We start from the raw sequence: 42030 nt of genomic DNA, 5'->3' as shown, positions 1-42030 counted from the left end.
TGAAGGTGGGCGTGGGCGTCGGCGGCGCGCAGGTGAAGGTCGGTGTCGGGGGCACCGGCGTGCAGGTGAAGGTCGGGATCCCCACCGTGGGCGTCGGCGGCAGCGTGGGAACGGCGCTGACCACCAGGTTGGCCGTCGTCGAGACCGCCGCGGACAGCTCGGCGCAGGTCATGATGGCCGTATTGGCCAGGGTCGAACCGGCCACACCCGCCAGTTCGTTCACCTTGGCCACGTAGCTCATCGCGCAGTTACAGGGCCCCACCGTGGCGGCGATCCAGGAGAGGGTCTGGCCCGTGCAGACGAAGGTCCCCCCGGCCAGGGAGGAGGCGGATCCTTGCACGTAGGTCAGGCCCGCCGGCAGGATGTCCAACACTTGGGCGCCGGTGGCCGCGCCGCCGGTCACGTCCACTTGAACGGTGAAGGTGACCGAGGCCCCGACCGGGGCCGATCCGGGTGAACAGGACTGGTGGCAGTTGACGTCCGGCGAGCCCATGGTCTTGGCCATGGTCCCCGGACCGGTGGGGGTGCTACCGGTCGGACCGTTGGCCTGTTGACAACCCGCCATCCCCAGCAGGGCCAGGGCCAATCCGAAGGCTTTCCAATTGTTTTTCATTTCTCTTTCTCCTTTTCGCGGATGAGCCGTCCGGGGACGGCCCTGGTTCCAGGGGATGGCCGCCAGGGCAAAGCCCCGGCGGATGACCCCGGTCCGCCCCGAGTGCCCCAGGGCGGATACCAGCCCTTAGAGCAAAGGAGATACCAATGGAGGAGATGCGATTTAAAGGGATTCGGGCCCGTGAAAGGACGAAGGAACGGGGATTCGGGCGACCACGCCCGTGCGCCCTTGCCCGAAAACCGGCGGGGCTCGGCGGAGGGTCTTCGGGTTCAGGCTTCCGGATCTTCCCCCGGGCCCCGCTCGTCCCCCGAGTCCAGCCCGTACTTCTTGATCTTCAGCCGCAGGGTCTTGTAATCCACGTCCAGGATCTTGGCCGCCCGGCTCTTGTTGCCCCCGGCGGACTTGAGGACGTTCAGGATGGCCTGCCTCTCCACCTGCCCGGCCGCGTGCTCCACGATCCGGCGCAGGGGCTGGCCCGGGAGCACCGGCACCGCGACCGGCGCGGGCGATTCCCCGCCGGCCCCCAGCAGGACCTTGATCTGCTCGGCGTGGATGGACGAATCCGGCGTGAGCAGCACCGCCTGGCGCACCACGTTGCGCAGTTCCCGGATATTGCCCGGCCAGGCATGGGCCCGCAATAGGGCCTCCGCCTCCTCCGTCAGGCCCGCCACCGGCCGCCTGAACTCCAGGCTCGCCTCCTCCCGGAACCTTTGGGCCAGGGGCAGGATGTCCTCCGGGCGCCGGCGAAGGGGCGGGAGCTGGAGCGTGAATTCGGCCAGGCGGTAGTAGAGGTCCTGCCGGAACTGGCCCGTCCGGGCCGCCCCCTCCAGCGACAGGTTGGTGGCGGCGATCACGCGGGCCTGCACGGGAAAGGCCTGGGTGGCCCCCACCGGGCGCACCTGGCGCTCCTGGAGGACCCGCAACAGTTTCGCCTGGAGGGAAAGGGGGAGGTTGCCGATCTCATCGAGGAACAGGGTGCCGTTCCCGGCCAGTTCGAACTGGCCCGGCTTGCGGCGGTCCGCCCCGCTGAAGGCGCCCTTCTCGTGGCCGAAGAGCTCCGATTCCAGCAGGTTCTCCGGGAGCGCCCCGCAATCCACCGCCACGAAGGGCCCCTCCCGCCGGGAGCTCTCCTCGTGCAGGGCCCGGGCCACGGGTTCCTTCCCCGTCCCCGTCTCCCCCTGGATGATGACGGTCAGGTTGGAATCGGCCACCTTCTGGACCTGCTCCATCACCTCCAGGATGGCGGGGCTCCGGCCCGCGATCTTGGACAGCGCGGGCCCCCGCTTCCCCGCCCGGCTCCTGAGCGACCGCATCTCGGCCAGCATCTCGCTCTTCTCGATGGCCTGGGCCAGGATCAGGAGCAGTTGGGCCCCGTCGAAGGGTTTGGTCAGGTAGTTGTAGGCCCCCAGTTGGATGGCCTCCACCGCCATGCGCACGTCGGTCATGCCGGTGAGCATGATGACCGGCAGGGCGGGGTGGGAGAGTTTCAGTTCCTTGAGGACCTCCAGGCCGTCGATGGCCGGGAGCATCACGTCCAACAACACCGCGTCCGGCGGGAGCCGATGGACCTGGTCCAGGGCCCGGGGGCCGGTGTCGGCGGTGAGGACCTCGTAGGCGCCCCCGCGCTCCAGGATGTTCCGCAGGGACCCGCAATCGAAGGGTTCGTCGTCCACCACGAGGATCTTCTTGGCGTCCCGGCCGCACCCGGCGGGGCTACGGGTCCCCTCCGGGTCCAGGTTCACCTTCCCTGATCGCATGTTCATGGCCAGCATACCTTTCCAGGTGGACCCGGAGGCGCCCCAGGGCGCCGTCTCCGGTCCACGGCTTCGGACATTTCCGACAGACCAAGGTTCCTAGGATCGATGGATGAAGAGCGCCTCCCGGCGGGTTCGAACGGCGTTCACCGCCGATACTTCGATTATTCGGTCCGGTCCCGGAGCCTGTCAAACCCACCCCCGCAAATAAGCGAAGGAAATATTTTTCCCGGATCTTTTCATGGGCCGGCCTCAAAACGTTGCGAGAGAGGTTGGAAAAAGCGCGATTGGAAGCGGTCCCACGCCGTGAGGAGAGGCGTGAAGTTCTTATGCCGCCCGCCCTTCCCTTTTGGGAGAATGGCCCATCCCGCGTCGAGGAAAGGATCGGCCATGGCCAAGCAGGACCCGAGGATCTATTGGGCGAAAGAGAGGACCTTCCTGGCCTGGGTGCGCACGGGGCTGGCCCTCATGGGCTTCGGTTTCGTGGTGGCGCGCTTCGGGCTTTTCCTTAGGCTCATGCGGGCCCAGGCCTCGGACATCCCCGATCCCCACTCGAGCGCCTCCATGTGGCTGGGAACGCTCCTGGTGCTGATGGGGGTTTTGGTGGAACTGGGTGCGACCCTCGATTACATCCGCTTCTGCGCCAAGCTCAAGCAGGGGAAGACCGATCCCCCGTCCCTTTCCCGCCTGGGCGTGGCCACCGCCTTCGGGCTGGTGATCTTCGGATTGCTCATGGCCCTTTACCTCATCGCCCGGGGCTGAGCGGGAAGGTCCCCCAATAAAAAAGCCCCACGGCGATGACCGCCGTGGGGCTTGGGAAGCCTTCCTTACAAAGCGAGCTTGAAGCCGAGGTTGCCGGTAAAGCCCGTATAGTCTAGGTCCGTCCAATGGTAGCCCGAAGGTGGAGTGTAGGACGTGGCCTTGGGATTGATCTCGTAGAACTGGGTGTCCGAGGAGGAGACCAGGCGGTAAGTGCCCGAGGTGGCAGTGCCGCCGAAGGTCAGGTTATTGGATTCCAGTTGGCCGAAATCGGCCACGCGGAAACGGGCATCCACCAAGAAGGAAAAGCCCCCGCCCAATCCCAATTCCTCGGATAGCCCGAGGGTCCCGCCGATGTTGTCCGATCCGAAATCACCCACATAGAGCGTATCGGATTCGAGGTTGGAGGCGTAATGGAGCGAGGCGTGGTAAAAACCCGCGCCCAGGGTGAGCCGCGTGTGGTTCCCGCCCTCGTTCAGCAGGTCCAGGCCGTAGTTCAGGGCGACCCCCAACAGGGTGGGGTCCATCAGTTGGAAATAGTGGGCGTCCGTTCCGGCGTAGATGGTGGTCCCCATCTGGGAGGTCCAGGTGTTCTCGATGCCCACGGATAGGCTGTTGTTCTTGTCCAGTTGGAGGCCGAGTTGGCCGCCCACCAGGATCCCCAGGCCATCGTTGTTGAAATGGGTCTGGTCGCCGAAGTTGTTCTTGGCGACATCGTCGAAGGCCTTGACCGCTTTGCCCATGTCCCCCAGGGACGCCAGGTCCATGGCGCTATAGGCGCTGAAAAAGACGCCCGATCCCATCTCCACCGTTGCGCTCGTGTCGGCCATCTTGGCCTTGGCCCAAGCGGAAGAGACCATCCCCAAACCCATCACGGCCATCAGCAAGACAAGAAGCTTTTTCATTCTCATTCTCCATGGAACGGTATCCGGCAATGGCGGCATTACAGCCCAGCGGCCCAATAACAGCAATAGCTTTTTGAAAGAACGGGTTCCCAGGGACATGGCTATAATCGCTCCCCATGGGACCCATCCACCGCAAGCTCCTCCTCACCTTCCTCCTCTTGCCCCTGGCCGCTCAGGCCTTGGCCAAGCCCGAGCTCATCCTCTCGACGGGCGACCTTTTCACCTCCCATTTTTCCTACGAAGGCAGGAGCCTCGACAACCTGGGGGAACTCAAGCAGGTCATTTCCATCTCAGGGGATAAGCAGGCCATCGGTTCGGTCGAAGCGGCCCAGCGGGACAAGATTGCGGCCTATATCAGCCTGGGGCTGGGCCTGGGGTTGGTAACGACGGGGCTGATGATCTCCCTGGATGACGGCAACCGGGATACGGAGCTTCCCTCGGCCCTGGCCGGGACCGGCTTTGGCCTAGGCGGGCTCTTCCTGTTATTGGATCGTTTGTCGGGGCTGGACGCCGAAGGCGCGGTGAAACACTATGACCAGTGGGCCCAAGGCGGCGCCCAGGTGGGCTTGGGGCTTTCGCCCAAGGACGGATCTCTTTTCGCGAGCGTGCGGTTTTAAGCCTAAAATGGGACCGGCTTTTTAATGGCCGAAATCATCTCCAGGAGAACCGATGACCCCGACCCCACGACCGATATTCGCCTATGCCCTGCTGGCCGCCTTGATCACCGGGTCCGGATGGAGCGCCCCGGCCCTTCCCCAAAAAGGGAACCGGCTCAAACCCATGCCCACCCAAGGCCGCCTGAAGCCGAAACATCGGGACGACCGCTTGAAGCCGAAGCATGAGGACGACAGGCTCAAACCCAAGCATCCCAATGACAAGTTGAAGCCCAAGCACCCGAACGACCGTTTGAAACCCAAACATACGCCTCTCCCCGGCATGACAAAAGGGGAGGCCCAGTCGGAAGTGGATAGGCTGAAGGGAAAAAAGGATTCACAAGGGGAAATGAACAGCGACCAAAACACGAGACTTCAACAGGGAATGGACCGGAAGTCCAAGACGGAGCAAATGATATCCAACACCATGAAAAAGGAAGACGACTCAGGCAGTGGGATCAGCAAAAACCTGAAATAAGTTCAGCGAGACTTTTTCGGGGGCCCCGGGAATAGGACCTCCCCTTGGATCGACCAGGATATCCCGAAGACGATGACCGCCAGGGATCCCAGCCAAAAGACCGCCCAACCCGTTGGCATTCGGGGTTCTTCAGGCAGAGGTCGTAAACCATGGTCAGCAAAATGCATCCCGTCACGATCAGGCCGCATGTCCGATAGACCAGGTCGTGGGCTTTTTGAGGGATCATGGCCTTGATGGGCCCGAGAAATTCCCCCCAGGGATCGTTCTCTTTCGGCGAGCGTGAGGTTCTAAGGTTCTAGGCTTCGATCCGACCGGGCGCCTTTATTCCTCCAAGACAATGACACTCCCCTAAATCAACCTGCACTCTACCGATAGGCAAGGATTGTGGATCGACACTTTTCTTGGATCAGGGCTAAGGCTTCACTAAATTGATCGCACTTTTCAGATCAGGGTCCAATATTCTAACTTTGGCTTCTTTGTAGCGTTTTTCCCACCATAGATATTTTTGAGCCGACACATAATTAATTACTGTGGTGTGATTTCTTTTCTCAAAACGACTCTTAATTTCTGATATTTTTTTCACATCGGGATCAACCCGTTTCGAAAGTCGGAGATATTCAGCAAAATCCCCGTCCTTTTCCGCCATTTCCTTATAAATGACTTGGTCAAGTTTTTCTTCGGTGATGGTTGCGCGAAGACCGATCCGGGCACCCTCGTCCATTGGGCTGCCCGCATTCTTCGTGATGCTATTCCAACGCTTCTGGACTTCATCATCGCTTACATCAATTTTGAATTCCTTGGCGGTATTGTTATAAATAATTTCTTTAATTTTATTGGAGAGTCGCTTAATTAGGTAAGCAGTGGTGCGGGTGCCATCGTCATTAATGTCATTTTTCGTGATGACCATATCACCCACCGTAGCAACAACGGATATTGAACCATGCCCATCACCATGATCATTTTCTTCATGGTGAGCATATATTTTGTTCGAGAAAAATATCATTAGGCATACCATCAGAACGGAAATCCTGGTTTTCATAAATTGCCTCCGAAACCATTGAATAGAACCGAAACAGTTCGATTCGACGGCTCCCTCTTATCGAGTGTGCGCTTCTAAGGCCAACTAGGCACCTAGACGCGGCCTTTTCTTTTCCGTCCGAACCGAAGAACGACCACCCGATAGGTCTTTTCCAAGAAAAACCCGATCAGGAAATATTGAAGCGTCCCCAGTAACCCATACGCCAGGCCATCTTGGATCGTCTGGTTTCCGGTCAGATGGGTCAGGTCGAAGATCAACGGAGCATTTCTAAAGAACGTCAAGGGCGCCCCAAGGATAGCCACCCCGATCCAACCCCAACCGTCTTCCGAAGGTTGCCGCAACTCGAACACCAGCACGATCAGAACAAGGAAAAAATAGCCGAGGGACAACGCCATCCCCAAGTTGAATTTTTTGAGCCGCAGTTGGATTATTGATACGGTCAGGGCAAGGAATGAAAATCCGAAAAGATTCTCCGCCCAATACCAATATTGGTCGATCAATGGATTGAAAATAAGGAGCAAGGCCAGAACTACCCAGACAGTCGATAAGATCGCCATTATTGTTTTGCCGATATTCCCCACGATCACACCTTTTCCTCAGGTTCTCTAAACATCATCCTCCACGCCGAAGGCGCGGTGAAGCGGTATGACTAGTGGGCCCAAGGCGGGGCCCAGGTGAGCTTGGGGATCTCCCCTAGGGACGGTTCCCTCATAGCGAGTGAGCGGTTTTAGGGCCAACTAGGCGCCCTTTGTTCTGACCCTCTATTCCCGCAATTCCCGTTTTTGATCCGGCGGGACTTTTTACCGTCGATCCTTGAATTTGTACTTACTCAAATAAATGAATCTCAACACCATAAATATCGTCTGGATGATCAAAAGCGCCAAAAAGGACCCGAACAAGTAACGTTTGCCATCCGGCGAAAGAATGACCTTATTCAGGAAATAAAAGGCAAAAAATATCGCCGTGTTATACACGGGCCAAAAGGACCCCAGATAGATCAAGAATTTGCCAGGCGGTTCCTGTTGTTCCCTTTTCGCATCCACTCCCTGTCGGTTCTTTAATATCTTTGTCCGTTCTGCGATCACCAAAAAGGAAAACACGACAACCGCGATCCCCAACCCGATCGTGCCGAAAATGTCATAGTTCGTCGGAATGTGGTCCTGGCTGCTGTTGCGAACGGAAGACAAAAGGATCCCGATGATCAAAAACAGAACGATGGGCAAGATCAAATTGATCAGGCTCTCGCGAAGTATTTCTTTTTCGTTTTTTATCATTCTAAGATCCCCAAAAAGAGGATTTGCGTGATTGATGTTTTTTGGCCGCAAAGCGGCGTCTTTTATCGCTGAACAAACAAATATAGAGACAATGGCCAAACAACTAAAATTATTAAAACCCAATAATTAAACTTCAGTACTTTTACATCTTCAAAAGCAGCCAAAAACCCCGAGATAAGACTCAAAAGGCCAAAAATAATATTTTGCATCCCTAAACCACGTTCTGCTCTTGTCACAATTCCCAGAACAAAAAACGCAGAAAATAACGAACTGGTAGTAAACGCTAAAATCCTTCGCCTCAAGGTGTCATCCGAAATGATCCAATAAACACTATAAAATTTTTTAACCACCACCTGAAATAATGTTTCTCGGGGTTTCTCTCTTCTCTTCACCGCGCCGGATTTTCTTTTCATTAGAGCCTGCCCCTTTTTCAGTTATGGCTCTTCCGTATTGCCTTATAGGTCTTTTCCAAGAAAAACCCGATCAGGAAATATTGAACGGACCCAAAAATCGCGAATGATACCCCCTGCTCAAGTGTTGAATTGTTCAAACAACTTATTAGATCGGAAATTATCGGAACACCGTTCAATAGGTTCGAAGGCATGCCAAGTAGGAACACCATTATCCAGCCCCATCCCTGTTCCGAAGGTTGGTGCAGTTCGATCAAGGTAATGACCAAGTCATAAGTAAAATATCCGGCCGCCAGAACAACGCCAAGATTCAGTTGGCTCGTTCGCAACTGAATTATCAAAAAGGTAAGCGACGCGAGCAAAAATCCGAAAATGTTCTCAAGCCAGAACCAATATCGGAAAACCAGCGGATTTACGATCAAAAACAAAGCGAGCAAACCCCACACGACCAATAAAACAGCAGGCACTTTTTTGTCGCCATTTCCCACGATCACACCTTTTCCTCAGGTTCTCTAAACATCATCCGCCACGCCGAAGGCGCGGTGAAACACTATGACCAATGGGCCCAAGGCGGGGCCCAGGTGGGCTTGGGGATTTCCCCCAAAGACGGATCTCTTTTCGCGAGCGTGTGGTTTTAAGCCTAAAATGGGACCGGCTTTTTAATGGCCGAAACCATCTCCAGGAGAACCGATGACCCCGACCCCACGACCGATATTCGCCTATGCCCTGCTGGCCGCCTTGACCACCGCGTCCGGATGGACCGCCCCGGCCCTTCCCCAAGAAGGGCCCCGGCTCAAACCCATGCCCACCCAAAGCCGCCTGAAACCGAAACATCGCGATGACCGCTTGAAGCCGAAGCACGAGAACGACAGGCTCAAACCCAAGCATCCCAATGACAAGTTGAAGCCCAAGCACCCGAACGACCGTCTGAAGCCCAAACATACGCCTCTTCCCGGCATGACCAAGCATGAGTTCCAGTCAAAAGCGGAGGACCTGAAAGGAAAAAAGAATTCACAAGATGGTCTGGATGACCAACAGATGGGACAGCTCCAAAAGAACATGGACCAGAAGTCCAAGACGGAACAAGAGATATCCAACACCATGAAAAAGGAAGACGACTCAGGAAGTGGGATCAGCAAGAACCTGAAATAAGTTCAGCGAGACTTTTCGGGGGACCTGGGAATAAGACCTCCCCTTGGATCGACCAGGATATCCCGAAGACGATGACCACCAGGGATCCCATCCAAAAAACTGGGCCCATCCGTTCCCATTTATCGACGAACAAACAAATATAGAGACAATGGCCAAACAATTAAAATTATCAGGACCCAATAATTAAACTTCAGTTTTTTTACATCTTCAAAAGCAGCCAAAAACCCCGAGATAAGACTCAAAAGGCCAAAAATAATATTTTGCATCCCCAAACCATGTTGTGCTCTTGTCACAATTCCCAGAACAAAAAACGCGGAAAATAACGAACTGGTAGTAAACGCTAAAATCCTTCGCCTCAAAGTGTCATCCGAAACGATCCAATAAACACTATAAAATTTTTTCACCACCAACTGAAATAATGTTTCTCGGGATTTCTCTTTTCTTTTCGCCGCGCCGGATTTTCTTTTCATTAGAGCCTAGCCCTTTTTTCACTAATTTAAAAAACCAACATCAAACAGAAAGTAAAGACGACCGATCACCGGAAAAGATCAAGAGGACCCTTGCCCCTTCATAGAACGTCAAGCGCATCATTAAATTTCCATTAATTTCTTTGGCGCTGTAATAAAACACCTCTCTATTTTCCCCATACTCGTCAGCGCCCGAAAATTCCTCTTTTATCCTCTCCCTACTCTGAAATAACTCTTCAATCTTCATACGGGCTATCAGCTCCGCTCCGATCCCCGCACACACCACATCCACGCCAGCATACTCGGCATGCGTTTGGACTGCGCCGCGATACTTTTTTCCGTAATGTCTGAAATATAACCCCTTTCCCACCCTTTCCATTAACAAAGCGAATCGTTCCGGCTCGAAGTAAAATTTCGGAGCTCTATATTCGCCGTCCTCGTCAGTAAGAATCGTCATTCTTGATCTTTGAAACATTCTTTGAAAAATCCCCGGGTGGTGCTTATGAGCGCGTTTACCCTTCGACAAAAAATATTTGACCGCCAAATGATTTATCGCGTTACAAAACGACAATGAATACCAAAGAAATTCATCGTCTTTAGATTTCCCAGAATTATGTTCTTCGCAAGAAGGAACTATGAAAAGGTTTTTCCTGAAATCCTTCCCAGGAAAACCAAGACTAGCGTTTTCTGAAATTTCCGGGAAAAGACATCTCGGTGGGACATGCTCTCGCGTCGTCGCGGACTTCTCGCACATGTAACATGATTTTTCCGCGAGTCTTGCTTCTTTTAATTTCATATGGAAGGCCAAATAGCCTCAATGTTATCGCAAGCATCTTCAATTTCGTGAGATAACCTAGACCGCATTTTTGCAACCCGGTGAATAACGCCCCGACGGACATCGATAAACTCGATATTCCTATTGGTCACTGGCGCGTGCTTTCCAACTTCCAAGAAAAGGAGCTGGCTGATAATTGTATATAAACGTCTAGTGGGCGGCTCTGCGGACAAATGAAGGAAAATATATTTTTGTATTTTATTTTCAATTCCAGCAAGATCAGGGGTTAGAGAAATCCTCACCCCCTTATGAGTATGTTTGAAGGTCGATGTCCCTTGGTGTTGGAGGGGTTTATCGCCAAAATATCGAACATATGCAGATATAACTTCTGCATTATTCCTTAATCTCACTCCTGCCTTTCCAGGAGTCGCGTTTCCAGCGGCTGCCACTTGATTTGAAATCCCCTGAAGCCAAGCTTGATCTCTTTGCCGTTGATGAAAGGACCTTATCGCAGCCCGAGCTTCGGCGTAATACAAAGTCTGAGCCACACCTTCTGGCTTTGGATATTTATAATCCCGTAAAATTTTTCTTTGCTTTGAGGAATTGGAATCCATGTATTTCGCTAAACCCTTGACCGTTAGACCAATCATTCGACACCTCCCAAAATTTAATTCGGGCATAAAAAAACCCGGGAGCTTTCCCAGGTTTATTGGAGGTGGTCGATGTTGTCTAAGTAGTGGGCCACGCGTTCAGTAAAAGGAAAAGCTTTAGTAGTCCTGTAATAATTATCCACACCAATGGGAGGCCGTCAAGAAAAAAGTATACTACCGTATACTTTTAGGCAGACGCGGAATGATTAAATAATCGTTTGCTCAACCATCTTTTGAAATAGTTCTGCCCGCACCAATTTTTGACCACCTAAAATCACTTCAGAATAGGTGTCATCGATAATTCTACTTTTTCCGTCGTGGACATGAACGTGGATTCCCTTTTCCTGTGGACGGTCAGCCTTCCAAACAATAGCAGGAGTTGAAGCCCAAATGTTATATGTGCATCCCTGGCATTCATCCAAATTCACGGAGCGATTAGGTTCAACAAACTGAGCATTTTTTAAAAAGGAATCATGTAAAGGTTTTAGTGGAGTTGAAATAATCTTTTCTTTGCTCCAAGTGCTGTCATATCCGCAGTTGGCACAAAAATGTTTCTTGTGAGGTGTTATTCCAAAATCCCCCAAGTCCAAATGTGGATATCCACAGGTCGAACAATTCACACAATCCGTTTCTCGCCCCAGTTCCAACGCTTGAACAAATTCAAACGCGGCCGGTGGAGTAATATTGATTAAGCTAATTTTAGATTTCCCAAAAAGTTCTAAGTTTTGGTTGTTACGAACAGATATTGCATCGTAATCACCGTCAACCGTCTTATGCTCACCCGCCTTCTCTCGAACATGAACATGGATTTTCGGAGTTCTTTTTTCCATTTTTCTTGAGGATAACGCCGCTGGCATTGAGCACCAAATTCCCACTTGGTAGTGGTCGCTCGGATCGAGTTCAAATGGATCCACAACGTAATTCATTTTCTGATCATGATTTGCGCAAATCATTTTCCCAATTCGTGAATAGGACTCGATATCTGCCTTTGTTCCCCAATACACCTGATGAGTCCTACACCACCACCTATTTACCCCATGACGGAATTTACCAGCGCTTACTATGTCGCAAGGTAAAACAGCATCTGTCCCCGCATTACCGGGGAAGTTCCCAAGAATTGATTGAGAATAAACAGCAATATTTCCTAAGGTTCGTCCATAAGACCAACAAATTGCAGGAGACTCATGCATAGCAACTTGCTCCGCCTTTTCAGCGGAGATATCGTCCCCAATTTTTCTCAGAAATGCTTTTTGGGGCTTTTGACCCGGTTGGTTTTCCCACTCGCATTCCCAAAGCTCAATAACATGAGAAGTTGGGTTTATTTTTCGTTCAATGAACACTTTTGTCCTTAAGCACATTTAAAATCTTGAATTATTTAAAGCAAGAGCTTTACCAACTTCCTACATAACAACTAAATCAATTGTAAGATGATGCCATGACAGAATTCGAACCAAATAAAAAAGATTTTTCATTAACATCTTGGTATTTAAGCACTCCAAGAATTTTCGATCTCATAGATCCAAATCTCATTCCATCAGCCCCAATTGGACTTCCAGAATGGCTTCAAAGAGGCGCCTATCTTTCAAACATCAACAAGAGCTTTGAGGAATGGCTAAAGACTCAAAATATCCCGACACTAGGACAATTAAATTCAGCGCGGTCAATCAAGGAAGGAATTTATTTTACTCATTACGACGCATATTATTATCGACTCACAAAAACAAAATCAAAATACTGCCGTTTAATGCATTGCAATCTGGGAAGCATTGACTTGAACCTGGAACTTCAAGGCGAACTTCAAGAAGAACATTTAGTATCACAAACATCGCAAGTTGTGCTCTCAGGATTTAAACCTCATTTTTTATTCGGTCTCATAACTAGTATCGATTCGAAATACTTAAACGCTGTTCCAATTGTAGTTTCGACAATGACACCCGAATTTTCAAAAGCATCATACATTGGAAAAAATTGGCCAAATCGACTGGAAGTCCACATTGATAGCATCGATTCTTTTCAAGAAGTTAAAAACGTGCCGACCCCCAATAAGAACGATTTGAAACTTCTAGAAAGAATACCCGAACTGGAAATTAAAAAAGCAATTGCAGAAATCATCAATGAACAGGATTTGGACAAAGACTGGGCCGGCGAACGTTCCGACTTTTTCACAACGAGAATCAAGTATTCCGGGCATAGGATTTCTACTGCCATGGCACTGAAAGGCCCAGCGCAATTTAAACCAATGACATTTTCAGTTTTGGGCAAAGCAGGTGATCAAGTAGATCGACTCTTTACCGAGCCTGCAGAGCTGATGATTCTTCAGCACTGTCACATAATCAAAAAGGAAGTCCGAGGGATGATGCGTGCCTACGCAACTCGAGTTGGAAATCTGAAGCTGTTTTGCTTAATTGATGGCTACGACACATTGCGACTTTTGCGCGCCTATAAAAAATGTGGGTTATAAATTTATTTCGATGCCGCCAAACTCATTGCAGTCTTTTTTTCCGGCATATCACTCCAAATCCTGCCATTCAATTTGCGGCCTCTTTTTTTCTTTTGGACTCCACCCCATTGCTTGAAGAAAAATGGGACATTAAATTTCTTACATTGTTTTTGAATGTCAACGACCCATTCCTTTTCCATCGGCCTTGCACCAGGACCGGACTCACCGCCAACAATGACCCAATCGATTCCCCTTAACTTCAAATTTGGTAAAGGTGATAACAAAGGTTCTAAAGAGAGAAATTTAATCTTTGCATTTGTCCGCTTTAACATTTCAATTCGATAAGTGAACTTATCGGATTCGACACTAACACCCATCCATATGTTTTTCGTCCATTTAACAGATGAGCTAATTTTTTCGAGTCTATCCGCGCGTTTTGTCAAGACTTGAAATTGATGCCAATGGGCATTGTTCATCGTTTCGAACACCTGCTTCAGGAACTTAAGTGGAATGTCCTGATGAAATAGATCTGACATTGAATTAACGAATATTCTTTTCGAGTCTTTCCAAGTCAATGGTAAATTCAATCTCAATGGCCAAGTTTTAAGATCAAAACCCTGTTCATACGGATGGCCTGGTATTCCTCTCCACCGCTCTGCGAACCTTTCCGCATAACAATTTGCACACCCAGCGCTAACCTTGTGACAACCCGTCACAGGATTCCACGTCGCATTGGTCCATTCAATTTTTGAATTTTCAGCCATTTTTCACTCCGACCTCAACCTGCGGGGAAATAGATCGCCGCATCTTCAGGGAATGTATTTTTCTTCCTGCCAATTTTTTCTACTCGAATTTTCTTATCTGCATCCATCCCGCTCGTTTCATTTTCATTCAGAACTTCCCTCTTATGCCTATCCAAAAACCTAGTGTTGAATTCAACAAAGGCTTTAACTTCTGCCCCCGTTACTTTTCGCCCCCGAAACTTTTTAAGCATCAAATCCCATAGCTCCATTTTCCAAGCCTTGAAATCAAAAGTTAGGGAATTATATTCCGTATCAACAAATTGGAACCTACCACTACTATCAGCTCGCCACATAGCTTCTTTCATTTTCAGAAAGCCCAGCTGATTGTTAGTCAAAAATACCATGTCATGGAAAACCTTCTTGGAAGTTTCTAACATCCTAAACGGAAGATAAAATTGAGACAGTCGCCCCGCTACCTTTTCATGTAGTTTTCTAATCATTTTGTATCTGGTCTGCGTATCACCTTCACGTAGAATTTCCTCAATAATCTTTTCACATCCATCCCCAAAAACCTCTTTCATTAATGGTGCGTTCGATAAATTCCTATTTATCCCATCAACATCCAGCAGAAGAAAAACTTCAGCCGATCTATTAGATAATATCTTCCTAATCAACTCCAAGGGATAACCCTTCACTCCGAACGGATCAATAAAAATTAACATCGGAAACTGAGAACCCAGAATCCCATTTTTGAAATTTGTTATTATTCCAGGGAGTTCATCCTCAAATCTTCCGCAAATCGGTTCGTGTATTTTTATCTTCGAATCGGATTGGGCCGAAGATATTTTCTGTTTTAGATTTTCGATCCGGTCGTTTCTCGCATCAACAAAGTACATTTGTAGCGAAAAATTTTTAGTTGTGTTCTTGAGGGCGTTGCCAACTTCGGCGATTGCGATTAGTGGAGATCCCGGCTCTCCCCCTTCGTACTCTCCAGGTCCACTAAAGCCATCAACGAATAAGGCTTTTGAAAATTTATTCGGAAGAATGGAAACCCAGGCCCCTATGTAACTTTTTAGTATTAAGTGTTTTGCTTCTGTGTGTTTTTCACAGGGCCAAATTGTCTCTGAAATGCCAGCCAAGATACACCTCAATAGTATACACTTGTATTCTTTAGGGTTGCCAGTAAAATATACTGACAAACAATCGGCCTATATTATCGACAAATATTTTTTCAGAAAACAAAAAGCCCTTCCTCAAAAGAGAAAAAGCTTTAAAGAGACCAAATTCTGCCTAATTTTAGTTCATCTTAGAATTAATAAACCTTATCCCTTCAAGAATAGCCTTCCCCTGTCCCCATCCACTCAAATTCCCCTGCATTATCCGTGTTCTCAACAAGCAAATCGACCAGGCCGCATTTTCCCTCACCGCACCACCCGATAGTTCTCCGGCAGGTTGACCGGCTTGTACCGGCTCTTCGGGTCCTTCATCCGTTTGATCACGCTCTCATGGACCAACGCGCCCTCTTGGATGAACCGGGGCTGGGCCAGGGGTAGCTTGAACCTGTAGACCTTCTCCTTGAAGTCGAAATAGCGCTTCGGGATGAATTCCAAGATCCACCAGAACCCCGTCAGGGACACATGGAGCTTGCCGGCGGGATCGGGGGCGGCGTTGGGCGCCTCGAAAAGGGCCTTCACTTTGGCCTTGTCGAACTTCAACCCCGCCTTAGTGGCCTCCCGGATCATCCACCCCAGGGCGATCTGGGAAAGCCCGCATTCGCTGTAGGGGCTGTAACCCCCGCCGATGTCCGAATGGACCCCAGGGAACCAGACCTGGACGATGTCCTGCCCCTCCTCCCCCCGGGCCATGAGGTTCTGCCGGAAGAAACAGCGCCGCTCGTCGATGGAAATGGCGTGGCGGGCGATCTTGATGTCCCGGTTGCGGTAGGTGTTCGGGAAGGAGGTGGGGTCGTAGATCCAACCGACCGAACTGACCGTGTCCCAGACCCCCACGAAATGGGGTTTGCATTCCCGTGAGAAGGTCTTCTTGAACTCGGCGGACAGGGCCGCCGCGTTGGGGTCCTCCCGGTTGAAGAGCTTGTAGGCGTAATTGATGAGCAGGTCGTCGCCCCGCTGGAGCAGGCCGAACTGGTTGAGCATGCCGCAGAGGATGCGGGCCGTATAGGCCCCCCGGCTGAAGCCGAAGACATAGACCTTGTCCTGGGGGCCCCGGTAGCTGTCCATGAGGAAGCGGTAGCAATCCGCCACGTCCTTTCGGATGCCGAAGCCCATGGCCGCGCCCAGGATGCGGTTGAACCAGGTCCAGAGCCACAGGAGCGGGTTGGAGACCCCCACCGTCCCGATGCCCGGGTGGTAATAGACGGTCTGCTGGTTCTTGTCCTTATCCAGCGCCGAGAAGAGCTTGATGACGTTGGAATTATGCGACCCGAACTCGTTGCCCGTCCCGTCGCAGCAGATGACGATGTTCATGGGACCTCTTTGTTATTTATGCAGGTGTTCGAATGCCTGTCCTTAAAGCCCGAATAATCGCCCGAGTAAGAGGTCGGCCCATAAACTTTTGCTTCGAGCAATCTAGACATAGTTCCTCTTTGAAAAAACGCCTAACTCGGATCGGTTCAGCCCCGTTTTTCGAGCGCGGCCCGGATCGCCTTCAAATGCTCCTCGATCTTGTCGATCTTCCAATACCAAAGCATGAGCGCCCGGCAAGCCAAGAAGATCACCAAAACCACCACTATCGATATCAACAACTGGAGCAATTCCCCCATGGTCCCACCTCGTTCCTCGAAGATGAATGACGATCGAAATACCCGGCCATTCTAATTTTCGGGCTTCTAAAGTCCTAATGCCTTCTTGGCGGCATCCACCTTCTCTACATCCCCCGCCACATTGGCCACGCCCCCGCTCACGTCTTGGACCGCCTTCAGGGGGTCCACACCATTGCCTGCCGAGCCCGCAGTGGCGCTTCCAGCTTCTTGGCGCGGTTGTACCTCTCTCACTCGTTCAACCCGATACCCCAACCCCTCCAAGTGCCTTAGGGAGATCTCCAACGCCATCGGCTTGGTCCAAAGGGTCTTCGGGACCCGCGACGCCCGGCTTTGCAGGGTGACCTGGCCTTGGATCCGGTAAAGAACCGTATTCCCCGCTCCCCCTGTCGCTCTTGGTGCCTGGCCTTTGGAATAGAGCTGGTATTCCTGCTTGGTCTGCATCTCGGTCTGTTGGGCCGAGGGGAAGAATTGCTTTTGGAAGGTGGGGTAATAGTCCGCCGTCAAAAGCCCTTTGAAATAGGCCAGGTCGTCGGACCACATGGAGCCGGAGCGGCCATAAAAGTGATCGCCGAATTCCTTGAGGAGGGGGATGCCTTCGGGGGCCCAACCCGGTACGGGTTGGGCACTTGGCTGGACAACTTGTGGTTGTCCGCCAGCGGCCCGTTTGGCGGCTGAACCCAATGGGGCCTGACGGCCCATTTGCTTGGGTTCAGGCTTATTGGGGATCGGTTTGGCAGGAACAACGTTTGAGGCTTCAGCCTGAGCTGGCACTTGAGCCCGTTCGACTCCCTCCGGTCGCTCAGGGCGTTCCGCCGGGACCGCCGAGGTTGTTTCCTGGGTATTTGGGCTCTTATGGAAAAGGTTCCCGACCCCATGGAATACCAACAAAGCCAGGATCCCCAGGGCCGCCAGGGCGTGGAGCATATAGCGCCGAACAAAAGTGCCTAGGGCGCGTTTCAGGTTCGAGGCCAGGAAGCCCCCGAGGGCACCGATGAGGCCGCCAGCCAACAGGCCATTCCCTTTCAAGTGGTCGTAAAGGACCTGAAGGTCGGTCTTGCCGCCCGATACGGGGACGGGGTTCCCCTTGGACCCGGGTGCCGGGGCGGGGTCTTGGGGGGCCTCTACGGCTTGGTCGGACACCCCCGCCTTGACCGCCGGTCTGGACGGCCTCGGGGACGGCTTGTTCCCCCCTGCCTTTGCCATCCCAGGCCGGTAGTCCTCGGGCTTCTTCCCTTGATGGATCCACTGGACCATCTCTCGGACCCCCATCTGGGTGAGGTTCTGGTCACGGACTTCGACCAGGGCCCGCTGGACCAGGGCCTGGGTGGCTGGGGTCACCGGATCGGTCGCCAGTCCGGCCAGTTCGGCGGCGGCCAGCTCCGAAATGCCCTTATTCCCCTTATTTCCGTTGTTAGTGTCACTAACAAGAATGGCCCTCGCCTCCGGGTTGAGGAGGGGTAAGAGGCTTAGGGCCCGGTTCACCTTCGGTAGATCTATCTTCAACCCGGCCCCTATCTCCCTTTGGCGCAGGGTGGGGTCCGCCTGCTTGAGGGCCTCGATGGACTGGTAGTCGGCCCACCAGCCCCTTTCCCGGACCGCATTGTCCAGGTGGGTGATCTTGACGGCCTCGGCGGGGGTGGGGTCCAGCAGGAAGGCCGGGATGGTCTCCCGTTTGAGCCAAAGGAAGGCCCAGTAGCGGCGTTCCCCGGCCAGGATGACCCATTGTTGGTTCCGGGGGTCCGGGGCACCGGGGCCATGGGGGGACTTTTCCGCTTGAGGGCTCCGGACCAGGGGCATGACCTTGATGGGGTTCAGGAGGCCTTCCGCCTCGATGTTCTCGGCCAGGTCGGTGATCTGGTCCGCGGGGATGGGCGGGCCGGGGTTCTTGGGGTTGGGATGGACATTCGCCAGGGGGATCTCCACGACTTGGGCGACGGGACTTAGGGTCGGCATGTTGACCTTCCTTTCAAATATAGGTTCAAAGAGGTCGGCTTAGCGCCGACCTCCCATGGGATAGGGTTAAGCTCGATAAAACTTCGACTTCTCATCTGCGGTGAACCCGATCCTCTTGGGAGGCTTTCCAGGTTCATGGGCCAGCAAGAGGGGTTTCAGTTTTCGATAGATGTCCCGCAGGGCGATATCGTGGGAAATGAGGCTTTTTTCGATGGACTCAAGACGTTTTTCCAGTTCAGCCGTAGCGGATAGCCTTTCCCGGAGCTTGATGAAGGCCCGAACAAGGAAGAGGCTCATTTCAATAGCTTTCGGGCTGTTCAGGACATTGGCGGCCATGAGGGCCCCATGTTCGGTGAATGCTCGCGGCAATTTCCTTACACCACCACGTCCGCTGTTTGATATCGCAATTTGCGATATCAAACGGGTGAATTCTTCCCGCGTCAGCTGAAAGCAAAAATCACCAGGGAAACGATCCTTATTGCGTTTAACGGCCTCGTTCAAACGAAGGGTCTTGACCCCATATAAGGCCGCAAGGTCCCGATCCAAGATCACCTTCTGGCCTCGAAGGGTCAGGATCCGGTTTTCCATCGCTTGGGCGGAATAGGCGCCCAGCTCTTCAGGCATAGTGACCTCCGGTTCATAGGTGATGGCCGAAGTATAAAAAGCGGTTGGAGCTTGGCAATTTAAAAGAAGGTGAGCGACGGTTTATGTGCAGTTTGGCGGGACGGAAAATGTTTTACGGGGTCAGCTTTTGGGCGGTTCCTGGTTCAGGAAAATATTACTTGATATCGAAAAACTCCATATTCAGAAGATGGTCATTTCCCCGATTCCCGCATTCTTTTTGATACCAATTCGTAATAATTCGAATAAGGGTTATTCGGTTCTTTACTTACTAAACTGATCTTTGGCAATCCCGATCCACTTTCAAAGAAATTCATCATTCCATCGAAAGGATGAAGAATAAAAGCTGTCACATCAGGGATTTCGAACAATTCCCGAAAATGACTCGACCAGCATTCATCCACATAGCCAATAGCCGCATCCCGGTCCCGGTCAATTCGAGCGAAGTCCGAACGGTAAGATAGGCCCATATAAAAATAGTAGACGTCGGCCGTTATCTCCTCAAATCCGCTCGGGAAATACATCAAGTATCGGTTGCATACGGATCGGAATTCATGGGCCTTTTTCATCATTAAAATCCCCGAATCATTCCGTTTTTCATGACACAATTTGTAGTAGTAGTCAAAAAGTTCCACGTATTTTCCAAGGATAGCCTCCGCGCCAACAGCGCGTTGCTTGTAATAGAACTCAGAGTGCAGCTCCCTGGATTTATAACTGCTCATGATCGTCGGAATCAAAACACTGGAAAAAAGTCCGATAAACACTGTTTGCGCCACAAATTTCAGCACAGAATAAGTCCGAGAATCCTTCTGAAAGAGACGCGACAATAAGGTTGGCACTTTAGCGACAGGCCGAGGTGCCGCTTCAGTCGATTCCGTTGATAGATCTCCTTCAGGCATTTACCCCTCCTCTTTCAATACAAAATTCAATGAATGGGTTTCGGTTTTGGTCTTGGCTTACCTTTTGGTCCACCCGGCTGAGGTACCGGGGGATCCCCTATCAGTCCCGTTATGGTGGGCAACGATACATTTTTTCGGGGGTTCACTTATCTTTCCCCATGTCCGTTCGCTTGCCCTTTTTCCTCAAGAGTCGGGAACTTTTGGCCTTCATCACATGGTGCGTTCGTGGCGTAGGCGTGAACATTTGAGTCGTTGGGGTTCTTGAAATGTCCGGGTCCGGAACCGTTTCCTCAGAGCTCGCAAAAACGACCCCAGAGATCAATAAGCCGACGAATATTCCGACAACCGTAACTCTTCGCATTGCAGTTACTCCCATTCTTGTAATTTTTTACTTCAACATAAAAAGCGGTAGTTCAAGACTTGTGAAAGCGAATACTCTCACCTCATCCGAGGCGCCATTGAACTCAGGCTTATAATCGATCCCAGCACCAATATCGACGGGAATGTCCTTTTCCCGGTGATAACCAGCCAATCCGATCTTAACGGCATCATTCACCGAGGGATTGTCCGAACTATCCGAAGTGGTCAAATAGGTTCCGATATCGACCGGATAAATCATGAGCCCAAAATCATCGAAGCCAACTTGAATTCCCAACGGCGCATAGAGACCGAATACGGCCTGTTCATCCCTTTCCAAAAACCTTTTTTCATAACCTCCACAAACGCCCGCCAAGGCCGTGACGTCAACTGTCGTTTCTTTAAATCGTTCGCGTCGGGAGGCAATATCCTCAAGATTTGCGGAAAGTATTTTCTTCGCTTCATCCAAGGATGGCGCTTGGTACATTTGCATCAGGACTCTCGCAAAAGAGATAAGGCGCCCATCGATATGGTCTTTATTGACCAGGTTTGGTTGGTCATAAATAAATGTGAAAAGGGACGTCCAATCCCGGCTCGAAACCATATTTAATATTGCAGAGATCTTTCCAAAAACATCCCGTACATTTCCCATCCTTCTTTCGTCGGACGGCAGGTCATCCCCGTCAACAAGGACATCTTTTGACATGCCCGTCAATAGATCAGCGAAAACATTGATTCCCGAGGAGATGCTCTCTCCCGTAACTTCAGGACTCGTTTTTCCAACCGACGTGAGATATTTCAACGTGCTCGTGACCCGTTGGAATTCACCCAATATGTTCGATTCCACTTGGGAGGACTTTTTAATGATGTAGGTCCTGATCAGCAATGTTTTCACGACTCGCCCAAAGCCCTCACTAAGAGTGTTCCGGACATAGACGGACGACCCCTGCCACGATTGATCTTTTTCCAATGCATCCAAAACTTTGACAAGGATTTCTCGACTCTTGAAATCTGATGCGACCGGCTTATTCAAGATCGCCGAAAATTGTTCCAATAATCCGTTTATCCACTTGTCGGTCGCTTGTGAGTCCGTCGCATCCGCAAGTAAATAGCTCCCGACCAGGTTCAAAAAGTCCGACAATTCCTTGCTCGCGTCCGCGTCAGTGCTTTTATAGGATTTGTAAAAATATGCGCATGCAGTTGCCGGCATCGAGGAATTCTTCGATACGGCAGCAACAGCACCCGCTGAGGCCAATTCCAGCATGTCAGCATCCGTCACAACGACTTGTGTTGACGAACGCCTCGAAATGTCGGACGAAAATCCTTCGGAAAATCGTTTCAAGATCCCGTTGGCCGTTTCGATCATCGGTTCGCCCAATCGATGAACATCTGGATTTGAGCTCGCCATCACGTCCACCATTTTGTAAGAAAAGCTCGCCAAGTCACGCATCCCCATCTTTTCAAAATCTTCCACCGGCATCGAGCTAACGGAGATCCGAAATACAAATTCGACCATGTCTTGATTGACCGCCTTGAGAAGAACAGGATCCGTCAACCGCAGATTGTTTTGTTCAAGTAGTTTGAAGGTGCGCTCAAAGAAAACGTTCGGCGTTGGCGTGTCCACGGCGTTATTGTTCTTTGGTTTTTCGGCCGTTTCCGATATTTTCCCAAGATAAATAACGACAGCGTTTTGTTTGCCTTTCGCCCCACAAATAGTGACCGCTCTTCCGTTCAGGGTCCTCACGAACTGTTGACGGATGATGTCGAGGGCGACATCATTCGCCCGGTCTTTCACAACGGAAGCGAAGGCGGCCAAAACCTGATCGACCCCCGGCGGCGAAAGCGAATCGGATATTGCCTTGTTAACTGGAAAAAGAAGACTCAATGAAATGATCAAAGTCATTCGGAACCTCATAGAAGCCTCCTTGAATATCGATCGATCTAAATACTGGTAGAACTCTAGGTCCCCGCTAACGAGGACGGCAAACCAATCTTTGTAAAATCTTTTTTCCGACCAATTCCTGTCCGGTTTTGCGCTCAAGCAATCCAAGGGGAAACTTCAAGAAGGTCGAACGCCACAATTCAGGAGAGAAGGGCTTTGGAAAAACCTTGGGACAAGATCCCCGGACGGGATGAGCGAAATGGGCCCAATATCGCCATCGGGCGGTTCGGCCGACGAGGACTTGGAACAGGGATGGACCTGGACCCACGGGATGAAGACCCGGAAGAGCTTCCGCCCCCATAAAAAAGCCCCGGGGGGACTTCCTCCCGGGGCGCCATCGAAGGGAACCTTTTTCTTACCACGTCGGATCAAATCCGCTGGCGCCTTCACGGCGCCCTATCAAGGAACCCTTCCACTTTTCAGTCTAGGACTTCCCCGCGAAAAAACCATGACCCGGATCAGTGATCCCCTACGGAACCGGCGGCCGAAAGCGCGTGAAAGCGAGAAACCTCCAAGGGTAAATTTTTCCCTCGAAACGTTGCCCGACGATCCGCCGGCCCTCCATTGAAAATGCCCCGAAGAGGGACCCAAAGTAAAAGGTGGAACCACCCACCACTGAAAGGGAGGGCACCATGAAACACGCCAAGGTTCTTTCGATCATAGCGGGGACGGCGGGAATGTTATTCCTCCCGGCGCTCCTCCAGGGACAACCCGACACCAAAGCGGAGGTGGACCGTCACTTCCAACAGCAGATGGTCCTGAAGGACGACGCCCGGCGGATCAAGATGGATATCGCCGACCTGGAAGGGAAGCTGGGGGCCACGATCCTCATGGGATCGGACCGGGACGGACTGATGAGCCAGCTGTCGGACGACCGCAACAAACTGCGGAGCGACCGCGCGGCGCTCCACGAGGGGCTCACCTACCTGACGGCCCATTGGGACCTGCTTTCCGAATCCCAGCGCTCCGAGGTCCGGGAAGAGGAAAGGTCCCTCGAATAAAGGCCCAGGGACCGGCGCCCGAAAGGGCGTGAAAGCGCGAAACCCCCAAGGGAAAATTTTTTCCCCGACCGGGGAGGAACGATCCGCGGTCCCTCCATTGAAAAACCCCAAGAAGGGGTCCCAAATTAAAAGTAAGGAACCACCCACCACTTGTTGTTAAGGAGGGAACAATGAACTATCTAAAGGTTCTACTGGCGATCACTTTGACGATCGGGACGTTGTTCGTCCCCGCCATCCTGAAGGGCGCGACCTTGACGCCCCGGTCGAGCCTCGACCGGCATTTCCAGCGGCAGATGATGCTGAAGGACAAGGCCCAAGCGGTCCGCAAGGACCTGGAGAAGGCGAAGCAACAGATCGGGACCACCGCCTTCGGCGCCTCCGGCCGCATCAGCGCCGAGAACAAGCTGGCCGAGGACGAGGGCAAACTGCGGGGCTACCGGGCGGCCCTTCATGACGGGGTTTCCTACCTGCGGGCCCACTGGGACCAGCTTTCGGACCTGCAGCGCTTCGAGGTGCAGGAAGAGGAAAGGTCCTTCGAATAAGGCGGGCCGCCCTTTCAGGCCGTCGCCACCAGGAACTCTTCCCCATGCCCCGGGAGGAACCCATCGGTCCTCCCCGCGAAGTAGCGGCGGACCAGCTCGTCCCGGGAGACATGCCGGGCTTCCGAAAAGCCGCAGGCGCGGGCCAGGTCCATCATCTCTTGGGGCGTAAAGAAGCTGAGGAAAGGCGTGCCCGCCTGCCTGGCCCGGTCGTAGACCATCTGGTGCTGGGCCCGTTCGGCCTCGGGGATGAGGTCCATCGTGAGCAGGAAGGTCATGGCCAAGGTGGAGCCGGGCGCCAACCGGGCGGCCTGCCGCAGGGTGGCGGCGACGGCTTCCTTCGTCAGGTACATGGAGACCCCGGTGGAGGCGATGACCGTGGGCCGGGCGGCGTCGAACCCCGCCTCTTTCAACGCGTCGGGCCAGGACCCGTTCTTCTCGAAGTCGACCGGGACCAGCTTGAGCCATTCGGGGACCCCATATCCCAGTTCCATCAACCGCCCGCGTTTCCAGGCCTGGGTGCCCGGTTGGTCGATCTCATAGACCTTCAAGCGGGAGGCCATCTCCGGATGGCGTTGGACGAAGCTGTCCAGCCCCGCCCCCAGGATCACGTATTGGGCGGGGCCCTTCCCCGCCCGCTCCAGCACCAGGTCCTCCACGAAGCGGGCCCGGCCCACGATGGCGGCCCGGTATCCGGCCGTCCATTGGGGGTTCATGTCGGGGCGGTCCCGCCACCCTTCCGGCGGCGCGGCCAGCCGGTAGCCGACCTCGTCCTCCAGGACGGGGGGCTTGGCGTCCACCAAGAGGTGCAGGTAACGCCAAAGGGCGACCCGCAAAGCGGTCGTGTCGGGTCGGTCAGCCACGGGATTTAAAAGCGGAAGGCCAGCGAGGGGGACGGAACGGAAAGCGCGGCGCCATCCAAGGTCGCCACCGGGGAAAGGCCCAGGCCCACTTCATAACCGGGCCCTTGGAGGTTCAAAAGGTCCCCATAACGGTTGGGATGGGGCTGGTGATTGGCCGCGTAGGCCGGCGCGTCGATCATGCCCAGGATCCAGCCGCCCAGGGCCACGCCGCACCCGACCCAGAGGAAAGGGGTCGTGTTCACGGTGTCGATCGTCTGGCCGTAGCCCAGGTCCTCCTGGGTGGTGGAAGTGCCCGCCGTCAGCATGAGGACGATCCCGCCCACGTAGAGGCCGTCGCAGAGAAGACCGATCTTGGTGTCGTCCCCGCCGTTGAGGTAACAGCCCAGGCCCGGCACCAGGAAAGAGAAGAGGAAGGCCGTCGTCGGGTCATGGTTCACCACCGGGCCGTTGGCCGAGGGGGCGGGACCGGGCGCGTCGGCCGGGCCCAGGCCGGGCAGTTCGGACTTCAGGACCTTCTCCACGTCGTTGATGGAATAGGCACGGACGGCCCCATCCGGGGTCCGGATCTTCAGCCACAAGGCCGGGTCCTCCTCCAGGATCTGTCCGTGGAGCACCGCGCCGTTCTTGAAATAGACCACGTCCTCCGAGGATTGGGCCCGGCAGGGGGTCAGGGATTGGAACCCGAGGATGAGGAGGATCGCCGCGAAAAGGGACCGTTTCATTCTTAACCTTTCTTCAGGACCGGGCGGCCTTCGGCCACCCAACCATCCGGGCTTGAGCCCTCAATTGAACAACCGATAGCCGGCCATCAAGGCCATCGAGGTATTGACGGGGCCGTACTCCTGCTGGTCGTTCGGCACGAAACCGATCTCGTAACGCAGGTCCAACAGGAACCGGTCGATCTCCAACCCGCCCCCGAACACCCACCCCGCGTCCGCTTGGGTGAAGCTGGAGGAATCCCCATAAACTATTCCATCGTAGCCAGAGAAGCCCGATGCCAGGACCGCCAAATAAGGACCGCTGAACAGGTCGAACCTCAGGTCCTTGTCGCTCGGGAAACTCAGCTTGAAAAGGATGGGCATTTCCACGTAATTGATCTGGTCGGAATAATAGGGGCCGGAATTGCCGCCCTTCATCGCGAACAGGACCTCCGGTTGGATGGAGATGCGGTTCGAGAGCCCGAAATCCACGAAACAACCGCCGATGAAACCCACCCGGTTGTCCAAGGACGAACCGTAATAAAGTTCGTTGGCCATGTCCACGCCGGCCAACAGACCGAACCCCACCTGTCCCCCGCGGGAAGGGCCCTGGTCCGCCGGGGACGCGGCGGGCGCGGAAGCGGAGGGAAGTCCCGGCGCCTCCGGGGGAGGCGTCAGGTTCTGGGGAGGCCGGTCGAGTTTGGTGATCTTGGAGACATCGCTCATGCGGTAGACCTGGACGGTCCCGTTGTCCATGCGGACCTTGAGGGAAACGCCCGGCCATTGCTCCAGGACCTGGCCCTGGATCACGGCGCCGTTCTTGAAAGTGACCACATCCACCGTGGATTGGGCGAAGAGGGGGGCCTGGACCGCGAAAAGGATGGCCGAAAAGAAAGAAGCGATAAGGACGCGTTTCATAGGCCCCCATTCTAAGGAAAGTCCCGGGCGACGGGGACGAAAATCGCGTTCCGCCCCAGGGCCCAGGTCAGCGTTCGAAGGACAGGCCGAATTGGTTGTTCCAGGTCTTCGACCTAGGACAATCACTCACTCTTAATTTGATGTGAATTGCTGGTGCGCTTGGCCTGACGGCCAAGCACTACCACTTCACCCAAAGGAAAAATTGGTGCCCCAGGCCTTCGGCCTGGGACATACCAAATTTCCGATGCAACCCTGGTGCACATTGAGCTTCGCTCAAGTGCATACCCAATTTCCGATGCACCCTGGTGCACATCAGCCTCCGGCTGAGTGCAACCACTTTTCCAGTAATAAAAAAGGCCATAGAACCAGTCGGTTCATGGCCTTTTTAATTGATAGAGAAAAGTGGTGCCCGAGGTCGGACTTGAACCGACATGACCCGGAGGTCGATAGATTTTGAGTCTATTGCGTCTGCCAATTTCGCCACTCGGGCCGGAACTTCAGGAGAAGCGAAGCGGAGGGTAATTTTAGCCAATCAACTCCCCATGTCAAGCCGAGCCATCCCGGCATTCGCCCATAAAAAAAGCCCCGCAGCGCGTGCGCCACGGGGCTTGGTGCTTCCGATCGGCCGTTAGATCTTAACGACGTTCTCGGCCTTCAGGCCCTTTTCTCCGGAAGTCACGTTGAATTCAACGCGATCCCCTTCGTTCAGGGACTTGTAACCTTCGCCTTGGATGGACGAGTGATGAACGAAAACGTCATCGCCACCGTCCTGGGAGATGAAACCGAAACCTTTTTCGTTCTTGAACCACTTCACGGTACCTTGAGCCATTTTTCTTTGAACCTCGACTGTTTTCTATAAATTTTGAATCCTCTTCCCAGGTCGTGAGGACCCCGGCAAGAGGGCCCCATCCTACAGGAACACGGGGAAATAGGTGATCAATCGGAGGCGATCGGGACGATTGTTCCCAAAAGACGGTGTTTCACGACCCCCGGGGCGTCCCGGGACGGTCCGAAGGCCCCGATCGGGCGATTTCCCCAAGATAAACCTCGGCGGGCCCCGCGAAAGAGTATGCTGGACAGCTCACCTATCCAACGCAAGAAAGGGCCACATGGAGATCAAAGAGAAGGACCTGGGAAAGATCGTTCAATTGCCCGTCCGGCCCGAATGGGGCTTGGGCATCATCGTTCAGACCGACCGCCGCTTCGCCTTCATTTTTTTCCGGGAGGTCAAGGAGAAGACCGCCAAGAAATATTTCCGGGACGAGAACCCCCTGGTCCTGGCCCCGGACCAGGCCCAACCCGACCTGGTGCGCCGGGCCCGCCTGAAGAACAAGAAGATCAAGGTCCCGCGCGTCAACCCGGCCCAGGCTTGAGGATCCCCGGCCATGGATGAAAGAGCCACGACCCAGGTCGGAAGGAACATCCGGGACATCCGGATCCGCAAAGGCATCACCCAAAGGGTCCTGGCCGACCGGACCCATTATGAATTCAACTATATCCAGGCCATCGAGAGCGGCCATTCGGACGTCACCCTGGTGCGGGCCTATAAATTCGCCATCGCGTTGGGCTGTCCGGTGGGCGACCTGTTCCGCGAACCGGTGAACTGACGCCCGGTCCGGATGTTCTGAACCACAGAGAGCACAGAGGACACCGAGAAAGACAAGCCTGATCGACCCCGGCCAACCCTTGGCCGCAGATCGACGCAAATGGACGCAGATGAAAAGCACCGCCATCGGGCAGGCCCATGGGGCCTGGGCCGAAGACCCGGGGGGTGGGTATCACGGCTGCGGAAAAATCTTCGTTTTTCCGGCACCCGCGAACCTCACCCCGCCCCCGATGGCGTCCGTCGTTATCGAACTCCGCTTCCCTCCGTGCTCTCCGTGCCCTCCGTGGTTCGAACCGTCAGCCTTCCTGGTTCAAAGCCCTTCCCAGAATTTCCTCAGGTCCGCGGGTAAGGGGTCCTCAAAGCTCAGCCGCTTCCCCGTCGCTGGATGGTCGAACTCGATGCGGAAGGCGTGCAAGGCCTGGCGGGGCAGGAGCACCTTGCCTTGGAGCCAGTCCGTCCAGCCCTCGTCCATGAACCGCAAGAAGGTCTCCTCATCCCCCGAATAGAGCTTGTCCCCCACCAGGGGGTAGCCCAGGCTCTCCAGGTGCACCCGGATCTGATGGGTGCGTCCCGTGACCGGCTTCACTTCCAATAACGAAAAACCCTTTTTGACCTCCCACCGGGTGAAGTCGGTGATGGAAGGCTTGGCCTTCTCCTGGTCCACGCCCAGCTTCATGCGGATGCGGCTCCCCTTCAAGGGCCCGATGGGCCTGTCGACCCGCATGGACCCTTCCGGGAATTCCCCGAACACGATGGCGCGGTAGGTCTTTTGGGTCCTTTCGTTCCAGTCGGTCTGGAGCTTCTTGAGGGTCTTCTTGTCCTTGGCCAGGACGATGAGGCCGCTGGTCTCCGAGTCCAGCCGGTGGACCAGGTCCCAGTTCTCCGCCTCGGGCCGGTCGGAGCGCAAAAGATGGGTCAGGGTGTTCTCGAAATAGGCGCCGATGGCGTGCACGGGCAGCGGCGCGGGCTTGGCGACCACCAGGAAGCCCTCCTCCTCATGGACGATGCGGTAGTCCCGGGCGACCTCCGGCTCCTCCCAGGCCTGGGTGGTATAGGCCACCTCGTCCCCCGCCCTTAAAGGCTGTCCCTCGGAGGGCGCCAGCCCGTTGACCGTGATCTTCCCTTCCCGGATGCGTTCGGTCCATTCGTCGGGCGAGTGGTAGGGGAACCGGCGGCAGAGGAAATCCAGCAGGGTCTCGGAACTACGCTTGTCGATGCGGGAGACCAGGGTGATGGGTTTTTTCGTTTTAGGTTCCAACTTCATGACGACATGTTAACCACAGAGGGCACCGAGGGCACCGGGAAAGACAAGGCCATTTGCCACAGATGCATGGGATCCATGGGATAACCAAACCCGATCGAACCACAGAGAGCACAGAGAAAGACAAGACGATGTGCCACGGATGCATGGGATCCATGGGATAGCCAAACCCGATCGAACCACGGAAAGCACCGCGAAAGACAACGAAGGGGAGCCGGGTTAAACTGTTCCCGCCGGACAAAACGCCCTGAAAAGGAACAACCCCCATGAACCTCCCACGACCGATCGCCCGCCTCTTCGCCTTCCTCGGCCCACTGCTCCTCGTCGGTTGCGCGAATTACTACAGCCAGTATTACCAGGACAAGACCGCCGGGAAGCCCGATTCCCTCTACCTGCGCCTATTGAAACCGACGTCCGACCCGGAACTCCGCTACTCCCAGGACATGAAACAGGACGGCCACGCCCTCCTGCAACAAGGTTACATCCTCCTGGGAAGGTCCAAGTTCCAGACGCCGCTCATGAACGCCGTGGAGGATGCCAACGCCGCCCGCCAGCAGGCCCAGACCGTGGGCGCCTGGGTGGTGCTCATGAACAACAAATATGCCGGGACCCGGACCGTGGACACCCTGCAGGTGGTTTCCACTCCCGACCAGACGATCGACACCTCCAAGACCTTCGTGAACCGCCGGGGCCAGGTGCGTACGGTCTACAAGAGCGTGACCATCCCGGGGAACACCCAAGTGGTGACGGTGCCCGAGGACGTCGACTTCTATGAATATGCCGCCACCTTTTGGGCGAAGTCCGCGCCCTCGCCCCTGGGGCTCCTGGTCAAGCGCCCCAAGCCCGGCGACCCGGCGGGTTTGAGGGTCCGGGTGGTCATCCAAGGTTCCCCCGCCGATTCCGTCCATATGAAAGAGGGGGACCTGCTGACCTCGCTGGCCGGAGAGACCTTGACCAGTCCCGAACAGCTGTTCGACGTGGTCTATCGCCACCAGGGACAAAGGGTCTCGTTGGACTTCACTCGGGACGAGGCGGAGGTCACGGCGACCTTCACCCTGGGCCAATTACCGCCTCCCCCGGCGGTCCCCACGCCCCGGCCCTGACCGGGCGCGGTCCTTCCGCGGGGGCCGTGCGTCCAAAGAGGGTATGGACCTGGCCGTCGATCCCAAGGAGGACCCTATGACCGAATCGCCCTATGAGGACATCCTGTTGGAGATGCAGACCCTCTCCCAACGATACGCGCTGGGCAAGCTGACCCGGCGGCACTTGGAGAAGGACCTGCAGGGCCTCCGGGAGAACCTCTCCTCGCAGGTCATGGCCGAGCGGATCCTGAAGGAGAAACGAAGGGCCTTCAACCAGGGGTTCTTCGCGGCCTTTTTCGTGGCGCTGGCCCTTTGGTCGGCGGTCAAGGTCTTCATCCACCTGTTCCCCTATTGGGGGTGAGGCCCCTGGCCCCCACCGGGCCCACGAAGACGCGAAGTTCACGAAGGACGGATATTCCGTCCCGGTGAAAGGCGATATCCCGAACCACAGAGAGCGCAGAGGGCACAGAGAAAGACAATGTGCCACAGATGCATGGGATGCATGGGATAGATCCCGGCCAACCCTTGGCCGCAAATCAACGCATATTGACGCAGATGAAGACCACCGCCATCGGGCAGGCCCATGGGGCCTGGGCCGAAGGCCCCGGGGCGCGGGATCGGGCAACTGGGAAAACCAAGATTTTCCCATTGCCCCGTCACCGCGCCACGACCCCCGATGGCGTCCGTCGTTATTGAACTCCGCTTCCCTCCGTGCTCTCCGTGCCCTCCGTGGTTCAAACCGTCTTTCTTCGTAGCCTTCGTGGTTCGATCGCCGTTACAACATGCTTTGGGGATCGATGTCCACCACCCGGAAGACCTTCGGGGGGACGGGATGCTTCGCGTCCAGGCGGGCCAACAGGCCCCGGATCCTGGCGGCGCTCGCCGCCTTGAGGAGCACCTGGTAGCGGTAATGCCCCCGCACCTTGAAGATGCCCGAGGGCGCCGGGCCCCGCACCTCCACCCCCGACCCTTGGGCGTCGCGCGAGAGGAACTCCACCGCCTCCTCGGCCGCCTTCTGGGCCTTCCGCTCGTCCTCCGAGCGGTAGACCAACAGCCCCAGGCGGGTATAGGGCGGATAGCCGAGGGCCTGGCGGAGATCCAATTCCTTCTCCCAGAACCCGTTCATGTCGTGGCGCGCGGCCGCCTGGATGCTGGGATTCTCCGGCTGGAAGGTCTGCAGGTAGATGACGCCCTCCTTCTCGGCCCGGCCCGCCCGGCCCGAGACCTGTACCAGCAGCTGGAAGACCCGCTCCTGCGCCCGGAAATCGGGCAAGGACAGGCCCGTGTCGGCCCCCACGATGCCCACCAGCGTGACGCCGGGAAAATCATGGCCCTTGGCGATCATCTGGGTCCCCAAAAGCACATCCACCTCGTGGCGGCGGAAGCGGCCCAGGATGGCCTCGTGGCTCCCCTTCTCCTGGGTGGTGTCCAGGTCCATGCGTTCGATCCGGGCCTTGGGGAATTTCTGCTTCAGTTCCTCCTCCAGCCGCTCGGTGCCCAGCCCCACCTGCTTGATGACGCCGTCCTTGCAGGCCACGCATTGCTTGGGCACCGGGCCCCGCCAGTCGCAGTAATGGCACCAAAGCTCGATGCCGCCGCGGCCCCGGTGGCTCGTCACCGGCACCGAGCAGTTCGGGCAATGGACCGGCTCGCCGCACTTGAGGCAGAGGGTGGCGGTGTTGAAGCCCCGGCGGTTGAGGAAGAGGATGGCCTGCTCGCCCCGGTCCAGGTTGTCCCGGAGGGCCTCCTCCAGCGCCATGGAGAGCACGGGCCGGTCGTCGCCCCGCACCTGCCATTCCTGCCGGAGGTCCAGCACCTTCACCCGGGGGAGGGGCCTTTGGTTGACCCGCTCGGGCATCTCCAGGTAGCCGTACTTCCCTTCCCGCGCGTTCTTGAGGGACTCCAGCGAGGGCGTGGCGCTGCCCAAAAGGGCCAGGGCCCCGCCGATCTGGGCCCTTTTCACGGCCGCGTCCCGGGCGTGGTAGCGGGGCGCGTCCTCCTGCTTATAGGACTGCTCGTGTTCCTCATCCACCACCACCAGGCCCAGCTTTCGGACCGGGGCGAAGAGGGCGGAGCGGGCCCCCACCACCACGTCGGCCCCGCCTTCGGCGATGCGTTCCCATTGGCGGTTGCGTTCCTTTGGGTCCAGGCGGCTGTGGAGGATGGCCACCCGGTCGCCGAAGCGGCCGGTGAAGCGCTCCACGGTCTGCGGGGTGAGGGCGATCTCGGGGATGAGCACGATGGCCTGCTGGCCCAACTCCCGCACCCGGGCGATGGCCTGCAGGTAGACCTCGGTCTTGCCGGAGCCCGTCACGCCCTGGAGCAGGAAGGTGCGGAAGGTGCCCAGCTCGATGGCCTGGGTGACGGCGGCCAGCGCCCTTTGCTGTTGGGGATGGAGCCGGAGCGCCTCGGTCCTCCGGCCCATGGGGACCTTCTCGCCGGCCTCTTCCTTCCCTTCCCCTTCCAGCACCCGGATGACCCCCAGGCCCGCGCTTTTCAGGGACTCGGCCAGCGCCTGGGTGCGGGGCGTGAGGGCCACCTTGCCCTTCCGCAAGCGCTCCCAATTGACGCCCCTTAAGGGCCCGGCTTCGCCCAGCAGGGTCTCCACCTTCGCCACCTGGGCGAGCCCCTCGGGCGTGAGCTCCACCACCGACTTGGGCTTCTTGCGGCCGCCGGGCGGGAGGAAAGTGAAGAGCGTCTCGCCCAGGGAGCAATAGTAGTAGTCGGCCATCCAGGCGCCCAGCTCCAGCAGGTCGGGGGTGAGGACAGGCGCAGGATCGAGGAGCGAGTCGATGCTTTTAAGGTTCTTCACGCCGTCCGGGGCCTTCGAGGTGACGCGGGTGATGAAGCCCACGGTCTGCCGGCGCCCGAAGGAGGCGAAGCAGCGCATCCCCGGGGCGGCCTGGGAGGCCAGGGGCGGAGGAAGGCGGTAGGTGAAGACCTGCTTGAGGGCGATGGGAAAGGCGACCTCGGCGTAAAGCTCGGACAAGGAAGAACCTCGGAACCACGGATTGAGCGGAAAAGGAAAGGAGCGATTTTACCGCGAAGACGCGAAGAACGCGAAGAGCAACCACACCCGTTCGAACCACGGAGAGCACGGAGGACACCGAGAAAGACAAGGCCATGGGCCACAGATGCATGGGATCGCCAAGCCAAATTGAACCACAGAGAGCACAGAGAAAGGCAAGTCCATTTGCCACAGATGCATGGGATAGCCAAGCCAGGTCGATCCCGGCCAACCCTTGGCCGCAAATCAACGCAAATTGACGCTGATGAAGACCACCGCCATCGGGCAGGCCCATGGGGCCTGGGCCGAAGGCCCTGGGGCGCGGGATCGGGCAACTGGGAAAACCAAGATTTTCCCATTGCCCCGTCACCGCGCCACGACCCCCGATGGCGATCCGTCGTTATCGAACTCCGCTTCTCTCTGTGCTCTCGGTGACCTCTGTGGTTCGAGCCGCCTCAGCCGTTGCGGTCACTACCCCGCAGGCGGGGGTCCAGGTAGTCCCGCAGGCCCTCGCCCAGCAGGTTATAGCCCAGCACGGTGAAGAAGATGGCCAGCCCCGGGAAGGTGATGAGCCACCAGGCGTCGGTCAGATGCTCCTTCCCTTCCTCCAGCATGTTGCCCCAGCTGGGGGTGGGCGGCTGGACCCCCAGGCCCAGGTAGGAAAGGGCCGATTCGGTGAGGATGGCCCCGCCGATGCCCAAGGTGGCCACGACCAGGATGGGCCCCAGGGCGTTGGGCAGGAGATGGCGGAAAATGATGCGCACGTCGCCGGCCCCGATGACCCGGGCCGCCTGGATGAATTCCCGTTCCTTGAGCGAAAGGACCTCCCCGCGCACCAACCGGGCCACGTCGGTCCAGGAGGTCAGCCCGATGACCACCATGATGTTCACGATGCTGGGCCCCACGAAGGCCACCACCATCAGGATCAGCAGGAAGGTGGGGATGCACAACACGATGTCGGTGAAGCGCATGAGGAGCCCGTCCACCAGCCCCCCGTAGTAGCCCGCCACCGCCCCCACGGTGGTCCCGATCAGCACATAGATGGAGACCGCCACCAACCCCACCGAAAGGGAGATGCGGGAACTGTAGAAGAGGCGGGAGAGGATGTCCCGGCCGTACTGGTCCGTACCCAGCCAATGATGGGCCCCGGGAGGGAGGAGCCGGTCGGAAAGGACCTGCAGGTTCGGGTCGTAGGGCGCGATCCATTGGGCCGTCAGGGCCGTGAGCACCAGGAACCCCACCAGGAGCCCGCCGACGGCCACCAGCTTGTGCCGTCCCATCGTCCGCAGGACCCTATTCATAGCGCACCCTCGGGTCGGCCAGGGCATAACCGATGTCCGCCAGGAGGTTCCCCAGCAGGGTGAGGATCGCCGAAATGGTGCCGATGCCCATGACCAGGGTGTAGTTGCGCGACATGATGGCCTCGAAGCCCAGGCGGCCCATCCCGGGCCAGGCGAAGATGGTCTCGATGATGAAACTGCCCCCGATGAGGGCGGGCAAGGAGAGGCCCAGCAGCGTGATGATGGGGATCAGGGCGTTGGGGAGGGCGTGCTTGAAGACCACCTGGAATTCGGAAAGGCCCTTGGCCCGGGCGGTGCGGATGTAGTCCTGCCGGATGACCTCGAGCATGGAGGTGCGGGCGTAACGGGAGACCGAGGCCAGCCCGCCATAGGTGGTGACGACGAGCGGAAGGATGAGGTGCAGGGCCAGGTCCCCGATCCTCCCGTACCAAGGGAGATATTCGGACCCCACGCTCGTCATGCCCGAGACGGGAAGCCAGCCCAGATGGACCCCGAAGATGAGCATGAGCATCAGGGCCAGCCAGAAGGTCGGCATGGCGAATCCGGCGAAGGAGAACAGGGTCAGGAACCGGTCCAGCCAGCTTCCCCGGTAATAGGCCGCCATCACCCCCAGGGGCACGGCCACGAGGAACAACAGGACCTCGGAGAGACCGGACAGGAGCAGGGTGGCCGGGAGCCTTTCGGCGATGACCGTGGAGACCGGACGCCCGTCCATGAAGGAATTGCCGAAGTTGAGCGTCAGCATCCCCTGGAGCCAATGGCCGTATTGGACATAGACCGGCTGGTCCAGGCCGTAGGACGCCCGCAGTTTGGTGATGTAGCCGGGATCGATCTTGGAGTTCAGGCTCACCGAGAGGGAGGCCGGGTCGCCGGGGGAAAGCTGGAGGATGGCGAAGGTAAGGATGGAGATGCCCAGCACCATGGGCACCATGACCAGCAGACGGCGCAGGAGGTAGTTACGCATGCCTCACCTTACCATCGGCCGGGTTCCCCGTCATTAAGGGCTATTGGGCGTATTTCTGCTGGTCGGCGGGCACGTACCACCGCTCCGGGTGCCAACCGATCCCGTTCGGGTTGACCTCCACCCCCTTGAAGCGCTTGTGCAGCGCCGGCAGCGAGTTGGGGACATAAAGGAAAGTGGCGGCCACGTCGTCGTGGAGGATCCGGTGGATCCGGTGGTAGATGCGCGCCCGTTTGGCCGGGTCCAGGGTGGTCCGGCCCTGCACCAGCAGCGAGTCCACCGTGCGGTTCTTGTAGTCGACCATGTTGTACTGGTGTTCGCCCATCTGGGAGGAGTGCCAGGAAAGGTAACAGTCGGGCTCCGGGCCGAACTGCCAGCCCATGACCATGGCGTCGTATTTGCGCTTGTTGATGTATTCGTTCAGCAGGGTGGTCCATTCCATGATCTGGGGGGAACAATCGATGCCCACCTGCTTGAGCTGCTGCTGGACGATCGTGGCGATGCGCTCCCGGCTGACGTTGCCCTGGTTGGTATAGAGCTTGAACCGGAAGGGGGTGTCCTTGCCCTGGATGGTCTTGTGCAGGATGCCGTCGGCGCCGGGCTTCCAACCGGCTTCCGCCAGGACCTTCTTGGCCCCCTCCACGTCGAAGGGATAGGGCTTCACGTCCTTATCGCAGGCCCAGGACTGGGGCACGAAGGGACCGGTGCAGATGCTCCCCAGTCCATAGACCACGTTCTGGATGATGCTCTGGCGGTCGATGGCCATGGTCAGGGCCTTGCGGACCCTCACATCCTGGAAGAGCGGGTTCTCCAGGTTCCAGCCGACATAGACGTAGACGAACTGGTCGGTGCGGAATTTGTCGTAGTAGTCGGTGAACTTCGGGGTGTCGGTCTGCCGGGCGTACTGCTCGGGCGTCAGTCCCCCGCTGGTCCAGGCGCCCATGCCGTCGATCTCGCCCTTGAGCAGGCTCAGGAACTCGGAGGACTGGTCCGGGATGATCCGCATGATGAAACGCTTGATATGGGGTTTGCCCTCCCAATAGTCCGGGTTGGCCTCCAGCACGATCTGCTGGGCGGTCTTCCACTCCTTGAACTTGTAGGGCCCGGTGCCGATGGGGTGCCGGTTGAAATCGTCGTCCTTATTGATGTCCTTCCCTTCCAAAAGATGCTTGGGAAGGATGGAGGAAAAGGTGTTCGTCAGGGCGGGGGCGAAGGCCTTCTTGTAGGTCACCTTGACCGTGTAGAGGCCCTCGGCCTCCACCGACTTGATGTACTGGTAATCGGCCCCATAGGGGGTGTTCACCGTCGGGTCCGAGAAGACCTTGTAGGTGAAGACCACGTCCTCCGCCGTCATCTCCACGCCGTCGTGGAACTTGACGCCATGGCGCAGGTTATAGGTGATGGTCTTGCCGTCCTTGGAGACCTTCCACTTCTCGGCCAGGCAAGGCTCCAATTCCATCTTTTCGTTGTAACGCAGGAGGCCGTTGAAGACCAAGGCGACGATGTCCCCGCCCGCGCTTTCGTCCATGAGGACCGGGTTCAGGGTCTTGGCGTCGCCGATGGAGGATTCAATGAGGGTGTCCCCGTCGGCCACCGGGCCGCCCTGGGCGTAGATCTTGGGGTCCTTATGGGAGCAGCCGGCCAGAAGGATGGCCGCTAAAACCGCCAGGATCAACGAAGAGTTACGGTTCATGAGACCCCCCTGAAAAAGATAAAGGCATAACATGACACGAAGCCGCCAAGACACGAAGGCCGGCCGAAAATGGACATTCTTGAATCTTCACCCTTCGAACGATCTCTTCAAAACTTCGTGGCTTCGTGTCGTGTGATGCCTTAAGCGCCGTGGCACTTCTTTCGCCGTTCCTCATTGGAACGGCACCCCTCACCTTGCGTTTCGCCTGGTGGGCTCAAGCGCAGGCCGAAACGCCATTCCGCTTACGCTCCATGGCATTTCTTGTACTTCTTCCCGCTCCCGCACCAGCAGGGGTCGTTACGCCCGACCTTGCACCATTCCCTTGGAATGGCGCTCCCTGATCCCGTTCCTCGCCTTGTAGGCTCGTCACAGGGAACGGTCCTAGGCCCCGTGACACTTCTTATACTTTTTGCCAGAACCGCACCAGCAGGGGTCGTTACGCCCGACCTTGGGCTCGTCGCGGCGGATGGGGGCGATCTTCACCTGTTCCCGGGGCTGGCTGCCCTGGGCTTCCCATTCGTCGTAGCCCGGAGGGGGTCCGCCGAAACCGGGGGCCACGTTGCCGCCCAGCATGCCCATGGGTTGGGGCGCCTGGGCCCGGGTGGCCTGGGCGGCGGCGCGGGGGTCGAAATCCGGATGCTCTTCCCGGATGTTCTTGAACTCGCCGGTCGGGAAAAGGTCATCGACCGAGCGCACGCCCTGCACCAGGAAGAGCAGTTTGAGGGTCTCTTCCTTGATGCGGCCCACCATCTCCCGGAAGAGCTCGAAGCCCTCGCGTTTGTACTCGATCAATGGGTCCTTGCCGCCGTAGCCTTGCCGGCCGATGCCTTCCTTCAAGTGGTCCATGGAAAGCAGGTGGTCCTTCCACTGGTTGTCCACGACCTGCAGGAGGATGGCCCGCTCCAGGGTACGCATGACCTGGGGGGTGAGCGCCTTCTCTTTGGCCTCATAGGCCTTGAGGATCTCGTCCTTCATGGCCGCGAAAAGGGCGTCCCGGTCCAGGCGGACCAGGTTCTCCTTCTGCCAGTCCAACGGCGTCTGGAAGATGCCCTGGAACCACTTGTGGAGCCCCTCGAAGTCCCACTTGTCCGTGTCGGCTTTTTCGGGGATGTGGGCCTCCACGCCGATCACCGCCACGTCCTCCAGCACCTCCAGCATGTGGGAGCGGATGTCGTTCTGGCGCAGGACCCGGTTGCGTTCCCGGTAGATGACCTCCCGCTGCTTGTTCATCACGTCGTCGTATTCGAGCAGGTGTTTGCGGATGTCGAAGTTGTGGGCTTCCACGGCCTTTTGGGCCCGTTCGATGGACTTGGAGACCCAGGGATGCTGGATGACCTCCCCCTCCTCCATGCCGAGGCGCGTCATCCAATCCTTGAGCTTGTCGGACCCGAAGATGCGCATCAGGTCGTCCTCGAGGGACACGTAGAAACGGGAGAGGCCCGGGTCGCCCTGGCGGCCGGAACGGCCCCGCAGCTGGTTGTCGATGCGGCGGCTCTCGTGGCGCTCGGTGCCGAAGACGGCCAGCCCCCCCAACTCGCTCATACCGGGCCCCAGCTTGATGTCGGTCCCGCGGCCCGCCATGTTGGTGGCGATGGTGACCCCGCCGGGCCGGCCGGCCAGGGCGATGATGTCCGATTCCCGCTCATGGAACTTGGCGTTGAGGACCTCGTGCTTGATGCCCCGCTTCTTGAGCATGGCCGAGAGCATCTCGTTCTTCTCGATGGAGACCGTCCCCACCAGGACCGGCTGGCCCTTCTTGTGGAGCTCCTCGATGTCCTTGGCGATGGCGTCGTACTTCTCGCGCACCGACCGGTAGACCGCGTCGGGCTCGTCCACGCGCACCATGGGGCGGTGCGTGGGGATGGTGAGCACGTCCAGGTTGTAGATCTCCTTGAACTCGGCGGCCTCGGTCTCGGCGGTCCCGGTCATGCCGGCCAGTTTCTTGTACATGCGGAAGAAGTTCTGGAAGGTGATGGTGGCCAGGGTCTGGTTCTCGGCCTCGATCTTGACCTTCTCCTTGGCCTCCAGGGCCTGGTGCAATCCGTCCGAATAGCGGCGGCCCTGCATGAGGCGGCCGGTGAACTCGTCGACGATGACGACCTCGCCGTCCTTCACGATGTAGTCCACGTCCTTCTTGAAGATGACGTGGGCCTTGAGGGCCTGTTGGACGTGGTGGACCAACTGGACGTTCTTGGGGTCGTAGAGGTTGTCCACCTGCAGCAGTTTCTCCACGTGGCGGACGCCCGATTCGGTCAGGAAGACCGCCCGGGTCTTTTCCTCGGTGTCGTAGTCGTTGTCCTTGCCCGCCTTGAGGGAGGGGATGATGCGGTCGATCTTATAGTAGAGGTCGGTGGATTCCTCGCTGGGCCCCGAGATGATCAGGGGCGTGCGGGCCTCGTCCACCAGGATGCTGTCCACCTCGTCCACGATGGCGTAGTTGAGGTCGCGCTGGACCACGTGGTCCATGGAGGTGGCCATGTTGTCCCTGAGGTAGTCGAAGCCCAGTTCGTTGTTCGTGCCGAAGGTGATGTCGCAGTTGTAGGCGCCCTTGCGTTCCTCATGGTCCATCCCGTGCTTGATGACGCCCGTGGTGAGCCCCAGGAAGCTGTAGATGTTGGCCATGCCCTTGAAGTCGCCCCGGCCGTGGCTGTCCCGTTCGGCCAGGAAGTCGTTGACGGTCACCACATGGACGCCCTTGCCCGCGAGGGCGTTGAGGTAGACGGGCAGGGTCCCCACCAGGGTCTTCCCTTCCCCGGTCTTCATCTCGGCGATCTTCCCCGCGTGGAGCACCATGCCGCCGATGAGCTGGACGTCGAAGTGCCGCTGGCCGATGGTGCGCTGGGCGGCTTCCCGCACCACCGCGAAGGCCTCGACGAGCAGGTCGTCCAGGGTCTGGCCCTTGGCCAGGCGTTCCTTGAACTCGGCGGTCTTGTTGCGGAGGTCCTGGTCGGAGAGGGCCTTCATTTGGGGTTCCAGGGCGTTGATGGCCTGGACCTTGGGCCAGAGGCCCTTCAATTCGCGCTCCGTCTTGCTGCCGAAGACCTTGGTGAGGATATTGCCGATCAAAAGAACACCTTTTTTCACCGCCAAGGCGCCAAGGCGCCAAGGGACGGATGGGTTATTGGAAAGAACGTCTTTTTGACGTTTTTCTTGAGGATTTGGAGGCTAGGAAGGGGAAGTATAGGGATTCCAAAGGGGGGGTTCAAGAACCGCCCAAGGTCAAAATCACTGTCATTGCGGGAACTTTGGCCACGTTGCAATTTTGCTGTCATTGCGAGGAGTGACCCGCGAATAGCCATTCGACAAGCTCATGGCCTATTGATAAGCCCTGAGGCCCTCGAAGGGCGGGGCGATCACGACGCGGCAAACTCAGTTCAGATAAGCCTTTTCCCAGGGATGTTATTTGGGAACTGGGGTCGCTTCGTCGCCACCGTCCCCCTTCTATTTCCCGGTCAAGCCCGCCAGCTTGGCCTTCAGTCCCTCGATCCGCTTGCCGATCTCCTCGCAATCCTTGTCGTCCTCCAAGGCCTTCAAGAGGGATTCCTTGGCGGCCGCGCGCAATTGGGCCGCCTGCCAGGCGTTGTAGGCCAACTTCCGGCGTTCGAGGGAGATCTGGAATTCGATCTCCGCCTTTTCCTTCTCTACCCGCGCCTTGTCCTTCAGGCCCTGGGCGGCCTTGGCGAAACGATCGGTGGCCCGCTTCACCCGCTTTTCGTAGAGGGTCGTTTCCAACCGGGACTTGTCCCAGGCGTCCTTGAGCTTTTGGGTCTCGGCCTTGGCCTTTTCCAGTTCCCCCGCCACCACCCCGGCGTCCTGGGAAGCCGTCTGTCCCGCGAAGGCATCCCGTCCTAGCGGATATACGCAAATGAGCAGGAAAATGGCAAAAAGCATGGCCGACTTAGGTTTCATGATCTTCCTCTGTTTTTTTCTGTCATTGCGAGGAGTGGCCCGCGAATAGCCATTCGACAAGCTCATGGCCTATTGATAAGCCCTGAGGCCCTCGAAGGGCGGGACGGTTACGACGCGGCAACTCCAGTATAAATAAGGACCTTATTTTGGAACTGAGATTGCTTCGTCATTTGCGCCGGCCTATTCGTCCGGCATTCCTCGCAATGACACATTCTTATTTATATTTCTTGACCATCTTTTCGAAGGCCGCCTCGTCCATCACCTCCACGCCCAGTTCCTTGGCCTTCTTGAGCTTGGACCCGGCCGCTTCCCCCGCCACCACATAGGATGTCACCTTGGAGACCGAACCGGAAGCCTTGGCCCCCAGTTTTTTCACCAGTTTCTCGGCTTCGGAGCGGGAATAGCCCTTGAGTTCCCCGGTAAAGACGAAGGTCTTGCCCAGGAAGGGCTGTTCGCCGGAGGGTTCCTCCTCCTTCAGACGCCGCAGGTTCACCCCCCCGGCCTCCAATTTACCGATGACCTTGA

At 56.6% G+C, this 42030-nt stretch carries 44 protein-coding genes and 1 tRNA gene (1 of these 45 only partly in view); 11 read left to right on the top strand and 34 right to left on the bottom strand.

The genetic code is table 11. The features are described 5' to 3' along the window. Positions 1 to 613: hypothetical protein (locus VHE12_11200; GenBank protein ID HVZ81343.1), on the bottom strand; the 613-nt coding region annotated here is incomplete at its 3' end. Between the two features lie 269 nt (positions 614 to 882). After that, the gene (locus VHE12_11195; protein ID HVZ81342.1) at positions 883 to 2376 is read right to left on the bottom strand and encodes a sigma-54 dependent transcriptional regulator; all 1494 of its coding nucleotides are present in this window, start codon (positions 2374 to 2376) and stop codon (positions 883 to 885) included. A gap of 381 nt (positions 2377 to 2757) precedes the next feature. Between VHE12_11195 and VHE12_11190 the strand changes: the two genes are divergently transcribed. Beyond that, entirely contained in the window at positions 2758 to 3129 is a 372-nt protein-coding gene (locus VHE12_11190; protein ID HVZ81341.1) for a DUF202 domain-containing protein, read from the top strand. A 65-nt stretch (positions 3130 to 3194) separates the two neighbouring features. On the opposite strand, the gene VHE12_11185 is transcribed toward VHE12_11190, so the two are convergent. Next, positions 3195 to 4031 (bottom strand): hypothetical protein, encoded by an 837-nt coding sequence (locus VHE12_11185; GenBank protein ID HVZ81340.1) that lies wholly within the window; start codon positions 4029 to 4031, stop codon positions 3195 to 3197. Positions 4032 to 4147: 116 nt separating this feature from the next. Between VHE12_11185 and VHE12_11180 the strand changes: the two genes are divergently transcribed. Together VHE12_11180 and VHE12_11175 are read left to right on the top strand one after the other, a co-directional pair. Beyond that, entirely contained in the window at positions 4148 to 4648 is a 501-nt protein-coding gene (locus tag VHE12_11180; GenBank protein HVZ81339.1) for a hypothetical protein, read from the top strand. A 52-nt stretch (positions 4649 to 4700) separates the two neighbouring features. Continuing rightward, positions 4701 to 5162, top strand: coding sequence for a hypothetical protein (locus VHE12_11175; protein ID HVZ81338.1), 462 nt, complete (start codon positions 4701 to 4703; stop codon positions 5160 to 5162). A gap of 412 nt (positions 5163 to 5574) precedes the next feature. Here the strand turns inward: VHE12_11175 and VHE12_11170 are convergent, their stop codons facing one another. The 5 genes from VHE12_11170 to VHE12_11150 form a co-directional block, all read right to left on the bottom strand. Then, a complete protein-coding gene (locus VHE12_11170) occupies positions 5575 to 6201 on the bottom strand; it encodes a hypothetical protein (protein ID HVZ81337.1) in 627 nt (208 codons plus the stop codon). A 92-nt stretch (positions 6202 to 6293) separates the two neighbouring features. Continuing rightward, entirely contained in the window at positions 6294 to 6782 is a 489-nt protein-coding gene (locus VHE12_11165; protein ID HVZ81336.1) for a hypothetical protein, read from the bottom strand. A gap of 219 nt (positions 6783 to 7001) precedes the next feature. Further along, positions 7002 to 7574, bottom strand: coding sequence for a hypothetical protein (locus VHE12_11160; protein HVZ81335.1), 573 nt, complete (start codon positions 7572 to 7574; stop codon positions 7002 to 7004). Further along, positions 7538 to 7888 (bottom strand): hypothetical protein, encoded by a 351-nt coding sequence (locus tag VHE12_11155; protein HVZ81334.1) that lies wholly within the window; start codon positions 7886 to 7888, stop codon positions 7538 to 7540. Before VHE12_11155 ends, VHE12_11160 begins: the two co-directional genes overlap by 37 nt. A gap of 17 nt (positions 7889 to 7905) precedes the next feature. Continuing rightward, on the bottom strand, positions 7906 to 8373 hold the full coding sequence (locus VHE12_11150) for a hypothetical protein (protein HVZ81333.1): 468 nt from the start codon (positions 8371 to 8373) through the stop codon (positions 7906 to 7908). 202 nt (positions 8374 to 8575) lie between these two features. Here VHE12_11150 and VHE12_11145 point away from each other — a divergent pair, with 202 nt between their 5' ends. Then, positions 8576 to 9037 (top strand): hypothetical protein, encoded by a 462-nt coding sequence (locus VHE12_11145; protein HVZ81332.1) that lies wholly within the window; start codon positions 8576 to 8578, stop codon positions 9035 to 9037. Between the two features lie 119 nt (positions 9038 to 9156). Here VHE12_11145 and VHE12_11140 read toward each other — a convergent pair whose 3' ends face one another. The 4 genes from VHE12_11140 to VHE12_11125 form a co-directional block, all read right to left on the bottom strand. After that, positions 9157 to 9507, bottom strand: coding sequence for a hypothetical protein (locus VHE12_11140; GenBank protein ID HVZ81331.1), 351 nt, complete (start codon positions 9505 to 9507; stop codon positions 9157 to 9159). A gap of 40 nt (positions 9508 to 9547) precedes the next feature. Continuing rightward, positions 9548 to 10312, bottom strand: a complete 765-nt coding sequence (locus tag VHE12_11135; protein HVZ81330.1) for a hypothetical protein — start codon at positions 10310 to 10312, stop codon at positions 9548 to 9550. Further along, entirely contained in the window at positions 10297 to 10929 is a 633-nt protein-coding gene (locus VHE12_11130; GenBank protein HVZ81329.1) for a hypothetical protein, read from the bottom strand. The genes VHE12_11135 and VHE12_11130 overlap by 16 nt, the downstream gene beginning before the upstream one ends. Positions 10930 to 11135: 206 nt before the next feature. After that, positions 11136 to 12269, bottom strand: a complete 1134-nt coding sequence (locus tag VHE12_11125) for a hypothetical protein (GenBank protein HVZ81328.1) — start codon at positions 12267 to 12269, stop codon at positions 11136 to 11138. 95 nt (positions 12270 to 12364) lie between these two features. On the opposite strand from VHE12_11125, the gene VHE12_11120 reads away from it, so the two are divergent. Next, on the top strand, positions 12365 to 13390 hold the full coding sequence (locus VHE12_11120; GenBank protein HVZ81327.1) for a hypothetical protein: 1026 nt from the start codon (positions 12365 to 12367) through the stop codon (positions 13388 to 13390). 2 nt (positions 13391 to 13392) lie between these two features. Here the strand turns inward: VHE12_11120 and VHE12_11115 are convergent, their stop codons facing one another. The 8 genes from VHE12_11115 to VHE12_11080 all read right to left on the bottom strand — a co-directional run bounded on the left by VHE12_11115 (position 13393) and on the right by VHE12_11080 (position 22627). Then, positions 13393 to 14133 (bottom strand): phage Gp37/Gp68 family protein, encoded by a 741-nt coding sequence (locus VHE12_11115; GenBank protein ID HVZ81326.1) that lies wholly within the window; start codon positions 14131 to 14133, stop codon positions 13393 to 13395. Positions 14134 to 14147: 14 nt separating this feature from the next. Further along, positions 14148 to 15251, bottom strand: coding sequence for a three-Cys-motif partner protein TcmP (locus VHE12_11110; protein ID HVZ81325.1), 1104 nt, complete (start codon positions 15249 to 15251; stop codon positions 14148 to 14150). A gap of 282 nt (positions 15252 to 15533) precedes the next feature. Beyond that, on the bottom strand, positions 15534 to 16598 hold the full coding sequence (locus VHE12_11105) for a DUF2235 domain-containing protein (GenBank protein HVZ81324.1): 1065 nt from the start codon (positions 16596 to 16598) through the stop codon (positions 15534 to 15536). 146 nt (positions 16599 to 16744) lie between these two features. Next, positions 16745 to 16894 carry a hypothetical protein gene (locus VHE12_11100; protein HVZ81323.1) on the bottom strand — a complete coding sequence of 50 codons (150 nt, stop codon included), beginning with the start codon at positions 16892 to 16894 and terminating at the stop codon, positions 16745 to 16747. Positions 16895 to 16960: 66 nt separating this feature from the next. Then, positions 16961 to 18847 carry a ParB/RepB/Spo0J family partition protein gene (locus VHE12_11095; protein HVZ81322.1) on the bottom strand — a complete coding sequence of 629 codons (1887 nt, stop codon included), beginning with the start codon at positions 18845 to 18847 and terminating at the stop codon, positions 16961 to 16963. A gap of 66 nt (positions 18848 to 18913) precedes the next feature. Then, the gene (locus VHE12_11090) at positions 18914 to 19435 is read right to left on the bottom strand and encodes an ORF6N domain-containing protein (protein HVZ81321.1); all 522 of its coding nucleotides are present in this window, start codon (positions 19433 to 19435) and stop codon (positions 18914 to 18916) included. A gap of 227 nt (positions 19436 to 19662) precedes the next feature. Next, positions 19663 to 20367, bottom strand: coding sequence for a hypothetical protein (locus tag VHE12_11085; GenBank protein ID HVZ81320.1), 705 nt, complete (start codon positions 20365 to 20367; stop codon positions 19663 to 19665). 388 nt (positions 20368 to 20755) lie between these two features. Then, positions 20756 to 22627, bottom strand: a complete 1872-nt coding sequence (locus tag VHE12_11080; GenBank protein HVZ81319.1) for a hypothetical protein — start codon at positions 22625 to 22627, stop codon at positions 20756 to 20758. Positions 22628 to 23298: 671 nt separating this feature from the next. Between VHE12_11080 and VHE12_11075 the strand changes: the two genes are divergently transcribed. Both VHE12_11075 and VHE12_11070 read left to right on the top strand, forming a co-directional pair. Then, a complete protein-coding gene (locus VHE12_11075) occupies positions 23299 to 23667 on the top strand; it encodes a hypothetical protein (GenBank protein HVZ81318.1) in 369 nt (122 codons plus the stop codon). Positions 23668 to 23837: 170 nt separating this feature from the next. Next, a complete protein-coding gene (locus VHE12_11070; GenBank protein ID HVZ81317.1) occupies positions 23838 to 24209 on the top strand; it encodes a hypothetical protein in 372 nt (123 codons plus the stop codon). 14 nt (positions 24210 to 24223) lie between these two features. On the opposite strand, the gene VHE12_11065 is transcribed toward VHE12_11070, so the two are convergent. The 5 genes from VHE12_11065 to VHE12_11045 form a co-directional block, all read right to left on the bottom strand. Further along, positions 24224 to 25069, bottom strand: a complete 846-nt coding sequence (locus VHE12_11065; protein HVZ81316.1) for a class I SAM-dependent methyltransferase — start codon at positions 25067 to 25069, stop codon at positions 24224 to 24226. Between the two features lie 5 nt (positions 25070 to 25074). Further along, positions 25075 to 25791: a hypothetical protein gene (locus tag VHE12_11060; protein ID HVZ81315.1), complete on the bottom strand. Its 717-nt coding sequence runs from the start codon at positions 25789 to 25791 to the stop codon at positions 25075 to 25077. A 60-nt stretch (positions 25792 to 25851) separates the two neighbouring features. Beyond that, positions 25852 to 26685 carry a porin family protein gene (locus VHE12_11055; protein HVZ81314.1) on the bottom strand — a complete coding sequence of 278 codons (834 nt, stop codon included), beginning with the start codon at positions 26683 to 26685 and terminating at the stop codon, positions 25852 to 25854. Positions 26686 to 27088: 403 nt separating this feature from the next. After that, positions 27089 to 27175, bottom strand: a tRNA-Leu gene (locus tag VHE12_11050). Between the two features lie 138 nt (positions 27176 to 27313). Continuing rightward, positions 27314 to 27514 carry a cold shock domain-containing protein gene (locus VHE12_11045; GenBank protein ID HVZ81313.1) on the bottom strand — a complete coding sequence of 67 codons (201 nt, stop codon included), beginning with the start codon at positions 27512 to 27514 and terminating at the stop codon, positions 27314 to 27316. A 280-nt stretch (positions 27515 to 27794) separates the two neighbouring features. Between VHE12_11045 and VHE12_11040 the strand changes: the two genes are divergently transcribed. Then, the gene (locus tag VHE12_11040; protein ID HVZ81312.1) at positions 27795 to 28058 is read left to right on the top strand and encodes a hypothetical protein; all 264 of its coding nucleotides are present in this window, start codon (positions 27795 to 27797) and stop codon (positions 28056 to 28058) included. A gap of 12 nt (positions 28059 to 28070) precedes the next feature. Beyond that, positions 28071 to 28292: a helix-turn-helix transcriptional regulator gene (locus VHE12_11035; GenBank protein HVZ81311.1), complete on the top strand. Its 222-nt coding sequence runs from the start codon at positions 28071 to 28073 to the stop codon at positions 28290 to 28292. A 309-nt stretch (positions 28293 to 28601) separates the two neighbouring features. Here VHE12_11035 and VHE12_11030 read toward each other — a convergent pair whose 3' ends face one another. Further along, positions 28602 to 29555 carry an RluA family pseudouridine synthase gene (locus VHE12_11030; GenBank protein HVZ81310.1) on the bottom strand — a complete coding sequence of 318 codons (954 nt, stop codon included), beginning with the start codon at positions 29553 to 29555 and terminating at the stop codon, positions 28602 to 28604. A gap of 263 nt (positions 29556 to 29818) precedes the next feature. On the opposite strand from VHE12_11030, the gene VHE12_11025 reads away from it, so the two are divergent. Together VHE12_11025 and VHE12_11020 are read left to right on the top strand one after the other, a co-directional pair. After that, positions 29819 to 30655 (top strand): PDZ domain-containing protein, encoded by an 837-nt coding sequence (locus VHE12_11025; GenBank protein HVZ81309.1) that lies wholly within the window; start codon positions 29819 to 29821, stop codon positions 30653 to 30655. Between the two features lie 76 nt (positions 30656 to 30731). Next, positions 30732 to 30995 (top strand): hypothetical protein, encoded by a 264-nt coding sequence (locus tag VHE12_11020; GenBank protein ID HVZ81308.1) that lies wholly within the window; start codon positions 30732 to 30734, stop codon positions 30993 to 30995. Positions 30996 to 31409: 414 nt separating this feature from the next. On the opposite strand, the gene priA is transcribed toward VHE12_11020, so the two are convergent. The 8 genes from priA to ligA all read right to left on the bottom strand — a co-directional run. Next, positions 31410 to 33623: a primosomal protein N' gene (gene priA / locus VHE12_11015; GenBank protein ID HVZ81307.1), complete on the bottom strand. Its 2214-nt coding sequence runs from the start codon at positions 33621 to 33623 to the stop codon at positions 31410 to 31412. 473 nt (positions 33624 to 34096) lie between these two features. After that, positions 34097 to 34942 (bottom strand): nickel transporter permease, encoded by an 846-nt coding sequence (gene nikC, locus VHE12_11010; protein HVZ81306.1) that lies wholly within the window; start codon positions 34940 to 34942, stop codon positions 34097 to 34099. After that, a complete protein-coding gene (locus VHE12_11005; GenBank protein ID HVZ81305.1) occupies positions 34935 to 35906 on the bottom strand; it encodes an ABC transporter permease in 972 nt (323 codons plus the stop codon). The genes nikC and VHE12_11005 overlap by 8 nt, the downstream gene beginning before the upstream one ends. Positions 35907 to 35946: 40 nt before the next feature. Continuing rightward, the gene (locus tag VHE12_11000) at positions 35947 to 37596 is read right to left on the bottom strand and encodes a peptide-binding protein (protein HVZ81304.1); all 1650 of its coding nucleotides are present in this window, start codon (positions 37594 to 37596) and stop codon (positions 35947 to 35949) included. Between the two features lie 242 nt (positions 37597 to 37838). Further along, complete coding sequence (locus tag VHE12_10995) at positions 37839 to 37925, bottom strand: SEC-C metal-binding domain-containing protein (protein HVZ81303.1); 87 nt, start codon at positions 37923 to 37925, stop codon at positions 37839 to 37841. A 52-nt stretch (positions 37926 to 37977) separates the two neighbouring features. Then, complete coding sequence (gene secA / locus VHE12_10990; protein ID HVZ81302.1) at positions 37978 to 40662, bottom strand: preprotein translocase subunit SecA; 2685 nt, start codon at positions 40660 to 40662, stop codon at positions 37978 to 37980. A gap of 375 nt (positions 40663 to 41037) precedes the next feature. After that, on the bottom strand, positions 41038 to 41505 hold the full coding sequence (locus VHE12_10985) for a hypothetical protein (protein ID HVZ81301.1): 468 nt from the start codon (positions 41503 to 41505) through the stop codon (positions 41038 to 41040). A 214-nt stretch (positions 41506 to 41719) separates the two neighbouring features. Then, positions 41720 to 42030: the 3' end of an NAD-dependent DNA ligase LigA gene (gene ligA, locus VHE12_10980; protein ID HVZ81300.1), read on the bottom strand. Its footprint extends 1723 nt past the window's final position; the window shows 311 of its 2034 coding nt (coding positions 1724-2034); its start codon lies off the right edge, out of view; it ends in the stop codon at positions 41720 to 41722.

Source organism: bacterium (assembly GCA_035549195.1).
Classification (GTDB): Bacteria; Oederibacteriota; Muellerivitia; order Muellerivitales; family Muellerivitaceae; genus DASZRK01.
This window is presented reverse-complemented; position numbering and strand designations above follow the sequence as displayed.

Excerpts from the sequence above, each read along its gene's own strand:
- VHE12_11195 (HVZ81342.1), bottom strand. The coding sequence starts at position 2,376 with ATGAACATGCGATCAGGGAAGGTGAACCTGGACCCGGAGGGGACCCGT.
- VHE12_11190 (HVZ81341.1), top strand. The coding sequence starts at position 2,758 with ATGGCCAAGCAGGACCCGAGGATCTATTGGGCGAAAGAGAGGACCTTC.
- VHE12_11185 (HVZ81340.1), bottom strand. The coding sequence starts at position 4,031 with ATGAAAAAGCTTCTTGTCTTGCTGATGGCCGTGATGGGTTTGGGGATG.
- VHE12_11180 (HVZ81339.1), top strand. The coding sequence starts at position 4,148 with ATGGGACCCATCCACCGCAAGCTCCTCCTCACCTTCCTCCTCTTGCCC.
- VHE12_11175 (HVZ81338.1), top strand. The coding sequence starts at position 4,701 with ATGACCCCGACCCCACGACCGATATTCGCCTATGCCCTGCTGGCCGCC.
- VHE12_11170 (HVZ81337.1), bottom strand. The coding sequence starts at position 6,201 with ATGAAAACCAGGATTTCCGTTCTGATGGTATGCCTAATGATATTTTTC.
- VHE12_11155 (HVZ81334.1), bottom strand. The coding sequence starts at position 7,888 with ATGAAAAGAAAATCCGGCGCGGTGAAGAGAAGAGAGAAACCCCGAGAA.
- VHE12_11145 (HVZ81332.1), top strand. The coding sequence starts at position 8,576 with ATGACCCCGACCCCACGACCGATATTCGCCTATGCCCTGCTGGCCGCC.
- VHE12_11140 (HVZ81331.1), bottom strand. The coding sequence starts at position 9,507 with ATGAAAAGAAAATCCGGCGCGGCGAAAAGAAAAGAGAAATCCCGAGAA.
- VHE12_11130 (HVZ81329.1), bottom strand. The coding sequence starts at position 10,929 with ATGATTGGTCTAACGGTCAAGGGTTTAGCGAAATACATGGATTCCAAT.
- VHE12_11120 (HVZ81327.1), top strand. The coding sequence starts at position 12,365 with ATGACAGAATTCGAACCAAATAAAAAAGATTTTTCATTAACATCTTGG.
- VHE12_11115 (HVZ81326.1), bottom strand. The coding sequence starts at position 14,133 with ATGGCTGAAAATTCAAAAATTGAATGGACCAATGCGACGTGGAATCCT.
- VHE12_11105 (HVZ81324.1), bottom strand. The coding sequence starts at position 16,598 with ATGAACATCGTCATCTGCTGCGACGGGACGGGCAACGAGTTCGGGTCG.
- VHE12_11100 (HVZ81323.1), bottom strand. The coding sequence starts at position 16,894 with ATGGGGGAATTGCTCCAGTTGTTGATATCGATAGTGGTGGTTTTGGTG.
- VHE12_11095 (HVZ81322.1), bottom strand. The coding sequence starts at position 18,847 with ATGCCGACCCTAAGTCCCGTCGCCCAAGTCGTGGAGATCCCCCTGGCG.
- VHE12_11090 (HVZ81321.1), bottom strand. The coding sequence starts at position 19,435 with ATGGAAAACCGGATCCTGACCCTTCGAGGCCAGAAGGTGATCTTGGAT.
- VHE12_11085 (HVZ81320.1), bottom strand. The coding sequence starts at position 20,367 with ATGCCTGAAGGAGATCTATCAACGGAATCGACTGAAGCGGCACCTCGG.
- VHE12_11080 (HVZ81319.1), bottom strand. The coding sequence starts at position 22,627 with ATGACTTTGATCATTTCATTGAGTCTTCTTTTTCCAGTTAACAAGGCA.
- VHE12_11075 (HVZ81318.1), top strand. The coding sequence starts at position 23,299 with ATGAAACACGCCAAGGTTCTTTCGATCATAGCGGGGACGGCGGGAATG.
- VHE12_11070 (HVZ81317.1), top strand. The coding sequence starts at position 23,838 with ATGAACTATCTAAAGGTTCTACTGGCGATCACTTTGACGATCGGGACG.
- VHE12_11060 (HVZ81315.1), bottom strand. The coding sequence starts at position 25,791 with ATGAAACGGTCCCTTTTCGCGGCGATCCTCCTCATCCTCGGGTTCCAA.
- VHE12_11055 (HVZ81314.1), bottom strand. The coding sequence starts at position 26,685 with ATGAAACGCGTCCTTATCGCTTCTTTCTTTTCGGCCATCCTTTTCGCG.
- VHE12_11045 (HVZ81313.1), bottom strand. The coding sequence starts at position 27,514 with ATGGCTCAAGGTACCGTGAAGTGGTTCAAGAACGAAAAAGGTTTCGGT.
- VHE12_11040 (HVZ81312.1), top strand. The coding sequence starts at position 27,795 with ATGGAGATCAAAGAGAAGGACCTGGGAAAGATCGTTCAATTGCCCGTC.
- VHE12_11035 (HVZ81311.1), top strand. The coding sequence starts at position 28,071 with ATGGATGAAAGAGCCACGACCCAGGTCGGAAGGAACATCCGGGACATC.
- VHE12_11030 (HVZ81310.1), bottom strand. The coding sequence starts at position 29,555 with ATGAAGTTGGAACCTAAAACGAAAAAACCCATCACCCTGGTCTCCCGC.
- VHE12_11025 (HVZ81309.1), top strand. The coding sequence starts at position 29,819 with ATGAACCTCCCACGACCGATCGCCCGCCTCTTCGCCTTCCTCGGCCCA.
- VHE12_11020 (HVZ81308.1), top strand. The coding sequence starts at position 30,732 with ATGACCGAATCGCCCTATGAGGACATCCTGTTGGAGATGCAGACCCTC.
- nikC (HVZ81306.1), bottom strand. The coding sequence starts at position 34,942 with ATGAATAGGGTCCTGCGGACGATGGGACGGCACAAGCTGGTGGCCGTC.
- VHE12_11005 (HVZ81305.1), bottom strand. The coding sequence starts at position 35,906 with ATGCGTAACTACCTCCTGCGCCGTCTGCTGGTCATGGTGCCCATGGTG.
- VHE12_11000 (HVZ81304.1), bottom strand. The coding sequence starts at position 37,596 with ATGAACCGTAACTCTTCGTTGATCCTGGCGGTTTTAGCGGCCATCCTT.
- VHE12_10985 (HVZ81301.1), bottom strand. The coding sequence starts at position 41,505 with ATGAAACCTAAGTCGGCCATGCTTTTTGCCATTTTCCTGCTCATTTGC.